This is a genomic window from Sphingomonas sp. NFR04, assembly GCF_900114095.1.
In the GTDB taxonomy this organism is placed as follows: Bacteria; Pseudomonadota; Alphaproteobacteria; order Sphingomonadales; family Sphingomonadaceae; genus Sphingomonas.
The window spans coordinates 1-56603 of the sequence record NZ_FORV01000001.1 but is presented as its reverse complement, the minus strand read 5'-3'; the positions used below and the strand labels follow the sequence as shown (position 1 = coordinate 56603).

At 65.4% G+C, this 56603-nt stretch carries 53 protein-coding genes and 3 pseudogenes (1 of these 56 running past the window's edge); 43 read left to right on the top strand and 13 right to left on the bottom strand.

Features of this window, described 5'->3' with window-relative positions:
- On the top strand, positions 1-525 hold the 3' portion of the coding sequence (gene hfq, locus BM009_RS00280; protein WP_093292614.1) for an RNA chaperone Hfq. Its footprint begins 159 nt before the window's first position; 525 of the gene's 684 nt are visible here — the last part of the coding sequence; its start codon lies off the left edge, out of view; the stop codon is at positions 523-525.
- Between the two features lie 7 nt (positions 526-532).
- Entirely contained in the window at positions 533-1825 is a 1293-nt protein-coding gene (hflX, locus tag BM009_RS00275; protein ID WP_093292612.1) for a GTPase HflX, read from the top strand.
- Positions 1826-1972: 147 nt separating this feature from the next.
- On the opposite strand, the gene mazG is transcribed toward hflX, so the two are convergent.
- Together mazG and BM009_RS00265 are read right to left on the bottom strand one after the other, a co-directional pair.
- The gene (gene mazG, locus BM009_RS00270; protein ID WP_093292610.1) at positions 1973-2740 is read right to left on the bottom strand and encodes a nucleoside triphosphate pyrophosphohydrolase; all 768 of its coding nucleotides are present in this window, start codon (positions 2738-2740) and stop codon (positions 1973-1975) included.
- Between the two features lie 77 nt (positions 2741-2817).
- On the bottom strand, positions 2818-4149 hold the full coding sequence (locus BM009_RS00265; protein ID WP_093292608.1) for an MFS transporter: 1332 nt from the start codon (positions 4147-4149) through the stop codon (positions 2818-2820).
- Positions 4150-4278: 129 nt separating this feature from the next.
- On the opposite strand from BM009_RS00265, the gene cyoA reads away from it, so the two are divergent.
- From cyoA to BM009_RS00230, 7 genes are read left to right on the top strand one after another with little or no spacing between them, the layout of a single operon-like run.
- A complete protein-coding gene (cyoA, locus tag BM009_RS00260; protein WP_093292606.1) occupies positions 4279-5412 on the top strand; it encodes a ubiquinol oxidase subunit II in 1134 nt (377 codons plus the stop codon).
- An 8-nt stretch (positions 5413-5420) separates the two neighbouring features.
- A complete protein-coding gene (gene cyoB, locus BM009_RS00255; protein WP_093292604.1) occupies positions 5421-7418 on the top strand; it encodes a cytochrome o ubiquinol oxidase subunit I in 1998 nt (665 codons plus the stop codon).
- A gap of 4 nt (positions 7419-7422) precedes the next feature.
- The gene (cyoC, locus tag BM009_RS00250) at positions 7423-8049 is read left to right on the top strand and encodes a cytochrome o ubiquinol oxidase subunit III (RefSeq protein WP_093294520.1); all 627 of its coding nucleotides are present in this window, start codon (positions 7423-7425) and stop codon (positions 8047-8049) included.
- A complete protein-coding gene (gene cyoD / locus BM009_RS00245) occupies positions 8046-8435 on the top strand; it encodes a cytochrome o ubiquinol oxidase subunit IV (protein ID WP_093292602.1) in 390 nt (129 codons plus the stop codon). The genes cyoC and cyoD overlap by 4 nt, the downstream gene beginning before the upstream one ends.
- A gap of 23 nt (positions 8436-8458) precedes the next feature.
- A complete protein-coding gene (locus BM009_RS00240; RefSeq protein WP_093292600.1) occupies positions 8459-9124 on the top strand; it encodes an SURF1 family protein in 666 nt (221 codons plus the stop codon).
- On the top strand, positions 9121-10392 hold the full coding sequence (locus tag BM009_RS00235) for an ATP-binding protein (RefSeq protein WP_093292598.1): 1272 nt from the start codon (positions 9121-9123) through the stop codon (positions 10390-10392). The genes BM009_RS00240 and BM009_RS00235 overlap by 4 nt, the downstream gene beginning before the upstream one ends.
- Entirely contained in the window at positions 10389-10916 is a 528-nt protein-coding gene (locus BM009_RS00230) for a response regulator transcription factor (RefSeq protein ID WP_093292596.1), read from the top strand. Before BM009_RS00235 ends, BM009_RS00230 begins: the two co-directional genes overlap by 4 nt.
- A gap of 7 nt (positions 10917-10923) precedes the next feature.
- Here BM009_RS00230 and BM009_RS00225 read toward each other — a convergent pair whose 3' ends face one another.
- On the bottom strand, positions 10924-12159 hold the full coding sequence (locus BM009_RS00225; RefSeq protein WP_093292594.1) for a TetR/AcrR family transcriptional regulator: 1236 nt from the start codon (positions 12157-12159) through the stop codon (positions 10924-10926).
- A 139-nt stretch (positions 12160-12298) separates the two neighbouring features.
- Between BM009_RS00225 and BM009_RS00220 the strand changes: the two genes are divergently transcribed.
- The 5 genes from BM009_RS00220 (at position 12299) to manD (ending at position 17833) form a co-directional block, all read left to right on the top strand.
- Positions 12299-13582, top strand: coding sequence for an acyl-CoA dehydrogenase family protein (locus BM009_RS00220; protein ID WP_093292592.1), 1284 nt, complete (start codon positions 12299-12301; stop codon positions 13580-13582).
- 9 nt (positions 13583-13591) lie between these two features.
- A complete protein-coding gene (locus BM009_RS00215; RefSeq protein ID WP_093292590.1) occupies positions 13592-14677 on the top strand; it encodes a Zn-dependent alcohol dehydrogenase in 1086 nt (361 codons plus the stop codon).
- Entirely contained in the window at positions 14674-15690 is a 1017-nt protein-coding gene (locus BM009_RS00210; RefSeq protein WP_093292588.1) for a phosphotransferase family protein, read from the top strand. Before BM009_RS00215 ends, BM009_RS00210 begins: the two co-directional genes overlap by 4 nt.
- On the top strand, positions 15687-16484 hold the full coding sequence (locus BM009_RS00205; RefSeq protein ID WP_093292586.1) for an SDR family NAD(P)-dependent oxidoreductase: 798 nt from the start codon (positions 15687-15689) through the stop codon (positions 16482-16484). Before BM009_RS00210 ends, BM009_RS00205 begins: the two co-directional genes overlap by 4 nt.
- Positions 16485-16624: 140 nt before the next feature.
- Complete coding sequence (manD, locus tag BM009_RS00200) at positions 16625-17833, top strand: D-mannonate dehydratase ManD (RefSeq protein WP_093292584.1); 1209 nt, start codon at positions 16625-16627, stop codon at positions 17831-17833.
- A 100-nt stretch (positions 17834-17933) separates the two neighbouring features.
- Here the strand turns inward: manD and BM009_RS00195 are convergent, their stop codons facing one another.
- A complete protein-coding gene (locus BM009_RS00195) occupies positions 17934-18557 on the bottom strand; it encodes a class I SAM-dependent methyltransferase (protein ID WP_093292582.1) in 624 nt (207 codons plus the stop codon).
- Between the two features lie 208 nt (positions 18558-18765).
- Between BM009_RS00195 and BM009_RS00190 the strand changes: the two genes are divergently transcribed.
- From BM009_RS00190 to rpmE, 15 genes are all read left to right on the top strand, one after another.
- The gene (locus BM009_RS00190; protein ID WP_093292580.1) at positions 18766-19494 is read left to right on the top strand and encodes a phosphatidylserine decarboxylase; all 729 of its coding nucleotides are present in this window, start codon (positions 18766-18768) and stop codon (positions 19492-19494) included.
- The gene (gene pssA / locus BM009_RS00185) at positions 19491-20315 is read left to right on the top strand and encodes a CDP-diacylglycerol--serine O-phosphatidyltransferase (protein WP_093292578.1); all 825 of its coding nucleotides are present in this window, start codon (positions 19491-19493) and stop codon (positions 20313-20315) included. Before BM009_RS00190 ends, pssA begins: the two co-directional genes overlap by 4 nt.
- Before the next feature lie 435 nt (positions 20316-20750).
- Positions 20751-21506, top strand: a complete 756-nt coding sequence (gene rpsB / locus BM009_RS00180; protein ID WP_019369395.1) for a 30S ribosomal protein S2 — start codon at positions 20751-20753, stop codon at positions 21504-21506.
- An 82-nt stretch (positions 21507-21588) separates the two neighbouring features.
- Complete coding sequence (gene tsf / locus BM009_RS00175; RefSeq protein ID WP_093292576.1) at positions 21589-22518, top strand: translation elongation factor Ts; 930 nt, start codon at positions 21589-21591, stop codon at positions 22516-22518.
- A gap of 123 nt (positions 22519-22641) precedes the next feature.
- On the top strand, positions 22642-23370 hold the full coding sequence (gene pyrH / locus BM009_RS00170) for a UMP kinase (RefSeq protein ID WP_093292574.1): 729 nt from the start codon (positions 22642-22644) through the stop codon (positions 23368-23370).
- A gap of 32 nt (positions 23371-23402) precedes the next feature.
- Positions 23403-23960, top strand: coding sequence for a ribosome recycling factor (frr, locus tag BM009_RS00165; RefSeq protein ID WP_093292572.1), 558 nt, complete (start codon positions 23403-23405; stop codon positions 23958-23960).
- 108 nt (positions 23961-24068) lie between these two features.
- The gene (gene uppS / locus BM009_RS00160; protein ID WP_254772156.1) at positions 24069-24737 is read left to right on the top strand and encodes a polyprenyl diphosphate synthase; all 669 of its coding nucleotides are present in this window, start codon (positions 24069-24071) and stop codon (positions 24735-24737) included.
- A complete protein-coding gene (locus tag BM009_RS00155; RefSeq protein WP_093292570.1) occupies positions 24734-25534 on the top strand; it encodes a phosphatidate cytidylyltransferase in 801 nt (266 codons plus the stop codon). The genes uppS and BM009_RS00155 overlap by 4 nt, the downstream gene beginning before the upstream one ends.
- Complete coding sequence (locus tag BM009_RS00150; protein ID WP_093294517.1) at positions 25531-26688, top strand: 1-deoxy-D-xylulose-5-phosphate reductoisomerase; 1158 nt, start codon at positions 25531-25533, stop codon at positions 26686-26688. The genes BM009_RS00155 and BM009_RS00150 overlap by 4 nt, the downstream gene beginning before the upstream one ends.
- On the top strand, positions 26685-27818 hold the full coding sequence (locus BM009_RS00145) for a M50 family metallopeptidase (RefSeq protein WP_093292568.1): 1134 nt from the start codon (positions 26685-26687) through the stop codon (positions 27816-27818). The genes BM009_RS00150 and BM009_RS00145 overlap by 4 nt, the downstream gene beginning before the upstream one ends.
- Positions 27819-27886: 68 nt before the next feature.
- Complete coding sequence (bamA, locus tag BM009_RS00140) at positions 27887-30631, top strand: outer membrane protein assembly factor BamA (protein ID WP_175487841.1); 2745 nt, start codon at positions 27887-27889, stop codon at positions 30629-30631.
- Positions 30631-31401: an OmpH family outer membrane protein gene (locus BM009_RS00135; protein WP_093292566.1), complete on the top strand. Its 771-nt coding sequence runs from the start codon at positions 30631-30633 to the stop codon at positions 31399-31401. The genes bamA and BM009_RS00135 overlap by 1 nt, the downstream gene beginning before the upstream one ends.
- The gene (gene fabZ / locus BM009_RS00130) at positions 31398-31877 is read left to right on the top strand and encodes a 3-hydroxyacyl-ACP dehydratase FabZ (protein WP_093292564.1); all 480 of its coding nucleotides are present in this window, start codon (positions 31398-31400) and stop codon (positions 31875-31877) included. Before BM009_RS00135 ends, fabZ begins: the two co-directional genes overlap by 4 nt.
- A gap of 31 nt (positions 31878-31908) precedes the next feature.
- Positions 31909-32124 (top strand): hypothetical protein, encoded by a 216-nt coding sequence (locus tag BM009_RS00125; protein ID WP_093292562.1) that lies wholly within the window; start codon positions 31909-31911, stop codon positions 32122-32124.
- A gap of 82 nt (positions 32125-32206) precedes the next feature.
- Positions 32207-32437, top strand: coding sequence for a 50S ribosomal protein L31 (rpmE, locus tag BM009_RS00120; protein WP_064313046.1), 231 nt, complete (start codon positions 32207-32209; stop codon positions 32435-32437).
- Between the two features lie 441 nt (positions 32438-32878).
- Here the strand turns inward: rpmE and BM009_RS00115 are convergent, their stop codons facing one another.
- The gene (locus tag BM009_RS00115) at positions 32879-33340 is read right to left on the bottom strand and encodes a hypothetical protein (protein ID WP_175487840.1); all 462 of its coding nucleotides are present in this window, start codon (positions 33338-33340) and stop codon (positions 32879-32881) included.
- Positions 33341-33592: 252 nt separating this feature from the next.
- On the opposite strand from BM009_RS00115, the gene BM009_RS00110 reads away from it, so the two are divergent.
- Both BM009_RS00110 and BM009_RS00105 read left to right on the top strand, forming a co-directional pair.
- Entirely contained in the window at positions 33593-35179 is a 1587-nt protein-coding gene (locus tag BM009_RS00110) for a tyrosinase family protein (protein ID WP_093292560.1), read from the top strand.
- Entirely contained in the window at positions 35179-35817 is a 639-nt protein-coding gene (locus BM009_RS00105) for a DJ-1/PfpI family protein (RefSeq protein WP_093292558.1), read from the top strand. The genes BM009_RS00110 and BM009_RS00105 overlap by 1 nt, the downstream gene beginning before the upstream one ends.
- A 197-nt stretch (positions 35818-36014) precedes the next feature.
- On the opposite strand, the gene BM009_RS00100 is transcribed toward BM009_RS00105, so the two are convergent.
- Positions 36015-36932, bottom strand: coding sequence for a LysR substrate-binding domain-containing protein (locus BM009_RS00100; protein ID WP_254772088.1), 918 nt, complete (start codon positions 36930-36932; stop codon positions 36015-36017).
- A gap of 113 nt (positions 36933-37045) precedes the next feature.
- On the opposite strand from BM009_RS00100, the gene BM009_RS00095 reads away from it, so the two are divergent.
- The gene (locus BM009_RS00095; protein WP_093292556.1) at positions 37046-37798 is read left to right on the top strand and encodes an SDR family NAD(P)-dependent oxidoreductase; all 753 of its coding nucleotides are present in this window, start codon (positions 37046-37048) and stop codon (positions 37796-37798) included.
- A gap of 1171 nt (positions 37799-38969) precedes the next feature.
- On the opposite strand, the gene BM009_RS00090 is transcribed toward BM009_RS00095, so the two are convergent.
- A complete protein-coding gene (locus tag BM009_RS00090; protein ID WP_175487839.1) occupies positions 38970-39692 on the bottom strand; it encodes a DUF1349 domain-containing protein in 723 nt (240 codons plus the stop codon).
- A gap of 1179 nt (positions 39693-40871) precedes the next feature.
- Between BM009_RS00090 and BM009_RS00085 the strand changes: the two genes are divergently transcribed.
- Entirely contained in the window at positions 40872-41705 is an 834-nt protein-coding gene (locus tag BM009_RS00085; RefSeq protein ID WP_093292552.1) for a metallophosphoesterase family protein, read from the top strand.
- Between the two features lie 570 nt (positions 41706-42275).
- Positions 42276-42578: a putative quinol monooxygenase gene (locus BM009_RS00080; protein WP_254772087.1), complete on the top strand. Its 303-nt coding sequence runs from the start codon at positions 42276-42278 to the stop codon at positions 42576-42578.
- A gap of 250 nt (positions 42579-42828) precedes the next feature.
- Here the strand turns inward: BM009_RS00080 and BM009_RS00075 are convergent, their stop codons facing one another.
- Complete coding sequence (locus tag BM009_RS00075; protein ID WP_093292548.1) at positions 42829-43533, bottom strand: alpha/beta fold hydrolase; 705 nt, start codon at positions 43531-43533, stop codon at positions 42829-42831.
- Positions 43534-43851: an alpha/beta fold hydrolase gene (locus BM009_RS22065; protein ID WP_139216496.1), complete on the bottom strand. Its 318-nt coding sequence runs from the start codon at positions 43849-43851 to the stop codon at positions 43534-43536.
- Positions 43852-44350: 499 nt separating this feature from the next.
- Between BM009_RS22065 and BM009_RS00065 the strand changes: the two genes are divergently transcribed.
- Entirely contained in the window at positions 44351-45106 is a 756-nt protein-coding gene (locus tag BM009_RS00065) for a histidine phosphatase family protein (RefSeq protein ID WP_093292544.1), read from the top strand.
- A complete protein-coding gene (locus tag BM009_RS00060) occupies positions 45103-45978 on the top strand; it encodes an NAD(P)H-hydrate dehydratase (RefSeq protein WP_093292542.1) in 876 nt (291 codons plus the stop codon). The genes BM009_RS00065 and BM009_RS00060 overlap by 4 nt, the downstream gene beginning before the upstream one ends.
- A gap of 219 nt (positions 45979-46197) precedes the next feature.
- On the opposite strand, the gene BM009_RS22445 is transcribed toward BM009_RS00060, so the two are convergent.
- Positions 46198-46350: a hypothetical protein gene (locus BM009_RS22445; protein ID WP_175487838.1), complete on the bottom strand. Its 153-nt coding sequence runs from the start codon at positions 46348-46350 to the stop codon at positions 46198-46200.
- 122 nt (positions 46351-46472) lie between these two features.
- Here BM009_RS22445 and xth point away from each other — a divergent pair, with 122 nt between their 5' ends.
- A complete protein-coding gene (gene xth, locus BM009_RS00055) occupies positions 46473-47249 on the top strand; it encodes an exodeoxyribonuclease III (RefSeq protein WP_093292540.1) in 777 nt (258 codons plus the stop codon).
- Positions 47250-47255: 6 nt separating this feature from the next.
- Here the strand turns inward: xth and BM009_RS00050 are convergent, their stop codons facing one another.
- On the bottom strand, positions 47256-49172 hold the full coding sequence (locus tag BM009_RS00050) for a hybrid sensor histidine kinase/response regulator (RefSeq protein WP_254772086.1): 1917 nt from the start codon (positions 49170-49172) through the stop codon (positions 47256-47258).
- A gap of 113 nt (positions 49173-49285) precedes the next feature.
- Entirely contained in the window at positions 49286-49876 is a 591-nt protein-coding gene (locus BM009_RS00045; protein WP_093292538.1) for a PAS domain-containing protein, read from the bottom strand.
- A gap of 605 nt (positions 49877-50481) precedes the next feature.
- On the opposite strand from BM009_RS00045, the pseudogene BM009_RS00035 reads away from it, so the two are divergent.
- Positions 50482-51147 (top strand): annotated as a pseudogene (locus tag BM009_RS00035) (HAD family hydrolase).
- A 57-nt stretch (positions 51148-51204) separates the two neighbouring features.
- Positions 51205-52029 carry a SirB1 family protein gene (locus tag BM009_RS00030; RefSeq protein ID WP_254772085.1) on the top strand — a complete coding sequence of 275 codons (825 nt, stop codon included), beginning with the start codon at positions 51205-51207 and terminating at the stop codon, positions 52027-52029.
- Positions 52030-52193: 164 nt separating this feature from the next.
- On the opposite strand, the pseudogene BM009_RS00025 reads toward BM009_RS00030, so the two are convergent.
- Positions 52194-52413, bottom strand: a pseudogene (locus tag BM009_RS00025) (transposase); the annotation flags it as partial.
- Between the two features lie 482 nt (positions 52414-52895).
- Between BM009_RS00025 and BM009_RS00020 the strand changes: the two are divergent.
- From BM009_RS00020 to BM009_RS00005, 4 genes and pseudogenes are all read left to right on the top strand, one after another.
- Positions 52896-53729: a chromate resistance protein ChrB domain-containing protein gene (locus BM009_RS00020; RefSeq protein ID WP_093292530.1), complete on the top strand. Its 834-nt coding sequence runs from the start codon at positions 52896-52898 to the stop codon at positions 53727-53729.
- Complete coding sequence (gene chrA, locus BM009_RS00015) at positions 53726-55129, top strand: chromate efflux transporter (RefSeq protein ID WP_093292528.1); 1404 nt, start codon at positions 53726-53728, stop codon at positions 55127-55129. The genes BM009_RS00020 and chrA overlap by 4 nt, the downstream gene beginning before the upstream one ends.
- 166 nt (positions 55130-55295) lie before the next feature.
- On the top strand, positions 55296-55862 hold the full coding sequence (locus tag BM009_RS00010) for a superoxide dismutase (protein ID WP_093292526.1): 567 nt from the start codon (positions 55296-55298) through the stop codon (positions 55860-55862).
- 465 nt (positions 55863-56327) lie between these two features.
- Positions 56328-56576: pseudogene (locus tag BM009_RS00005) on the top strand (transposase); the annotation flags it as partial.
- Positions 56577-56603: the final 27 nt, after the last annotated feature.

The window sequence follows — 56603 nt, the reverse complement described above, 5'->3', positions numbered from 1 at the left end:
ACAAATCCCGCCAAGAATAAATGGAGCCACCATATGGCAGAGAAGCAGACTTCGCTTCAGGACCTGTTCCTCAACTCACTACGCCGGTCGAAGACGCCGGTGACGATGTTCCTCGTCAAGGGCGTCAAGCTCCAGGGGATCGTCACCTGGTTCGATAATTTTTCGGTGCTGCTCCGCCGCGACGGCCAGTCGCAGCTGATCTACAAGCATGCCATTTCCACCATCATGCCGTCGGGCCCGATGGACCTTGCCGCGCTGCTCACGGCTGCGGGCGAATATCAGCACAAGAACCCGGTGCTGCAGGAGATCTTCCTGAACGCGGTCCGCAAGCAGCAGGAAAACGTCACCATGTTCCTGGTGAACGGCGTGATGCTGCAGGGCCAGATCGCCGCGTTCGACCTGTTCTGCATGCTGCTCCAGCGCGAGGGCATGGCCCAGCTGGTCTACAAGCATGCGGTTTCCACCGTACAGCCCGCGCACCCGCTGAACCTCGCCGAGGAAACCAACGGCGGCGACGAGGATTGATCCTCGCATGAGCACTGGTTTCGAGCGCGACCCCGACGAATTCGCGCGGGGCGCACGCGCGCTCGTCGTCTATCCGGACATGGGCGGAAGCTCGCGCGACGCCGAGGCGCGGCTGGAGGAAACGGCCGGCCTCGCCGCGGCGATCGGCGTGGACGTGGTCGAGCGGGTTGCCGTTCGACTGCGCCAGCCCAAGCCGGGCACGCTGATCGGCTCGGGCCAGGTGGAAGCCCTGGCCGAGACGGTGCGCGACGGCGAGCTTCAGCTTGCGGTGTTCGACGCGGGCCTCACGCCCGTGCAGCAGCGCAATCTGGAGACGGCGCTCGGCTGCAAGGTGATCGACCGGACGGGCCTGATCCTCGAAATCTTCGGCGAGCGCGCGCGTACCGCCGAAGGGCGATTGCAGGTCGAACTCGCCCATCTCGACTATCAGGCGGGCCGACTGGTGCGCAGCTGGACCCACCTCGAGCGCCAGCGCGGCGGCTTCGGCTTCCTCGGTGGCCCGGGCGAAACCCAGATCGAGGCCGATCGCCGGCTGATCCGCGACCGCATGGCGCGGCTGCGGCGCGAGCTCGACCAGGTCAGCCGCACCCGCACCCTCCACCGCGACCGACGACAGCGTGCGCCCTGGCCGGTGGTGGCGCTGGTCGGCTATACCAATGCCGGCAAGTCGACGCTGTTCAACCGGCTGACCGGTGCCGGGGTGATGGCGGAAAATTTGCTGTTCGCCACGCTCGACCCGACGCTGCGCCAGATTTCGCTGCCGGGAATCGACAAGGCGATCCTGTCGGATACGGTGGGCTTCGTCTCCGAACTGCCGACCCAGCTGGTCGCGGCCTTCAAGGCGACGCTGGAAGAGGTGGTCTCGGCCGACCTGCTGATTCATGTCCGCGACATCGCGCATCCTGACACCGAGGCGCAGCGCGTCGATGTCGAGAAGGTGCTCCAGGAAATCGGCGTGTCCGAGCAGACGCCGCGCTTCGAGGCGTGGAACAAGCTCGACCTGCTCGACGAGGAGCAGCGCGAGGAGGCGCTGGCGATGGCTGCGCGCCGGACCGATGAGGTGCGGGTGATCTCGGCGCTGACGGGCGAGGGCGTCGACTCGCTGGTGGAAGCCGTCGCCGGGCGGCTCACCGAAGGGCATCGCCGCTACACGTTGCGGCTCGATCCCGCCGATGGCGCGGCTGCGGCATGGCTGCACCAGCATGGCGACGTGATCGAGCAGCATATCGAGGACGAGCAGGCGGTCTACGAAGTCCGCATGGCGCCGCGCGATTACGAGCGGTTCGTCACGCGGGGGTAACCTCCGCTCGGTTTCTCACCCTCACCCTTCCGCGGCTTCGCCGCTCCCTCCCTCTCCCAAAGGGAGAGGGAATATGGCCCTATCCCTTTGGGAGAGGGAGGGGACCCGCCGCCGAAGGCGGTGGGGGGGTGAGGGTGACTTACGCCATCACCCCCGCTTCACCTCTTGCCAGAGCGCTTCCTTGCCCTCCAGGTCGAGTCCCACGAACGCCTCGCCGGCGCGCTCCTCCATTGCCTTGAACCGCCCCTCGAACTTTGCGTTCGCCGCCCGCAATGCCGCCTCGGGCTCCACCCCCAGCTTGCGGGCATAGTTCACCACCGCGAAGAGCAGGTCGCCCACCTCCTCGGCACGGTGCGCGTCATTCTCGGCGGTCTCGACTTCCTCCAGTTCCTCCAGGATCTTCGCCCGCGCGCCCGTCGCATCGGGCCAGTCGAACCCGGTCCGCGCCGCGCGCTTCTGGAGCTTCTCGGCGCGGAGCAGGGCGGGGAGGCCGATCGCCACGCCATCGAGCGCGCTCGACGCCCCCTTGGCGCCGCGCTCCTCTGCCTTGATGACTTCCCAGAGATGGTGGCCGCCCTCGGCGACGTCGCCGAAGATGTGCGGATGGCGGCGCTCCATCTTGTCGCTGATCGAGGTGACCACGTCGGCGAGCGCGAACTGGCCGGCTTCCTCGGCGATGCGGGCGTGGAACACCACCTGCAGCAGCAGGTCGCCCAGTTCGTCCTTCAGCTCGGCGATGTCGCCGCGCTCGATCGCGTCGGCCACCTCATAGGCTTCCTCGATCGTGTAGGGCGCGATCGTCTCGAAGGTCTGCGCCACGTCCCATTCGCAGCCGCGCTCAGGGTCGCGCAGCCGCTCCATGATGGCGACCAGGCGTTCAATACCAGTGGGGGCGATGCCGGTGGGGGACGTCATGCAAAAGGCCTCCTGAACGCGGGTGCGGACAGGAGGCCTTTGAAGGTCGCGCGTGGCTTAGGCAAGCCGCGCCGAGGTCAGTCGAGACGGCGACCGAGTTCCTTGTTGAAGAACAGCGCGATCAGCGTGCCGGCAGCGCCCGAGAGCAGGTACAGGCCCGAGGCGATCACCCCCCAGTTGGCGGCCAGCAGCAGCGCGCCCAGCGGGGCGAAGCCGGCACCGAACAGCCAGGCGAGGTCAGAGGTCAGCGCCGCGCCGGTGTAGCGAGCGCGCTTCGGGAAGTTGCTTGCGACCGCACCCGAGGACTGGCCGAAGGCCAAGCCGAGCAGGATGAAGCCGAGCACCATGAACACCGTCTCGCCCGCATTGCCCTTTTCGAGCAACTGCGGCGCAAAGCCCGAATAGGCGGCGATCGCGGCGGCGGTATAGCCGAGCAGCGAACGGCGACCAATGCGATCGGCAAGGATACCCGAGATCACGATCGCGACGACGCCGCAGGCAGCCGCACCGACTTCGATCAGCAGGAAGCGGGTGAGGTCCTCGTTGGTGTAGAGCGCGATCCAGGAGAGCGGGAACACCGTGACCATGTGGAACAGCGCGAAGCTCGCCAGCGGTGCGAAGGCGCCGATGATGATGTTGCGCCACTGCGCCTTGATCGTCGCGGTGACGCGCGAGGGGGTCAGTTCGCGGCTCTCGAACAGCTTCACATATTCGGGTGCCACGACCATGCGCAGGCGGGCGAACAGCGCGACCACGTTGAGCGCGAAGGCCACGAAGAACGGATAGCGCCAGCCCCAGCTCATGAAGTCGGCCGAGTCGAGTGCGCTGATGAAATAGGCGAACAGGCCGCTCGCTACCATCAGTCCGAGGGGGGCACCGAGCTGCGGCACCATGGCGTACCAGCCACGACGCGAGGGCGGGGCATTCAGCGCCAGCAGCGAGGCGAGGCCGTCCCAGGCGCCGCCGAGGGCGAGGCCCTGCAGCACGCGGAGCGCCGCCAGCAGGATCGCCGACCAGATACCGACCTGCTCGTAGCCGGGCAGGAACGCCATGGTCACCGTCGCGGTGCCGAGCAGGAACAGCGCCAGGGTGAGCTTCGCCCCGCGTCCATGACGGCGGTCAACGCGCATGAAGATCTGCGTGCCGATAGGACGAGCGATGAACGCAAGCGGGAAGAGGGCGAACGACCAGAGCGTGCCGCTAACCCGGTCCATGTAGGGGAACACCAGCGCCGGGAAGACCAGCACCGAGGCGATCGCGTAGACGAAGAAGTCGAAAAACTCGGATGTTCGCCCGATGATCACGCCGATGGCGATATCGCCGGGGCGGAGGTGATCGTCACCGTGCGAGGTGTTGATCAGGCGGGCGTCATGTTCGATCTGCGTCGAACCAAGCTGAGCATTGGCCATAGGGATATGTCTACCGCAAAGCTTTGGGGAAAGCACCTAGGGAAACTCTCGGGTTGCAGCCATGGGACAAATTGTCCTATTTCGCACCCGCACAACCCCTCCTAACTCGCGGCCGCTATGTTTCGATCCATGACCCCGTTCCGTCGTGCCCTCAGGCCGACGGCCCTGATCGCTACCCTCGCTGCCCCGCTGATCCTCGGCGGGTGCGACCTTGTCGTGATGAATCCATCCGGCGATGTTGCACGGCAGCAGGCCGACCTGATCCTCTGGTCGGTGTTTTTGATGCTGCTCATCATCGTGCCGGTGATGGTCCTGACGGTGGTTTTCGCGATCAAGTATCGCGCGAGCAACACCGAGTCGGAGTACGCTCCGGACTGGGATCACTCCACCCGGATCGAGCTGGTGATCTGGTCGGCACCGCTGCTGATCATCATCGCGCTCGGCGCGCTGACCTGGCTCACGACGCACCAGCTGGACCCGTATCGTCCGCTGGACCGCATCGCGCCGGGCAAGCCGATCCCGGCGGACCAGAAGCCGCTGGAGATCCAGGTCGTCTCGCTCGACTGGAAGTGGCTGTTCATCTATCCCGAGCAGGGCGTCGCCACGGTCAACGAGCTGGTGCTTCCGGCCGATCGCCAGGTGCGTTTCCGCCTGACCTCGTCGAGCGTGATGAACACCTTCTACGTGCCGGCGCTGGCGGGCATGATCTACACGATGCCGGGCATGGAAACGAAGCTCCACGCGGTGATGAACCGCGTCGGCACCTTCGAGGGCCAGAGCGCCAACTATAGCGGCGCGGGCTTCTCCTACATGCACTTCCCGACCCAGTCGGTGGACGCCGCGGGCTTCGACCAGTGGGTCGCCAAGACCAAGGCTTCCGCGAGGGCGCTCGATACCGCCCAGTATCTCACGCTCGAAAAGCCGAGCGAGAAGGTGCCCGCTATGCACTTCGGCACGGTCGAGGGCGGCCTGTTCGATCGCGTCGTGCAAATGTGCGTGAAGCCCGGCACCGCCTGCGGCCACGGCATGATGCACCATAGTGCGGGTGCCCAGGAAGTCGCGCCTGCGGTAAACGATCGCCCGGGCGAAGGCGCCGATGGCGCGCTGATGAAGTCGCCGGACGAGATGAAGACCAGTCCGCACCTGACCCATCCGCACGGCGCTCCCGCCGGGCACAGCGAGCCCGGCGCGGATTCGAACCGTAACATGACCCGCACGGACGCGCCGGCCTATCCCGGCCGCGCGGCGGCGGGCGAGGCTTGAGCACTGCCATGTCTGACACTTTGAAGATGATCTTCGGCCGGCTCTCGATCGAGAGCCTGCCGATCCACGAGCCGATCGTCGTCGCCACCTTCTGTGGCGTGGCGCTCGGCGGCATCGCGCTTCTCGGCGCGCTGACCTATTTCCGCCTGTGGGGCTATCTCTGGAAGGAGTGGTTCACCACCGTCGACCACAAGCGCATCGGTATCATGTACATGGTGCTGGGCCTGGTGATGCTGCTGCGCGGCTTCGCCGACGCGATCATGATGCGCGGCCAGCAGGCGATGGCGTTCGGCGCCAACGAGGGCTATCTCAACGCGCATCACTATGATCAAGTGTTCACCGCCCACGGCGTGATCATGATCTTCTTCGTGGCGATGCCCTTCGTCACCGGCCTGATGAACTTCGTCGTGCCGCTGCAGATCGGCGCGCGCGACGTCAGCTTCCCGTTCCTGAACAATTTCAGCTTCTGGATGACGGCGGCGGGTGCGGCGCTGGTGATGGCGAGCCTCTTCATCGGCGAGTTCGCGCGGACCGGCTGGCTGGCGATGGCGCCGCTGTCGGGCCTCGACTATTCGCCGGACGTGGGCGTCGACTATTATGTCTGGGCCCTGCAGATCGCGGGTGTCGGCACGCTGCTCTCGGGCGTCAACCTGGTCGCCACCATCGTCAAGATGCGCGCGCCGGGCATGGGCCTGATGAAAATGCCGATCTTCACCTGGACCGCGCTTGCTACCAACATCCTGATCGTCGCTGCCTTCCCGGTGCTGACCGCGGTGCTGGCGATGCTCAGCCTCGACCGCTATGTCGGCACGCACTTCTTCACGAACACCGCCGGCGGCAACCCGATGATGTACGTGAACATGATCTGGATCTGGGGCCACCCGGAGGTCTACATCCTGATCCTGCCCGCATTCGGCGTCTTCTCTGAAGTTACCTCCACCTTCTCGAGCAAGCGCCTGTTCGGCTACACCTCGATGGTCTACGCCGTGCTGGTCATCACCATTTTGTCCTACCTCGTCTGGCTCCATCACTTCTTCACGATGGGCTCGGGCGCGAGCGTGAACAGCTTCTTCGGCATCACCACGATGATCATCTCGATCCCGACAGGTGCCAAGATCTTCAACTGGCTGTTCACCATGTACAAGGGCCGCATCCGCTTCGAACTGCCGATGATGTGGACCATCGCGTTCATGCTGACCTTCGTGATCGGCGGCATGACCGGCGTGATGCTGGCGGTGCCCCCGGCCGACTTCGTCCTGCACAACTCGCTGTTCCTAGTCGCGCACTTCCACAACGTGATCATCGGCGGCGTGCTGTTCGGCATGTTCGCGGGCATCAACTACTGGTGGCCCAAGGCCTTCGGCTTCAAGCTCGACAAGAAATGGGGCCTGGTCTCCTTCTGGTGCTGGGTCGTCGGCTTCTGGGTCGCCTTCACGCCGCTCTATGTCCTGGGCCTGATGGGCGTGACGCGTCGCCTGCGCCACTTCGACGATCCGAGCCTGCAGATCTGGTTCGTGGTCGCCGCGATCGGCGCCGCGATCATCGCGGTCGGCATCGCCGCCTTCCTGCTCCAGATATTCGTCAGCATCCGCAACCGCGAGGCGCTGCGCGACGAGACCGGCGACCCCTGGAACGCACGTACGCTGGAATGGGCGACCTCGTCGCCGCCGCCGGCCTACAACTTTGCGTTCTCGCCGGTCATCCACGACCTGGATGCCTGGTATGACATGAAGTCGCGCGGCGCGGTGCGTCCGGTCTCCGGCTATCTGCCGATCCACATGCCGAAGAACACCTGGGCTGGTATCGTCCTGGCGGGCTTCTCGCTGGCGTTCGGCTTCGCGATGATCTGGTACATCTGGTGGCTCGCGGCCGCATCGTTCCTGGGCCTGCTCGTCACGGCGATCACCCATACTTTCAACTATGATCGCGACTTCTACATCTCTGCGGAAGAAGTGACCGAAACCGAGAATGCGCGCACCACGGTGCTCGCGCGCCATGGAGCCTGACGCGATGAGCGCCACGACCGTACCGACGGGCGACACGCCCGTCTTCTACCAGCTCGAGGAGGAGCATCACGAACCCGGCGGCAGCACGCTGCTCGGCTTCTGGATGTACCTGATGAGCGACTGCCTCATCTTCGCGATGCTGTTCGCGGCATGGGGCGTCTATGGCACCAGCTATGCGGGAGGCCCCACCTCCCACGAGCTGTTCGAGCTGCCGCTGGTGGCGGTGAACACGGCGATGCTGCTGTTCTCGTCGATCACCTATGGCTTCGCGATGATCGCCATGCAGGAACAGCGCAAGGGTGCCGTCCAGGCTTGGCTGCTGCTGACCGCACTGTTCGGCGCCGCCTTCCTCGGCATCGAGCTCTACGAGTTCTCGAACCTCATCCATGAAGGTGCGGGTCCGTGGCGCTCGGCGTTTCTCTCCTCCTTCTTCACCCTGGTGGGCACCCACGGCCTGCACGTCACGTTCGGCCTGATCTGGCTGTTCACGCTGATGGTGCAGATCGGCCGCAAGGGCCTGATCCCGGCCAATGTCCGTCGCCTGCAGTGCCTGTCGCTGTTCTGGCACTTCCTTGACGTGATCTGGATCGGCGTGTTCACATTCGTATACCTGTTTGGAGCCATGCGATGAGCGCGGACACCCACACCCACGCCCATGGGCACGCCCACGGGCATGACCATGGCCACGACGCGCCGCACTCGACCCGCGGCGGCTACATCACCGGCTTCCTGCTCTCGGTCGTCCTCACCGCGATCCCCTTCGGGATCGTGATGGGCGGCTGGATTGCCGACACCCGCGTGGCGGTGGCGATCTGCGCGGCGCTGGCGATGGTGCAGATCGTCGTCCACATGATCTACTTCCTCCACATGAACAGCAAGTCGGAGCAGGGCTGGACCCTGATGGCGCTGGTGTTCACGATCATCATCATCGTCATCGCGCTCGCGGGCTCGCTTTGGGTGATGTTCAACATGAACCTCAACATGATGCCCGGGATGGCTTCCGGCGCCGGCATGTGAGCCGGCCGGCTTCCCGCAACTGGATGGCGATCGCGCTGCTGCCGATGATCGCCATCCTCCTCGGCCTCGGCATCTGGCAGGTCGAGCGGCGCGCCTGGAAGCTGGCACTGATCGACCGGGTAGAGCGGGGGCTGGCCATGGCGCCGGTTCCCGCCCCCGGGCCCGCCGAATGGCCGGGTGTGAATGCCGAAGCGACGTATCGCCGGGTCAGCGTCTCCGGCACCTTTCTTCCCTGCCGCACCAAGCTGGCCCAGGCCGTTACCGAATTGGGGCCGGGCAAGTGGGTGATGACCCCGCTGGTCACCGCACGCGGCTTCACCGTCTTCGTCAATCGCGGCTTCCTGCCCGAGGGCCAGCAGCTGCCCGATTGCATCACCACCAGCGTGAAGCCGGTCAGCATCACCGGCCTGCTCCGCCTGAGTGAGCCCAAGGGCGGCTTCCTCCGTTCCAACGATCCCGCCGCCAATCGCTGGTATTCGCGTGACGTGGCTGCGATGGGGCAGGGGCTGCCGCAGCTCGCGCCCTATTTCATCGATGCCGATCGCAGTGGCGACGGGTGGCCGCGCGGCGGCATGACCGTCGTCCGCTTCACCAACAACCATCTCGTCTACGCACTGACCTGGTTCGGCCTCGCCTTGCTGACCGCCTGGTTTGCCTGGCGGGCATGGCGCGGGCGCGGAGACGCATGACCACGGCGACGCCGGAGGACGCCGCCCGCCGCAACCTGTTGCTGCTGGTCCAGCTGCGCTGGCTGGCGGTTGCCGGTCAGCTGACCACGATCCTCGGCGTCCACCTGTTTTTCGACGTGCGCCTGCCGCTGGTGCCGATGCTCGTCACGGTGGGCGTGCTGGTCTCGCTCAACCTGGCGATGTACCCGGCGCGCGCGCTCCGCCCCGCGACCAACGCGCAGGTGATGGCCGGGCTGCTGGTCGACGTGATGTGCCTTACCGTTCTGCTCTACCTCAGCGGCGGTGCGACCAATCCCTTCGTTTCGCTCTATCTGCTGCAGGTGGTGCTGGGCGCGGTGCTGCTGGAGACTGCCTCCAGCTGGGCGCTGGTATTTCTCACAAGCGCCGCCTTCGCCTTTTTGGCCGTGGTGCATCGGCCGCTGTCGCTGCCGCCGATGCTGTCGACGTCGCTGTCGGGCGCGTTCCTGTTCGCGCTGTGGTTCAACTATACGCTCACCGCGACGCTGATCGTTCAGTTCGTCACGCGGATCGCCCGCAACCTCCGTGATCGCGACGCACGCCTTGCCGAGCTGCGCCAGCGCGCCGCGGAGGAGGAGCATATCGTCCGCATGGGTCTGCTCGCCAGCGGGGCCGCGCATGAACTGGGCACGCCGCTCGCCTCGATCTCGGTCGCGCTGGGCGATTGGCGCGCGGACCGGAAGATCGCCAAGGACCCGCAGCTCAGCGCCGAAGTGGCCGACATGCAGGCCGAGGTGGCGCGCTGCAAGGCGATCGTCGCCGGCATCCTGTTCGCAGCCGGCGAGATCAGCGGCGAGGCGCCCGAGCGTACGACGCTGCGCCGCTTCGTCACCGGCTTGGTGGAGGCTTGGCCGCGCAACGATAGCGTGATCTTGGACTATCGCCTCGGCAGCGATCTGCCGATCGTCGCGGATCGCGCGCTCGGCCAGTCGATCGTGAACCTGCTCGACAATGCCGTGGAGGCCGGGGCGACTCGGATCCGGCTGTCGGTCGGGCAGCAGGACGAGGCGCTGGTCCTGTCCGTCCGCGACGATGGCCGCGGCTTTCCCGACGAGATCCTGCCGCGCATCGGCGACCCTTATAACAGCAGCAAGGGCAAGCAGGGCGCCGGTCTGGGGCTGTTCCTGACCCACAATGTGCTACGGACGCTGGGCGGCACGCTGACCGCGCGCAACTGCGAAGCGGGCGGCGCCGAGGTGCTGCTCCGCGTGCCGCAGGCGGCGCTCGCACTTGAGGATGAAGGCGAATGACCGCGCACAAGCTCTTGATCATCGAAGACGATGCGGTGTTTGCCCGCACCCTCGGGCGTTCGTTCGAGCGGCGCGGTTATACGGTCGAGGTGCGCAACGGCCCTGAGGATCTAGAGCCGCTCGCGCGGGAGTTCGCCCCCGATCGCGCCGTGGTGGACCTGCGGCTCGGCGGCAGTTCGGGGCTGATCTGCGTCAAGCAGCTCCACGAGATCGATCCCGAAATGCGGATTGTGGTGCTGACCGGCTTCGCCAGCATCAGCACGGCGGTGGAGGCGGTGAAGCTGGGTGCCACCAACTATCTGATGAAGCCGGCGAACACCGACGATATCGAAGCGGCATTCGACCGCGTCGACGGCGATGTCGATACCGAGCTCAAGGCGCGGCCGACCTCGATCAAGACGCTGGAATGGGAGCATATCCACCAGACGCTGGCGGACACCAACTACAACCTCTCCGAAGCGGCGCGGCGGCTGGGGCTGCACCGGCGCACCCTGGCCCGCAAGCTGGACAAGAAGCACCTCTGACGGGCGGTCAGCCCTCCAGCCCGCGATCGTCGAACAGGCCATAGGCGAGGGTGGAGGCATAGAAGGCCACCGCCCGCTCGCGCGGCATCGTGCCCGCCCATTTGCGCATGTCGAACGCCGCATTCTGCAGCGCCATCAGCGCCTGGCTGGCGACCAGCGGATCGATCGGCCGGATCGTCCCCTCGGCGATACCGTCCGACAGCATGCCGGCGAAGCGTCGCGCGATCCGGTTCGAGCGGTCGAGCATCGTGTTGCGGACATGCGGGGGCAGGCCGGACAGCGCGGTCGTGCGCAGCAGCGGGCCGCGCTCGGAAAACTGATAGTCGAGCAGCGTCGCCAGCGTGCTCTCGATCCGCTGCCACTGGCTGCCGGCATGGCCCTCGGCCAGCCGCTGCGCATCGGCGAGGATGTCGAAGCTGCGCTTGTAGCAGGCGATCACCAGATCGTCCTTGGCGTCGAGATGGTGGTAGAAGCTACCCTTGGTGACGTTGAGCTCCGAGGCTATCCGCTGCACCGAGGCGCCGCGATAGCCGAGCTCGTTGATCAGCCGGGTGGCGGCGAGCAGGAAGGCCTCGCGGCCGGGCTCGGGCTCGTCATGGACCAGTTCGAACAATTCGGGCGCCCAGCTTTGGCCGGGTGCGGCGATGCCGTGGCGGAACACGTCCATCAGCCGCGCCTCGACGCGCGGATATTCGTCGATCTCGTAGCGGGTGATCCAGGCGTTCAGCCAGAAGCTGTTCTCGAGCAGCACATGTGCGCGGGCGCCGCGCAGATCGGTCTCGGCGCGATTGCCGTCGCTGCCCCAGAGGCTGCGCGTCTTGCGGAACACGTTGCGCCAGCCGGTGAGCAGCTTGCCCTTGAGCGGCTCCTCCATCGCGCGCAGGTCGGACAGCATCGCCACGGCCTGTTCCTCGCCCCGGCCGATCCGCGCCAGCCGCTCCATGTTGATGCTGAGGAACCGTGCGACGCGCGCCTCGGGCGTGGGTTCGGCGAGCGCCTGGTCGAGAATGTCGTGCAGCCAGGCGAGCGTCTGCTCGAACGCGGCGGCGGCGAGGTCTTCCTTGCGCTTGAAATAATAGGTGACCGAGGTGGTGTTGAGCCCCACCCGCCGCGCGACATCGGCGAAGGTCATGCCCTTCGCGCTCTGCTCGTTGATCGCGGCGGCGGCGGCGGCCAGGATGGCGTCGCGCTTGGCCTGGAACCGCTTGGTGTTGGTGGTCTCGGTCTTGGGCGGCGATTGCATCCCCTCAGCTTAGCCGTTTCCGTGGCGCGCCCAAATGGTTTTTTGATGTCGGTATGCGGGAATTTCATCGGTAGCCACCCTTTACCGAATATCGGGTACGGGTTAGGCTCGCTCCAAAGAACGACAGGAGAGCGATGCCATGGACTTCACGCTGAACGCGCGCGAAACCCATTTCCGCGACCGGGTGAAGGCCTTCATGGACGCCGAGATCCGCCCGCGCGAGGCCGAATATCGCGCCGCGGCTGCTGCGGGCGAGCGCTGGTCGGTCAATCCGGTGCTGGAGGCGGTGAAGGGCCGCGCCAAGGCGGCGGGGCTGTGGAATTTTTTCATGCCACCCCAGTCCGGCCGCGCGCATGTCGACGACAGCTTCGTCTTCGAGGGCGAGCAGCTCACCAATCTGGAATATGCGCTGTGCGCCGAGGAGATGGGTCGGGTTGGCTGGGCGTCGGAGGTGTTCAACTGCTCGGCGCCCGATACCGGCAACATGGAAGTGCTCCACCGCTACGGCACGCGGGCGCAGAAAGATGCCTGGCTGGCCCCGCTGATGCGCGGCGAGATCCGCTCGGCCTTCCTGATGACCGAGCCGGCGGTCGCCTCGTCCGACGCCACCAATATCGAGACGCGGATCGAGCGCGACGGCGATCACTATGTGATCAACGGGCGCAAATGGTGGTCCTCGGGGGCGGGCGATCCGCGCTGCAAGATCGCCATCCTGATGGGCAAGACCGATTTTGGCGCGGCGAAACATGCCCAGCAGAGCATGATTCTGGTGCCGCTCGACACCCCCGGCGTTACCATCGAGCGGATGCTTTCGGTTTTCGGGTATGATCACGCGCCCCACGGCCATGCCGCGATCGTGCTCCGCGACGTGCGGGTGCCAGCGGACAATCTGCTGCTCGGCGAAGGCCGCGGGTTCGAGATCGCGCAGGGCCGGCTCGGGCCCGGCCGTATCCACCATTGCATGCGCACGATCGGGGTGGCGGAGGAGGCGATCGGCGCGATGGCCAAGCGCCTCGTCAGCCGCGTCGCCTTCGGCAAGCGTATCTCCGACCATTCGATCTGGGAGCAGCGCATCGCCCGCGCGCGGATCGACATCGAAATGACGCGGCTGCTCTGCCTCAAGGCGGCGGACATGATGGACAAGGCCGGCAACAAGGCCGCCCAACTCGAGATCGCGATGATCAAGGTGCAAGCGCCCGCCATGGCGCTGCAGATCCTCGACGACGCCATCCAGGCGCATGGCGGGGCAGGGGTGAGCGACGATTTCGACCTCGCGCATAATTGGGGCAGCGTCCGCACGCTGCGGCTCGCCGACGGCCCGGACGAGGTCCATGCCCGCGCGATCGCCCGCGCCGAGTTCGGGAAATATGCCGAGTTCAAGGCGGATCGTGCCTCGTCCCGCGATCTCGGCGTGAGCCGGTAGGAGGGGGCGATGAAAGCAGCCGTCCTGTTCGAGGCCAAGACCCCGCTCGCGATTGAGGAGGTGCAAGTCTCGAAGCCCGGCCCACGCGAGGTACTGATCCGCACCGCTGCGGTGGGCGTGTGCCGTTCCGATCTCCACTTCGTCGACGGCGCCTTCCCGCACCCGGTGCCGACCGTGCCGGGGCATGAGGCGGCGGGGGTGGTGGAGGCGGTCGGCTCGGATGTCGCCCATCTGCGGCCCGGCGACCATGTCATCACCTTCCTCACCGCCTTTTGCGGGTCGTGCGAATATTGCGTGACCGGCCGGCCCTCGCTCTGCGTCGATCCCTCGACACGGCGGCCCGCCGACGCCGAGCCGCGGCTGAAGCTGGCCGATGGCAGGCCGCTCGCGCCGTTCCTCAACCTCTCCGCCTTCGCCGAAATGATGCTGGTGCACGAAAATGCCTGTGTCGCGATAGCCAAGGACATGCCGCTGGACCGGGCCGCACTGCTCGGCTGCGCGGTGATCACCGGCGCGGGCTCGATCTTCAACGACAGCCGGCTGCGGCCGGGCGAGAGCGTCGCGGTGATCGGCGCGGGCGGGATCGGGCTCGCCGCGATCAACGCCGCCAGGATCGCCGGCGCCGGGCAGATCCTCGCGCTCGACCCGGTGCCCGAGAAGCGGGCGCTTGCCGAGAAGATGGGCGCGACGCACACGCTTGATCCCACCGAGGAGGGCATCGCCAAGCAGGTGCTCGCGCTGACCGGCGGTGGGGTGCACTATGCGATCGAAGCGGTCGGCCGGCCCGCGACGGCGGAACTCGCCTGGCAGATTTTGCGGCGTGGCGGCACCGCGACGATCCTCGGCATGATCGCACCGGGGCAGAGCGTTAGTCTGCCGGGCCACACCTTCCTGACCGGCAAGAAGATCCAGGGCTCGCTGCTCGGCAGCACGCGCTTCCCGATCGACATGCCGCGGCTGGTGCAGCTCTATCTCGACGGCAAGCTCGACCTCGACACGCTGGTCGCCGAGCGCATCCAGCTGCCGCAGGTCAACGAAGCGCTGGAAAAGCTGCGACAGGGCACGAGCGTCCGCTCCGTGATCACCTTCGCATGAGCGACCTCGACGAAACCCGCCTCGCTACCTGGGCGACCGCGCAGATCCCCGGATTTGCCGGACCAGTCACCATCACGAAGTTCCCGGGCGGACAGAGCAACCCGACCTATCGTGTTGAAAGCGCTAGCGGAGCCTATGTGCTCAGACGCAAGCCATTCGGCACGATCCTGCCTTCTGCCCATGCCGTCGAGCGCGAATATCGGCTGATCGCCGCGCTGCATCCTACAGGCTTTCCGGTCGCGCGGCCTTATGCGCTGTGCGAGGACCGGCAGGTGATCGGTGCACCCTTCTACCTGATGGAGATGGTCGAGGGTCGCACCTTCTGGGACGGCTCGCTGCCGGACATGGCGCCGGCCGAGCGCACCGCCATCTACGAGGCGATTGTCGATACGCTCGCGGCACTCCACCGGATCGACCCGCAGACCGTCGGCCTCGGCGACTATGGCAAGCCGGGCAATTATTTCGCCCGCCAGGTCGAGCGCTGGACGCGGCAGTATCGCGCCAGCCAGACCGACGACCTGCCCGAGGTGGAGGCGCTGATCGAGTTCCTGCCGCGCACCGTTCCGCCGCAGACCCGGACGAGCATCGTCCATGGCGATTATCGCATCGACAACATGATCTTCGCCGCCGATCGCCCGCAGGTGCTGGCGGTGCTCGACTGGGAATTGTCTACGCTCGGCGATCCGCTCGCCGATTTCTCCTATTTCCTGATGAACTGGGTGACCGAGCCGGAAGGCCGATCGGGCGTGAAGGGGCTGGCGGGGCCGGAAACGGGCATCCCGACGATCGAGGACATGGTCGCGCGCTACTGCGCCGCGACCGGGCAGGACGGCGTGCCCGATCTCGACTGGTATTTCGCCTACAACCTGTTCCGCCTGACGGGCATCGTCCAGGGCATCAAGAAGCGGATGCTCGACGGCAATGCGTCGAGCGCGCAGGCGGCGAAGACGGTCGAGCGCTTGCCCGGATTGGCGTCGGCGGCCTGGCATTTCGCGCAAAGGGCAGGGGCATGAGCAGCGGGTTCGATTTCACCGGCAAGGTGGCGGTGGTGACGGGTGCTGCGTCAGGCATCGGTCGGGCGACGGTGCGGGCGTTTGCCGCACAGGGGGCGAAGGTGGTGGCGGCGGATCGCGACGCTGGCGTTCACGAGACTATTGCAGGTCTCGGCGGCGCGTTGGCGATCGAGATGGATGCAGGCGAAGAATGCGATGTGCAGCGCCTTGTTGAGACTGCATGTGAGCAGTTCAGCGGGATCGACATCTTCTACGCCAATGCCGGTATCTCCGGCGGCACTGCGGGTATTTTTGACGCCGACGTAGCACTTTGGGCGGAAGTGCTACGGGTCAATCTCATCGGCCCTGCGCTTGCCATCAAGCACGCGGCGCCGCGCATTGTGGAGAGAGGCGGCGGGGCGATCCTGTGCACGGCAAGCGTTGCCGGGCTTCGCTCAGGCGCAGGCGGCACGCCCTATTCGGCGTCCAAGGCCGGGGTGATCAACCTGGTGCAGACCGCGGCGCAGCAGCTCGCCACCTCCGGCGTGCGGGTCAATGCGATCTGCCCGGGGCTGATCGAGACCGGCATGACCCAGCGGGCGTTCGACTATGCCCGCGAGCAGGGCAAGGAGGAGAGGCTCGGACAGCTCAATCCGCTGCGCCGCGCCGGGCGGCCCGAAGAGATTGCCCAGGTGGCGCTGTTCCTCGCCTCCGATGCGGCCAGCTATGTCAACGGCCAGGCGATTGCGGTGGATGGCGGCCTCAGCAGCAGCCACCCGGTGACGCGGCAGGTGTTTGGCAAGCCGGCATTTTGAGCCGGGACATACCTCTTGGCGTTGACGAAAATTTCAATCTGGGCGGCCTAGGGTATGCACCGGAGGTCTGGCCAATCTCTTGACATAGGCGCGCGGATTGGTCAGGCCAGCGGCAACAAACAGCCTATAGAGGTAGCTCGATGAAGATCGTTTCGGCCAAGGTTATCGTGACCTGCCCCGGCCGCAATTTCGTGACGCTGAAGATCCACACCGATCAGGGCGTCTACGGCATCGGCGACGGCACGCTCAACGGCCGCGAACTGGCCGTGGTCTCCTATCTGGAAGACCATGTCATCCCGTGCCTGATCGGGATGGACCCGCGCCGGATCGAGGATATCTGGCAGTATCTCTATCGCGGTGCCTATTGGCGCCGTGGCCCGGTGACGATGCGCGCGATCGCCGCGGTCGACATGGCGCTGTGGGACATCAAGGGCAAGATGGCCGGGATGCCGGTCTACCAGCTGCTCGGCGGCCGCAGCCGCGACGGCGTGATGGTCTATGGCCACGCCAACGGCGCCGATATCGAGCAGACCGTCGACGCCGTCGGCAAATATATCGACCTGGGCTACAAGGCGATCCGCGCCCAGACTGGCGTGCCGGGCATCAAGGATGCGTACGGCGTCGGCCGCGGCACCATGTATTACGAGCCCGCCGATGCGGCGCTTCCCTCGGTCACCGGCTGGGATACGCGCAAGGCGCTCAACTATGTGCCCAAGCTGTTCGAGAAGCTGCGCGCGACCTATGGCTTCGACCATCACCTGCTGCATGACGGCCACCACCGCTACACCCCGCAGGAAGCCGCCAATCTCGGCAAGATGCTCGAGCCCTACCAGCTGTTCTGGCTCGAGGACGTGACTCCGGCCGAGAACCAGGAAGCGTTCAAGCTGATCCGCCAGCACACCGTCACCCCGCTGGCGGTGGGCGAGATCTTCAACACGATCTGGGACGCCAAGGACCTGATCCAGAACCAGCTGATCGACTATCTGCGCGCCACCGTGGTCGGCGCCGGCGGTCTGACGCATCTGCGCCGCCTGGCCGACCTAGCCAGCCTCTACCAGGTCCGCACCGGCTGCCACGGCGCGACCGACCTGTCGCCGGTGACGATGGGCTGCGCGCTCCACTTCGACACCTGGGTCCCGAACTTCGGCATCCAGGAATATATGCGCCACTCCGAAGAGACCGACGCAGTGTTCCCGCACGATTACAGCTTCGACAAGGGCTATCTGTTCTGCGGCGAGGCCCCCGGCCACGGCGTCGACATCGACGAGGAATTGGCGGCCAAGTATCCGTACAAGCCGGCCTATCTGCCGGTCGCCCGCCTCGAAGACGGGACGATGTGGAACTGGTGAGCCGAGCCGGGGCGGCCGTGCCGCCGCCCCGCTGCTTCGATCAAGAAAAAGGCGGCCGTGGAACCCTATGGCCGCCTTTTTTCATGTTTGGTGCGAAGGTTCAGTCCTTCCAGGCCCACCAGAGCTGGGCCGGCGGGATGTTCCACCACTCCATCTCGTGCTCGATATGGTTCCAGTGCGGCGTCAGGAAGTTCCGGACATTGGGGTTGTACTGGTAGACCAGGAACGCGCCGCCCGGTCGCAGGATGTCGCGGGTCGCCTTGGCGATCGCGTCGCCGACACCCTCGGGCAGCGTCGAGAAGGGCAGGCCCGAAGCGATATAGTCGGCCTGCTCGAAGCCGTTGTCGCGCACGATCTTCTGCACATCCGATGCCGAACCGAGCACCGCGACGAAGCGCGGATCGTCGATCGACTGGCGAAGATAGCGGATGAAATCGGGGTTGGTATCGATCACGATCAGCTTGCCGTCGGGCGCGAGGCGCTCGAGAATCGGTCGGCTGAAAGTGCCGACGCCCGGGCCATATTCGACGAACAGCTTGGTGTTCGCCCAATCGACCTTGCTCAGCATGCGGCGAATCAGTCGCCCCGAAGATTGCGCGACCGCGCCAACCATTACCGGGCGCTTGAGGAACTGCTGCAGGAAGAACATCGTCGGCGAGGGCACACCGGCCGGGCGGGTGCGACGGGCGCTCCGGCGTTTTGCGGTGGCGGTCGAAGGGGGCATGGGCTTCCTTACGAAAATATGACGCTTCGGGGACATCGGTTGCGCAAATTCCGGCGGATATGCAAGCGACCGTCGTCGAAAAGGATCCCGATCCTGGCCAGGGCAACAACGCCGCAGACGCGCTTTGTTGCCCCGGATTTTGCTGGCGCAGGGCCTGGCGTGCAGGAGTGTCTAGGAAAACCGTGGCCGCACGGGTACACCTGCGGCCATGACATCGCTCGACAAGCCTCCGGTCGGTACCTCGACGGTGAAGTGGCGTTTTCCCGATATCCACCCCGAAGGCCGCAAATATGTGCTGATCGCCGCTGCGGTCGCGCTGCTGAGCCTCTGGGTGTGGGACGTCCTCACCTGGCCGCTGCTGTTCCTAACGCTCGGCATCGCCGCCTTCTTCCGCGACCCCGTCCGCGTGACGCCGGTGGAGGAGGGGGTACTCGTTTCCCCCGCCGACGGCCTGGTCACGATGATCCAGCGCATGCCCTTGCCGCCGGAACTCGCCGGCCCCCACGCGCTCGGCACCGCGCCGATGGTACGCGTGTCGATCTTCATGAGCGTGTTCGACGTGCATGTGAACCGGACGCCGATCACCGGCACGATCCGCCACGTCATCTACATCTCGGGCAAGTTCATGAACGCGGACCTCGACAAGGCGAGCGACGAGAATGAGCGCCAGCACCTGGTGGTCGAGGATCGTGACGGGCTGCGCATCGGCTTCACCCAGATCGCCGGGCTGGTCGCGCGGCGCATCGTCGCTTTCGTCAAGCCGGGCGACATGGTGGTGGCCGGACAACGCATCGGGCTGATCCGCTTCGGCAGCCGCGTCGATATCTTCCTGCCCGAGGAATATGGCGCCCAGGTCATCCTCGGCCAGCGCACCATCGCCGGCGAGACGATCATCGCGCGCCGCGGAATTCCGAACGCCGCCGGGGTGGCACAATGACCGACCGTCGCCCGCGCATCGGGCGCGGGTTGGGGCGCAGGCCGGCGCTTCCGCGCGGCATCCCGCTTCGCGCGGTGCTTCCCAACGCCGTCACCGCCCTTGCCCTTTGCTCCGGCCTTACCGGCATCCGTTTCGCCATCCTCGGCAATTGGGAAACGGCGGTGCTGATGGTGCTCGCCGCCGCGGTGCTCGACGGCATCGACGGGCGCATCGCCCGGCTGGTTCGCGCCGAAAGCCGCTTCGGTGCCGAGCTCGACAGTCTGTCCGATGCGATCTCGTTCGGCGTCGCCCCGGCGCTGATCCTGTACCTCTGGTCGCTCCAGGCGCTCGGCCGCTTCGGGTGGCTCGTCGCGCTGCTCCACGCGCTGTTCTGCGCGTTGCGGCTGGCCCGCTTCAACGCGCAGATCGATCTCGCGGAGCAGCCGCACAAGTCGGCGGGCTTCCTCACCGGTGTGCCGGCACCGGCCGGTGCGGCGCTGGCGCTCACTCCCGTCTACCTCTGGCTGTGGACCGGCGAGGCCGTCACGCGTGCGCCGATCATCATCGCCGTGTGGACGGTGCTGATCGCGATCCTGATGGTCTCCAGCGTCGCGACCTTCGGACCGAAGATCCGGCTGCGCCAGAACGTTCGCTTCGAAGCAATCGCAGTGCTCGTAGCCCTTGCCGCGGCACTGGTTTCGGCACCCTGGACGACGCTGGCGATCGTCGCCATCGCCTATCTCGCGAGCATCCCGTTCAGCATCCGCTCCTACCGCCGCATCAGGCGGCTGCGCGCTGCGGCTGGGGACGCGGCATCCGTGCCGGGACCGATCGCACCCTGACGCGCGACAGGCGCGGCGACGGGGCGGGAAGCGCTACCGGCCGCACCATGCCGAACAATTCGACGAAGCGGTGCAGTTGCGGACGAATGCTTGTGTAGAGCGTCCAGACGGCGGCCGTGAAAGCCGACCCGAACAGAAAAAAGACAGCGAATCCAGTCATTACCCGGCTCCTGATCTTCAACGCCGATCCCAGCGGAACCCAAGAACCTCGAACCGCCGAGACTCCTGCCTGTTCCATCAATCGCGTTCTGATCGCTATATGTTCCATTCCTGTTCCGCCGTCAAGCGATGTTCCGATAATGTTCCAGCTTGTGCCCGGCCGCGCAATCGACTAAGCGGCCCGCCTCAACCCCGCATGGGAAGCATCATAACCCGGTGTTCGGACGCGTTCCGAATTCCCGCTTCCCAGAGGATCAACCGGAAGGAGTTATCCCTATGGCGGCACCCGTCGTCACCATGCAGCAGCTGCTCGAGTCGGGCGCACACTTCGGTCACCAGACCCATCGCTGGAACCCGAAGATGAAGCCCTACATCTTCGGTGATCGCAACGGCGTTCACATCATCGACCTGTCGCAGACCGTTCCGCTGTTCGCGCGCGCGCTCGAGTTCGTCAGCTCCACCGTCGCCGCAGGCGGCAAGGTGCTGTTCGTCGGCACCAAGCGCCAAGCGCAGGAGCCGATCGCCGAGGCAGCGCGCCGCGCCGGCCAGCACTTCGTCAACCACCGTTGGCTGGGCGGCATGCTGACCAACTGGAAGACCATCAGCAACTCGATCAAGCGCCTCAAGACGCTCGAAGAGCAGCTGTCGGGCGACACGCACGGCCTCACCAAGAAGGAAGTGCTGCAGCTCACCCGTGAGCGCGACAAGCTCGAGCTCTCGCTCGGCGGCATCCGCGACATGGGCGGCATTCCCGACATCATGTTCGTGATCGACGCGAACAAGGAAGAGCTGGCGATCAAGGAAGCCAACACGCTTGGCATTCCCGTCGTCGCCGTGCTCGACTCGAACGTTTCGCCGGACGGCATCGCGTTCCCGGTTCCGGGCAATGACGACGCCAGCCGCGCCATCCGCCTCTACTGCGAAGCCATCGCCATCGCCGCGACCCGTGGCGGCCGCGAAGCGCTGATGCAGCAGGGCTACGACTTCGGTGCTGCCGAGCAGCCGCCGGTCGAGGAAGCCGTCGAAGGCTGATCGCCCGCGTCATCGAACCGTAATCGGGGCGGGGCAGGGCGCACGCACTGCTCCGCCCGACTTTTAACTGAGGAATAGAGACATGGCCGAGATCACTGCAGCCGCCGTCAAGGAACTCCGCGAAAAGAGCGGCGCCGGCATGATGGATTGCAAGAAGGCGCTCTCCGAGACCAATGGCGACATGGAAGCCGCTGCCGACTGGCTGCGCGCCAAGGGCCTCGCCGCCGCCGCCAAGAAGTCGAGCCGCACCGCTGCCGAAGGCCTGGTTGGCCTGGCCGTTGCCGGCACCAAGGGTGTCGCGGTCGAGGTGAACTCGCAGACCGACTTCGTCGCCAAGAACGAGATCTTCCAGAACTTCGTCCGCGAGACCACCGCGCTGGCGCTGGAAGCCGGTGACGACGTTGCGGCGCTGAAGGGCACCAAGATGGCGTCGGGCCAGACCGTCGACGAGGCGCTGACCGCCAACATCGCTACGATCGGCGAGAACCAGGTGCTGCGCCGCGCCAAGAAGGTGGAAGTCGCCAAGGGCGCGGTGATCCCGTACGTCCACAATGCGGCCGCCCCGGGCCTCGGCAAGATTGGCGTGCTCGTCGCGCTTGAGTCGGAAGCTGGTGTCGACGTGCTCGAGCCGCTCGGCAAGCAGCTGGCGATGCACATCGCCGCCGCCTTCCCGCTGGCGCTCGATGAGAGCGGCCTGGACCAGGACGTGCTCGCCCGTGAGCGTGCGATTGCGGCCGAAAAGGCGTCCGAGAGCGGCAAGCCGGCCGAGATCATCGAGAAGATGGTGGACGGCGCGGTGAAGAAGTTCGCCAAGGAGAACGCCCTGCTCAGCCAGCTGTTCGTGATGGACGGCAAGACTCCGGTTTCGGACGTCATCGCCAAGGCGGCGAAGGATTCGGGCTCGGCGATCGTGCTGAAGGACTATGTCCGCTTCCAGCTCGGCGAAGGCATCGAGAAGGAAGAGAGCGACTTCGCTGCCGAAGTGGCGGCGACCGCCGGTCTCACCAAGTAATCAGGCGCGCCGGGAGGGGCCGTTTCGACGGCTTTTCCCCGGCATCCACGCTTGTTCGCGCGGCGCGGCTCCTCTAGGGTCCGCGCCGCTTCGCTGTCCGCTTCTCAAGATATCAGGAACCTCATGACCGCTCCGACCATCCGCCGCATCCTTCTCAAGCTGTCGGGGGAGGTCCTGATGGGCCAGGGTCAGTTCGGCATCGATCCCGAGACCTGCGAGCGCGTCGCGCTCGAGGTGAAGGAGGCCAAGGAAAGCGGCCTCGAAATCTGCATGACCGTGGGCGGCGGCAACATCTTCCGCGGCATCGCCGGCGCCGCGCAGGGCTTCGACCGCGCCAGCGCCGATTACATGGGCATGCTCGCCACGGTGATGAACGCGCTCGCCATGCAGAACGCGCTCGAGAAGGTGGGCGTCGAGACCCGCGTCCAGTCCGCCATCCCGATGGCCAGCGTGTGCGAGCCCTATATCCGCCGTCGCGCCGAGCGGCACATGGAGAAGGGCCGGGTCGTGCTGTTCGCCGCGGGCACCGGCCTGCCGTTCTTCACCACCGACACCACCGCCGCGCTGCGCGCCGCCGAGATGAAGTGCGACGCGCTGTTCAAGGGCACCTCGGTCGATGGCGTGTACGACGCCGATCCCAAGAAGGTGCCGACCGCCAAGCGCTACGAGACGCTCAGCTATGATCGCGTCCTCGCCGACAATCTGAAGGTGATGGACGCGTCCGCCGTGGCGCTGTGCCGCGACAACCATATCCCGATCGTGGTGTTCAACATCCGCGGCGAGGGCAATCTCGCTTCGGTGCTCCGGGGCGAGGGGACTTCCACCATCGTCCAGGACGCGGACGCCGCGTAACCCACCGCAACCAAGCTTCAAGGAGAGCCGAAATGGCCGCTTACGACAAGGCAGACCTCGAGCGCCGCATGGCCGGCGCCGTGGAATCGCTCAAGCATGATCTGACCGGTCTCCGCACCGGCCGCGCCTCGACCACGCTGCTCGATCCGGTGACCGTCGAGGTCTATGGCTCGCACATGCCGATCACCCAGGTGGCGACCGTCTCGGCCCCTGAGCCGCGGATGCTCTCGGTGCAGGTGTGGGACAAGTCGAACGTCGGCCCCGTCGACAAGGCGATCCGCTCGGCCGGCCTCGGCCTCAATCCGATCGTCGACGGCCAGACGCTGCGCCTGCCGATCCCCGATCTGACCGAGGAGCGCCGCAAGGAGCTCGCCAAGCTCGCCAACCAATATGCCGAGAAGGCCCGCATCGCCGCGCGCAACGTGCGCCGCGACGGCATGGACAATCTCAAGACCGACGAGAAGAAGGGCGTGTTCGGCGAGGACGAGCGCAAGCGCCACGAGACCGAAGTCCAGAAGCTGACCGACGCGACGATCGCCGATATCGACGCGGCGGCGTCGGCCAAGGAAAAGGAAATCCTGGGCAAGTGATCCGCCCGGGAGCTTCTGGTGCGGCCCGAAGGGCAGGGCGCGGTGGCCGTTAAGCTGGCCTCCGCTTCGGGCGGCGAGACCCCGCCGCCCCGCCATGTCGCGATCATCATGGACGGTAATGGGCGCTGGGCGAAGAAGCGCCTGCTGCCGCGCGTCGCCGGGCATCGCCAGGGCGTGGAGGCGGTGCGCCGCGTCGCGCGCGCGGCCCGCACGCTCGGGATCGAGGTGCTGACGCTCTACGCCTTCTCGTCCGAGAACTGGCGCCGCCCGGAAGAGGAAGTCGGGGCGCTGATGGGACTGCTGCGGCAGTTCCTCGAGCGCGAGCTCGACCAGATCGTCGCCGACGGCGTAAAGCTGCGGGTGATCGGCGATTGGCGCCAGCTCTCGCCCGATCTGGTGACGATGATCGACGCCGCGATCGCGCGCACCGCGGTCAATACCGGGCCCACGCTGGTGCTGGCGCTCAACTATGGCGCGCAGGCGGAACTGCTCGCGGCCGCGCGGCGGCTGGCCGAACAGGCGCGCGACGGCACGCTGGATCCCGCCGCGATCGACGAGGCGCGCTTCGAAAGCGAGCTGGAAACGGCAGGCCTGCCGCCGCTCGACCTGATGATCCGCACCTCGGGCGAGCAGCGCCTCTCCAATTTCCTGCTGTGGCAGGCGGCCTATGCCGAGCTGCTGTTCGTCGACACGCTGTGGCCCGATTTCGACGAGCGTGCGCTGGCCGATGCGCTGGCCCAGTTCGGGCGGCGTCAGCGGCGCTTTGGGGGCCTGTGAGCAAGAATTCCGATCTTCCGAAACGTGCCGTCGTCGGGCTTGCGCTGGTCGGGCTCGCGCTCGCCGCCTTGTGGGCGGGCGGCTGGGGCTTCTGGCTGGTCATCACGGTGATGGCCGTGCTGATGATTGGCGAATGGGCGCTGCTGGCCCAGGACGAGAGCAAGCGCCGCCTCACCCAATATGTGATGACGGTGCCGCTGGCCATCCTGAGCCCGGCGGCGGCAGGGCCGGGTTTCCTGGCGCTGGGCCTGATCTTCGGCGCCTTCTTCTTCGTCGCGATCGTCACCCGCAACGCCAAGCTGGCGGCGGGGCAGGTCTATGTCGGGTTGCCCGTCCTGGCCCTGCTGCTGCTTCGCGACCATCCGCAGGGCTTCGCCGCGACGCTGTGGACGATGGCCATCGTTTGGGTGTGCGACAGCGGCGCCTATTTCGCGGGACGGGCGATCGGCGGACCCAAGCTGGCGCCGTCGATCAGCCCGAACAAGACCTGGGCCGGGCTGGTCGGCGGCCTGGTTGCCGCGATCCTGTTCTCGGCGGGGTTCGTCGCGGTCGCGCCGGGTACGGCGATCGGCTGGTGGTTGGTGGCGCTGTCGCCACTCGTCGCCTTCGCCTCGCAGATCGGCGACCTCTATGAGAGCCATCTCAAGCGCGTTGCGGGCGTGAAGGATTCGAGCAATTTGCTGCCCGGCCATGGCGGCATTCTCGATCGGCTGGACGGCCTCGTCTTCGCGGCCCCGGTTGCAGCTTTGTTTTTTGCGATCCATCATCAGGTGGTTGTGGGAGGATACTGGTGGTGAAGCGCGTCACGGTGTTGGGGGCGACCGGCTCGGTCGGTACCTCGACGCTGGATCTGATCGAACGAAATCCGCACGCCTTCGAAGTCGTGGCGCTGACTGCCAATTGCGATGTCGAGAAGCTGGCCGCGGCCGCGATCCGCACGCGGGCGCGCTGCGCCGTGGTCGCCGACGAGACATGCCTGCCGGCATTGCAGGAGCGACTGGCCGGCAGCGGCGTCGAAGCGATGGGCGGCGCACATTCGGTGTGCGACGTCGCACGCATGGGCGCGGACTGGACGATGGCGGCGATCGTCGGCAGCGCCGGGCTCAAGCCGGTGATGGCGGCGCTGGAGGCGGGCGGCACGGTGGCGCTGGCCAACAAGGAATCGCTGGTTTCGGCGGGCGAGGTGATGATGGCCGCCGCCCGTGCCCATGGCGCGACGCTGCTGCCGGTCGATTCGGAGCATAACGCCGTGTTCCAGTGCCTCGATCGCACCGCGCCCAAGGGCGTCCGCCGCATCATCCTCACGGCAAGCGGCGGCCCGTTCCGGTCGACGCCCAAGGAGGCGATGCGCGCGATCACCCCGGCCCAGGCGGTGGCGCATCCCAACTGGTCGATGGGTGCCAAGATCTCGGTCGATTCGGCGACGATGATGAACAAGGGGCTCGAACTGATCGAGGCCTTCCACCTGTTCCCGGTCGCCGCCGAGCAGCTGGCGGTGCTGGTTCATGCCCAGTCCGTCGTCCACTCGATGGTGGAGTATGTCGACGGATCGGTGCTGGCCCAGCTCGGCACCCCCGACATGCGGACGCCGATCGCCTTTGCGCTGGCCTGGCCCGAGCGGATGGAGACGCCGTGCCCGGCGCTCGATCTCGCAGCGGTCGGCAAGCTGGAGTTCGAAAATCCCGATCTCGATCGCTTCCCGGCGCTTGCGCTGGCGATCGACGTGCTCAAGGCAGGCGGCGCGCGGCCGGCGATCCTCAATGCCGCCAACGAGGTCGCCGTCGCGGCCTTTCTCGCCGGGCGGATCGGATTTCTTGAAATTGCCGCAATCTCTGCCGATACGCTGTCTCGCTATGACCCGGCCGCTCCGGAAACGCTCGACGCCGTGCTGGCGATCGATGAGGAGGCGCGGCTTTATGCGGCTGAGCGAGTGAAGGACTGCGTCGCTTGATCCAATCCCCCGGCATCCTGCTCACCATTCTGGCGTTCGCGCTGGTGATCGGGCCGCTCGTGTTCCTGCACGAGCTGGGACATTATCTGGCGGGCCGCCTCTTCGGGGTGAAGGCCGAGGAATTCTCGATCGGCTTCGGCCGCGAGATCGCCGGCATCACCGATCGCCGCGGCACGCGCTGGAAGTTCAGCCTGTTGCCGCTGGGCGGCTATGTCCGCTTCGCGGGCGACATGAACCCGGCGAGCCAGCCTTCGCCCGAATGGCTGCAGCTGCCGGCGAGCGAGCGCGCCAAGACCTTCCAGGCAAAACCGCTGTGGCAGCGCGCGATCATCGTCGCGGCGGGTCCGATCATGAACTTCCTGATCGCGATCGTGATCCTGTCGACCTTCGCCTTCATGTTCGGCGAGAACCGCACGCCGTCGGTGATCGGCACGGTCCTCCAGGGCAGCGCCGCCGCAAAGGCCGGCCTGGAGCCCGGCGACCGGATCACCGGCCTGGGCGGCCGCTCGGTCGAGACCTATGCCGACATGGTGCAGTTCACCCAGTTGCGGCCGAATGAGCCGGTACGGATCGAATTCGTTCGTGGTGGTGCATCGCGCAGCGTCGACGCGGTGATCGGTACGCGGCTGGAGCGCGATCGCTTCGGCAACGAATTCAAGATCGGCCAGCTCGGCATCGGTGCGGCGGGATCGACCCAGGTGCCGGTGGGGCTGCTCGAAGCGCCGCTGGTCGGCCTGCGCACGACCGCCGACATCGTCCGCATGACGGTGGACGGGCTCGGCCAGATCATTACCGGGCGTCGCTCGGTGTCTGAGCTGGGCGGACCGCTCAAGATCGCCCAGGTTTCGGGCGAACGACTCTCCATGGGGCCGATCGAGTTCGCGTTCCTGATCGCGCTCGTCTCCATTAATCTGGGATTCATCAACCTGTTGCCAGTTCCGGTACTGGATGGTGGTCATCTCCTGTTCTACGCCGTCGAGGCGGTCCGCCGGCGCCCGGTGGAGCCGCAGGTGATGGAATGGGCGTTCCGGGGCGGCATGCTCGCGATCCTCGCGCTGATGCTGTTCGTGACGCTCAACGATCTGGGCGCTTTCGGTGTGTGGAGACATCTGGCCGGCTTGATCGGTTGAGGGGGTTCGTGCAGGGCGGCAATATGCCGCGCGCGTTCCGGCAATATTTGGATTCCGACTGGGGTGGGATGGTGACTGCGATCAAGGCAAGCAATTTGGGCGCGCGGGCGACGGCTACGCTGTTGGCAGGGACGATCCTGTCGGGCGTGGTAGCGCCGGCAGAGGCGCAGACCGCGGCAAAGCCCGCGGCGCCGGCGACCCAGCCTCAGGCTGCGCCCGCACCGGTTACGCCGGCGGTGGTGCGCACGATCAAGTCGCTGCGGGTGGAAGGCTCGCAGCGCATCGAGCCGGAAACGGTGCTCAGCTACACGCGCCTGCGCGTGGGCGACAGCTATACCAACGAGACGATCGACCAGGCGATCAAGGACCTGCTCGCCTCCGAACTGCTCGCCGATGTGGCGATCGAAGGCGTCGAGGACGGCAATCTGGTGCTCCGCATCCGCGAGAACCCGGTGATCAACCGCGTCGTCTTCGAAGGCAACAAGCGGCTGAAGCAGGACAAGATCGACAAGGAGATCAAGCTCAAGCCGCGTCAGATCTTCACCCGCACCGCGGTGCGTGCGGACATCGCGCGGATCATCGAGCTGTATCGCCGCCAGGGCCGCTTCGCCGCGCGCGTCGAGCCGAAGATGGTCAGCCTCGACCAGAACCGCGTCGACGTGATCTTCGAGATCCACGAGGGCGCGAAGTCGAAGGTCCGCCAGATCAACATCATCGGCAACGAGGTGTTTGGCGACAAGAAGCTGCGCGCGCAGATGGCGACCAAGGTCGCCAGCTTCTCGCACTTCCTCAGCTCGAACACGTCGTACGACCAGGATCGCCTGGCCTATGACCAGCAGAAGCTGCGCCAGTTCTACCTGACCGAAGGCTATGCCGACTTCCGCGTGATCTCGGCGGTGGCCGAGCTGACGCCGGACAAGAAGGACTTCATCATCACCTATGTGGTGGAGGAAGGTCCGCGCTACAAGTTCGGCCCGGTGACGGTGGACAGTGCGATCCGCGACTTCGACGACAAGAAGCTCGCCGCCGCGCTGCCGATCAAGGAAGGCCAATGGTATAACGCCAAGGCCGTCGAGGACACGGTCGAGCAGCTGAGCGAGACCGCCGGCCTGTTCGGCTATGCCTTTGCCGACGTTCGCCCCGACTTCCAGCGCAACAAGGATGCGCTGACGATGTCGATGAACTTCCACATCGGCGAGGCGAACCGCACCTATATCGAGCGGGTCGACATCACCGGCAACCGCCAGACCCAGGACAAGGTGATCCGCCGCGAAATGCGCGTGGCCGAGGGCGACGCCTTCAACACCTTCCTGGTCAAGCGCTCGCAGGACCGCATCAACAGCCTGGGCTATTTCCAGGACAAGTTCGAGATCGAGCGCAAGGAAGGCTCGGCGCCCGATCGCATCGTGCTGGGCGCGAATGTGGAAGAGAAGCCGAACGGCGAACTGACGCTGTCGGCCGGTTTCTCGAGCCTCGAGCGCTTCATCCTCCAGGCCTCGATCCGCCAGCGCAACTTCCGCGGCATGGGCCAGACGGCGAGCATCTCGGCCGATTATTCGAGCTATTCGAAGTCGGTGGAACTCGGCTTCACCGAGCCGTACCTGTTCGACAGCAACATCGCGCTGGGTGCGACGATCTTCCGCCGCGACTATAACTCGTTCAACTATCTAGGCACCAACCGCAACACCACCTATCGCCAGGTGTCGACCGGTTTCCAGCTGGTCGCGGGCCTGCCGCTCACCGAATACTGGACGCTGTCGGGCCGTTACTATCTCGCCAAGGACGACGTCACGCTCGATCAGTCGACCTTCTACACCAACGGCCAGTGCGATCCGTTCAAGGCCGGCCGCTATTATTGCGAAGCGGTGGGCAACCGCCTGACCTCGCTGGTCGGCCTGTCGCTGATCTATGACAGCCTCAACAGCCGCCTGCGCCCGACGCGCGGCCAGCGCATCTCGTTCGGCGCCGACGTGGCCGGGCTGGGCGGCGACGTCCATTATGTCCGCGGCCGGGTCGACGGCGCGAAATATTGGGGCCTGGGAAGCGGCTTCGTCTTCTCGGTCACCGGCGAAGGCGGCGTGATCAAGAGCCTCGACGGCACCGAGGTCCGCATCACCGATCGCTTTTACCTGGGCGAGCCGCAGTTCCGCGGCTTCGACATCCGCGGCGTCGGCCCGCGGGTGCAGCGCTACCAGTATAGCGGCGACCCCACGGCGGGCACCCAGGCGCTGATCACCGATCGCGACCAGGTCATCGACGACGCGCTGGGCGGCAAGGCCTATTACCTGACCAAGGCGGAGCTCGAGCTGCCGCTGGGCTCGGGCGCGGCGGAGCTCGGCCTGCGTCCGTCCATCTATGTCCAGATGGGCTCGCTGTTCTCGATCCGCCAGCCGACGACGAACAACTATTTCACCCAGGCGACCGATGCCTCGGGCAAGAAGCTGTTCAACGCCGACGGCTCGCCGACGCTGCTGGTCAAGCAGGATGCGGTGTTCGACAGCGCGGGGAACCCGCTGTACACGGTTAGCTCGGGCACCAACTCGGGCCTGCTGACGCGGTGCACCGTCGGCTATGCCGCGGGGACGACCGATTCCTGCGTCGGCACTTCGGTCAACACGCAATATTTCACCTCGACCTCGCCCTTCTACGAGGCCTATCGCGGCAGCACTGCGTCGCCGCGCATCTCGGTGGGCGTCGGCGTCAACTGGAATTCGCCGTTCGGCCCGCTGCGGATCGACCTTGCCAAGGCGATCGTCAGCCAGCCCGGCGACGACAAGAAGCTCATCACTTTCAACGTAGGGACTCAGTTCTAATGACGAAGAACCGTGTATTCGCGGCGGCGCTTGCCGCCTCCGCGGCGATGGCCGTCGCTGCGCCGGCCTCGGCGCAGGTCAACGGCATCGCCACCATCAACACGATGGAGGTGATCACCCGCTCGAAGGCATTCACCGCCGCCGAGGCGCAGCTGGACACCACCTTCAAGCCGGTGCGCGACCAGATCCAGGCGCGCCAGACCAAGTTCCAGACCGACGCCCGGACGCTGATCACCACGATCGACACCAACAAGGACGGCCAGGTTTCGGAAGCCGAGGAGCAGGCCGCGGCCGCGCGCAAGGATCCGAACTACACCCAGCTCATGACCCTGCAGAACCAGGCGAACGAGGAAATCCAGAAGCTGCAGATGCCGTCGATCCTGGCGGAGCTGTTCGCGTTCGAGAAGATCCTGGCGCTGTATGACGCGGCGCAGATCTCGGTCGTCAACGCGCGCAAGGTCAACGTGATCCTGCAGCCGGAAGCGATCGTCTACGCCCCTGACGCGGTGGACATCAGCGACACCGTCGTCGCCGAACTGAACAAGACGCCGACCGTTTCGATCACGCCGCCGGCCAACTGGCAGCCGCAGCAGCGCACCGTGCAGTTCCAGCAGCAGGTGAACGAGCTGAAGCGCCGTGCCTATCAGCTCGCCGCCGCCCGCGCGCAGCAGCAACAGCAGCAGGGCGCGGCTGCGGCTCCGGGTGCGGCCGCTCCGGCAGCCCGTCCGGCCGCCGGCGCGACCAAGCCGGCCAAGCCCGAACCGCGGTGAGCGGGGAAGAGCAGGGGGGCAGCAACATCGGTCCGCTCGATATCGGGCGGGTGATGGCGGCGCTGCCCCACCGCTTTCCGATGCTGCTGGTCGACCGCGTGGAGGAGCTGATCCTCCACAAGTCGATCGTGGCGGTGAAGGCGGTGACGATCAACGAGCCCTTCTTCCAGGGCCATTTCCCGGGTCGTCCGATCATGCCGGGCGTGCTCATCGTCGAGGCGCTCGCCCAGGCCTCGGGCGTGCTGGCGGTCGAGTCGATGGAGCTCGCCGGCTCGGGCAAGCTCGTCTACTTCATGGCGATCGACAACGTGAAGTTCCGCAAGCCGGTGGAGCCGGGCGTGCTGCTCAAGCTCCATGTCGAATTCTTGCAGAAGCGGTCGCGCGTCAGCAAGTTCGCGGGCAAGGCGATGATCGACGGCGAAGTGGCGGCGGAATGCGAGTTCACCGCGATGATCGCCGATCCGCCCAGCGCCTGAGGCGGCTGGTCGACGACGAAAGGGCCGGACCATGGACGCACTGACCTGGTTCGGCCTGTTCGCGGTGACGGCGATGCTGGTCACCTATGCGCTGGAGGCGCGCTCGACCTGGTGGGTGCTCGGCTTTGCCGGTGCCTGTCTGCTCGGCTCGGCCTATGGCTTCCTCCAGGGGGCCTGGCCGTTCGGTGTGGTCGAGGCGATCTGGTCGCTCGTCGCGCTCCGCCGCTGGTGGGGCATGCGGCAATGAGGTTGCGTTGGCGCCTGGCCTCTGCTAGGCGCGCGCGTCCGCTGCCGGTCGGAAACCGGCGGCTTTTTCCAAGGAATTCGATGTGAAGCAGAACACCCACCCCGACTACCACATGATCAAGGTGCAGATGACCGACGGCACCGTGTACGAGACGCGCTCCACCTGGGGCAAGGAAGGCGATCTCATGCAGCTCGAGATCGATCCGCTCGCGCACCCGGCCTGGACCGGCGGTCGCGGTCAGCTGCTCGACCAGGGTGGCCAGGTCGCGCGCTTCAACAAGCGCTTCGGCGGCCTCACGCTCGGCAAGAAGTAAGCCGTTCACGCCGGGTCTTTCGGGGCCCGGCGTCTACCGATCCTGCGGGGTCGGTCTATCGCTCGCGCCGCAGCGGCGCGACCGGGTGCGCCATGTCCACAGGCGCCAAGCTGCTCGCGGTCGCGGGCAGCCAGATCCTTTCCTTCCTCTCCGGCCCAACGATCCGACGTCGATTGCGGACGCGACCGATGCGCTCGCCCCTGCGACATCGCGCTGCCCGTCCGGCAGGCGCCATGCGCGGGCGCCTGCCCGCCAAACCTTCACAATTGCTGCCTAGCCAGCAACGGGAGGTCCGCAGCGAAGCGGGTGTCCTCGCCCGCGCTGGTCGCTCTCGATCCCGGCACATGCGCGCTCCGGCGAGCGCAAGGACGACCGAATTGCCCGTCACCCGCAAGGGTTAAGGGCGATTGATCCAATCCGGCCCGGATGTGCTGCCTTCGCTCACAGGCCGATGGTCAGCGCCGACCTGCGGCGCAGGCGCGGCTGCGGCGGGTTGCGATGCTGCACCGCGATGAAGGATGCGGTGACGCCGGCGGGTGCATGATCACCATGCGCCACGACGCGAACCACCGTCCCGACAAGACTGGGGATCTGATCGACTCCGCTCGGCCAGCCGAAGCCCAGCTGTCCGTGATAGTGATAGCGCCAGCCGGCTGTCGGTGTCCCTGCGATGCCGATGCCAATCATCGAAAATTGGACGGGATCGCCGCCTAGAAGCTTCCCTTCGAGCGACAGCGCATGGTTCTGGCCCAGGCCGAGCCCGCCACCGAACATGTCCGTACTGCGCATCTCTAGATCGAGTACGCCTTCGTCCATGATTTGCGCAAGCGCTGTCGCCGCGTCTTTCCCGACAAAATCGGAATCGTTCCGGTAGCTTCTATACGTCCATTTCCCTTCCAGCATAAATAGATCCATTCGGGACGAAGTCTGCTGCACGCACCTCTATAGCATCATAGTTGTGCTGTGATCATATGGTGAAAATCTACCTCTGTGTAGAATGACCATATTCCCAAATGAAGATCGTTCCGATACATTTGTATGCATGCATTGAGTCGCACGGTCTGGATCCTTGTCAGATCGTACCGCGCTAATTTTACATGAACTATGCATGTCGATGTGCGATCGTTTGCAGGATCATGGGGGGAGGAGCTTGTCATGAAGGTGGGGGTTCGCCGTTCGCTTGCAGATATTCAGGCTGATTACGACCGTGGGAATAAGACCGAACTCGAAACACTGATGCGTGCCTGGAAGGGCATCAAGGAACTCGATCCGGAAGATCCCCGGTCGTTCTTTATTCTGGGTGGCTATCACGGGGAGCCGTTTCGCGGTCCCGGCGAGACCGATCCCACCTGGTGGGGCGGCTATTGTCAGCATGGGACCGTGCTTTTCCCAACCTGGCACCGCGCGTATCTCCATTCGCTGGAGAAGGCGCTGCAGAGCATCCCGGGCTGCGAGAGCGTGATGCTGCCATTCTGGGACGAGTGCAGCGAAGATTCCCGGAGCAACGGTATCCCGCATGCCCTTACCGACGAGTTCTTCGAACTGGACGGGGTGAAGATCGACAATCCCCTGCGCTCTTTCAAGCTGCCGGTGTCGATCGTAGACAATGTCAAAGGCGACAATGCGCTCTACAGCAAGCCCGCAGGCTATGAGACCGTGCGCTATCCATTATCGGGATTGGTCGGCACACCGGCGGATCAGGCCGCGACGGCAGCCCATAACGCCAAGTTCCCGGACTATGCCGAGAATGTGAAAATCCTGAATGGCAACATCGTGAACTGGTTGACCTCCACGATCACGATCGACGGGCATGTGATGGGAGAAGTCTACAGCAAGTTCGTCGCCTGTCTGAATGCGCCCAATTACACGCTGTTTTCCAACACGACGTCGCAAGGCGCGTGGAACGACGCGCACCCTAAAAAACCGGTGCGATCGCTGGAGAGTCCGCATAACAGCATGCATCTGGCCGTAGGCGGCTTCGACGTGCCGGGGCAGGGGGACATGTCTCCCATCCCGGGCGCCAATGGTGACATGGGAGAGAATGATACGGCGGGGCTCGACCCGATCTTCTTCTTCCACCACTGCTTCATCGATTACACCTTCTGGATTTGGCAACGCCGCCACGGAGCGACGACCAGCTTCACCATCGATTCGAACGATCCCGGGGCGGTGTACGGCGCCAACAATCCGCCACCGGCTGGCGGCGACCCCGATGCGCCCATCACGATGGAAACGCCGCTGAACCCATTCAAGATGCGGGAAGGCGGCGTCTACACCTCCAACGACTGTATCGATATCGAATCGCAGCTCGGCTACACCTACGGCCCCGGGTCGCTGGATAGCTATGCCCATGCGGCAGCTACCCCAAGCGACGCTCTGCTGCTGACCACGCTGGCCGAGGAAGAGCGGACGCTGCACGTCGCCGGCGTCGATCGTTCCAAGATCCGTGGATCGTTCCTGATTACCGCCTATGCGGAGGTGGACGGCGAGCGCCGCTTGCTGGGGCGGGAGGCAGTGCTGAGCCGCTGGCATGTGGAGGGCTGCGCCAATTGCCAGACCCATCTGAAAAGCTCCGCGGACTTCCGGCTTCCGGCCGAAGCCGCGGAGCAGGGCAATGTCGAAGTAGAGATACGCACGCGCCAAGGCGAACTGGGCGGCGGCCCGCGCATGCTCCGTAAATCCGGAATTGCCGCGGCCGCGCTGGCGGAGGCGCCGGAGCCGTTCACGATGGAGATACGTTGATGGTGGCCGTATCCGCCCAGCCGAAGATATTGATCCCCGTCTACGAAGGCGTCGATCTGCTCGACGTCTGCGGGCCATCGGAAATGTTCTTTTGGGCGGGGCTGCAGGTGGACCTGGTAGCGCTGCAGCCCGGCCCGGTCCGCAGCGGCTGCGGGATCGTGCTGGACGTACCGAATGGCTTGCCCGTCCCCGCGCCGTACGACGCGCTCTGGGTGCCCGGCGCGAGTTCGGCGACGTTGACGCCGATGGTTCGGGGGCCGGATCGCACCTATCTGGATTTCCTGGTCGGGCAGGCCGCACAGAGCCGCTGGATCTGCTCGGTATGTACGGGCGCGCTTCTGCTTGCCGCGGCCGGGCTGCTCGACGGGTACACCGCCACGACCCACTGGTCGACCATCCCCGATCTGCTGGCGAGCTTCCCCCTGGTGAAAGTCGCCGATGGCCATCCCCGTTTCACGAAGGACCGCGACCGGCTCACCGGCGGCGGCATCTCCTCCGGGCTGGACGAGGCGCTGCGCCTGATCGAGCTGCTACGTGGTACGGCAGCAGCGCAGGAAGCGCAGCAGACCGCGCAATATTATCCTGATCCACCCGTGACGAGCGCTATCCCCAATGTGATCCGGCCGACGCTGGGATGAGCGGCGGGGCGGCGGAGGGCTGAGACAAGCCACCTGGCGCCCACCAAGGCATACGTCCATCGATCGCTTGTATCATTCCGGGGATCGTTGGCGGACGTGGCGGTGGAGTCCGAAGCGGTGGTGTATGCGGCGGCTGCATCTTAAGCACGGACGCAGCTGCTTCTCAGCGCGGCATTCGACAAGCGCCCCGGAGTCCTTCAAGTCGGATGTCCGGCGCCCACACCGATCGCAGGCGGGAACGACTGCGCCAGATGGTCGATCAATGCCCGCACCGCTGGGGGCAGGCCCCGTCGGGTCGTGAAGACGAGGTGGACGATGCCGACCTGCCCGTGCCAGGCCGGGAGTACGCGGACAAGCTGGCCGGCATTCAGCGCGGGCCGACAGACACGATCCGGCAGCAGCGCTACGCCGTGTCCGGCCAAGGCGACCTTGAGGAGCTGATCCATGTCGGTGCAGCCCATGCGCGGCTCGACCTGCACCGTCTGCTTCGCACCCTCGTCGGTCGTCAGATTCCATTCGACCACGTCATGTTCGTCGTTGGTCGATAGCGTCGGCACCGTCGCGAGCTGCTCGACCGAGGCAATCTGGCTGGCGAGGTGCGGGGCGGCGACAAGGATGCGGACCGAACGCCCGAGCGACCGAACCGTCAGCTCCGCGTCGCTGGTCAGCTCCGTTCTCACCCGCAGCGCCACATCGATACGCTCCTCGATGAGATCGACGCCCCGGTCGCTAGCGATCAGTTGCAGGCGCACTTTCGGGTATCGCGCGAGAAAGGTCGTCATCACCTCGGACACCGGCGCCACCATGCCGGTGGGGCAGCTGAACCGGATGCGGCCGTGCGGCTCCGCCTGCGCCTGCAGCACCAGCGCCTCGGCCTGATCGGCTTCGGCGAGCATCGCGCGACAGCGTTCGTAAAATGCCTGACCAACATCCGTCACTCGGAACCGCCGGCTGGAGCGCTCGATCAACCGCAGTCCCAGACGCTCTTCCAGCCCTGCGACGCGCCGGCTGAGCTTGGACTTGGGCTCGCGGAGCGCGCGTCCCGCGGCGGCGAAGCCGCCATGGCGCACCACCTCCGCGAAATAAGCCAGATTGTTGAGGTCCGTTCGCATCATCGTTCCTTTCCTGGAACGCTACGTGCCGGAACTGCTGACTACAAGACCCAGCGTTCAGGGTGCATCTCAGCGGGACAGCGGCGCTTCCGCCGCCGATATGCAGGAGATTCACCATGACGGAGCGGTTCAACCAGAAGGTCGTCGTCGTTACCGGCGGGACCAGCGGCATCGGCCTCGCGACTGCCAAGGCATTTATTGCGGAAGGTGCCACGGTATTCATCACCGGCCGGCGGCAGGACGTGCTCGATGCCGCGGTGAAGGAGATCGGCGGCGGAGTCACCGGGGTGCGCGCGGACATGTCCAACCTGGGCGACATCGACAAGGTCTATGACGCCGTCCAGCAGCGGCACGTCCAGATCGACGTCCTGTTCGCCAATGCCGGCGGCGGCGACATGCTTCCGCTCGGCGCCATCACCGAGGAACAGTATCAGCGGACGTTCGACACGAACGTGAAAGGGACGATCTTCACCGTGCAGAAGGCGCTGCCGCTGCTGAAGGACGGTGCTTCGATCGTGCTGACCAGTTCCAACGCCGGCTCTTCGGGAACGCCCGCGTTCAGCGTCTATGGTGCGAGCAAGGCCGCGGTGCGCGCTCTGGCGCGGAGCTGGATCCTCGACCTCAAGGAGCGTCGCATCCGTGTGAACGTGGTCAGCCCCGGGCCGACCGAGACGATCGGCCTGAACGACGTGTTCGGTGGCGGCGATCAGGCGCAGGGGATCAAGGACTATCTCGCCACCCAGATCCCCGTCGGCCGGGTCGGTCGGCCCGAGGAGATCGCCAAGGCCGCATTGTTCCTGGCGTCGGACGATGCGAGCTTCATCAACGGCGCGGAGCTGTTCGTCGACGGGGGCCTGACGCAGATCTGAACCGCCGGCGCCGACCGACCGGGGGCGCCTGGACGGTCGGCATATCGACGCTGGAAGATCTTCACCTGCGCCGCCGCGGGGCCACGGTGCAGCACGATCACCGGCAGCTTCGCCGTGAGCGCGCCATAGATGCGGACATAGACATCGCCGTTCGGGCCGGGCACCATCGGTTCGGTGAGCGGAGTGACGGGCGTATCTCAGTAGGCGGGATCGGGATCGGCCGGCATTGCCGCTCGGACCGGCGTCGCACCCGCGCAGGGCATGTTCTGGAATGCCTTGGGAAGGCAATTTGGTGACCCCTACGGGTGCCGCGAAAGTGATTTAAGCCATTGATAATAGGTGATAATTGTGCAGTGGTGATTGCCTTGGTGCCATCAAAAATACCATCAACTCTCGGCGCCATTTTGTCTCGATGAACGGGGAAGGGGGCAACGTTTCAGAGAGGAGACGGGAGCCAAGCGCACGAATCGTGGGACAGGGAGTTTTCAGGCATCTCCGTCGGACTGAATATGCCGCGCTGATCTTTGTTTGGCGGCTGCTCCCGACCAAGGTCGGTCGTTCGCCGGTCTCGTTTGAAGGGCAGCTTCTGACAGAACCCGCCATCCACTCGGCGCGAAGCCGTATGGCAGCAAGGCGCCCACTTCCTGCCGTTCAAAGGTGCCCGCCGGCTTCCCAGAAGCGGACATGTCGGGACTTTGGATCGCAATTTGTTAGGTCCGCCGAAGGGGAAAGGGCCGGCGGTTGCGCGTCCGGCTCATTGCGATCCGCGGGGCTTCAGGACCTTCCTAAATGCGCACTGCTCGATGCGGTGGGAAGTCGGCTCCGCCGGTTCTATCTATCGACCGCCGGGTTTTGATAATCCGGTGAGCCTACTAGCCGGGTAAGTGGATGCGAAGCTTTGGAATGCAGGATGCTTGACAGCATCGCGCCCACTTCCTGCCGCTCAGAGGCTCCGTAGCGCTCCCTTAAAGCGGTCATGGATAGCCCTCCGTCGGACGACGTGAAACCCCTATGCCATATCGCCGTTGAGCGAGTCCCACTTGCAATCAGAATAAAGCGGAGAAAAAATCGATAGCTGCCGAGATTGCGCCAAACCGAGACCAGTCTGCAATCAGCGGGCAGCCGCCAACTCTGCCCAAGGGCATTAAGCGAAACTAGCCTTTGGCCAAAACTACATCCCTTGCCAGTAATCCTTCAGCGCTGTGGATTGATAGTGCACATCGCTGAACCGAGCTGCGTAGTGATGGCCGCTAGGCGCCTGACTCACGAAGCCGACTTCCACTGCTGCGGAAGCGGCAAGCGGGAAGTCCCGGAGTATCTCCCAACGTTGGCCATCTTCTGAGGCATATAGCATCACTGAGCCGCCCACTCGCACGATCTTGAGCCAAACAGCGGGTGCCCCTGCCGGAATTCGCATGTGATAAGAATTGTCGCTGACCGGAGATGCCACGCTTGAACTGACCGCATGCGTCGTCTCGGTCAACCGCTCGAATAGCACCTTGGCCCATTGGTGGGGTGAGGCTGAAATGATCAAGGCGCCACCTTCATACTTTCCGCTCTCCGGTCGGGCGACCCGAGCCGAGAAGATGAAGTCGCCGCGAGGCGTAAAGGTCACACGGGGAGCTGTGTCCTTCGCCGGCCCATCAGCTGGTGCATAAAGGTCACTGCCGGCCGGAGCTACGACGGTAAGGCTGTCTCCAGCGACAGTGACGTTCTCCGCCTGACCGGCTAATTTCAATGCAAACGGAAGAGAGCTCAGGCGGTTGAGCAGCATGCGATTAGATACCGGAGTGCTTCTGGGCCGGGCTGTGCCGAGAGCCGTCGCGCCGCCAGTCTGCTGAACAGGTTCGCGGAACGCCAGTGCTGCGGACGCGGCACTAACCAGCAGCGCCATGGCGGTCGATAGCGACGCTGCCTTCGACACAAACCTTCCAGAAGCCATTTGCATTGGACCTTCTCACCCTAAGCGTGGAAGGCGAACATGTCTGCTTAGCCAGACGCCGGCAAGCGCTGGCAGCATCTGCGCCGCATCGGCCGCGGCGCTAACCACGTTACGGCTATGCGCCCACTCCTGCCGCTAGAACGCTAATCCGTGCTTCCTGAAAGCAGCCTCTAGCGCGCTGCGTTCGCGCGCCATTCGTCGACTGCCTAGGCGGAGGGGTCTAAGAGGGCGTCAACGAGCCTGATCAGCTGCGAGTTGCCGCGAGCAAAGGCCTTGAGGCTTCCACGCCTGCGTTAGAGTTGTAGGAGGCTGGCTGGCATCATGAAGGATGAGCGCAAACCCCTTCCGAGGGACTTTCCCTATCGCCATCAAGAGCATCGGCGGGCCTGCCTCGATCATCATGTTGTTGCCCGCACCCCGCCCGGTACGCACCCCTGCGGGAGTCTCCAGACAGGTATCGCCTTCAACCGCGAAGAAGGCCTCAGGACCAGAGTGGACGTGTAACGGCGCAGTCGTGCCAGGGTTGAAGACGGATCGAATATATTCCGCAGTATAGGCGGATGCTGGCCCGGTCGGGAGCGGCCCAACGGTGGAGACGTGCTTGCCGCCACGAGCATGCCAACCTCGTGTTGCGATGGTGAAAAGCCAGATTGAGCCAAACGCCTCCGCAACAACGCTCGCCGGCGCAGCAGCTCGCTCGGCAGCGGCTCTCGACGGAAATCGGTCGAGATACCAGTATATCTTGCCAGGAGGCAAAGTTGGCAGGGCGGTTCGAGCAAGCAAGCAGGCCGGGCCTGCAACCTCGACTGGTCCACACGGGCGAGTAGTCGCTTGAGCAAGCACTGCAGAGGGCCACCCCCCTGCTACAGCAAAAAAGAGGCCCCAGAGCACCTTTCGCATGAAGCTTTCCCATCTGGATAGCGGGACTTCAGCATGTCCGTTTTTGGAATCCAGGACAAGTGGCGCCTGCACGGCAACTTATAGGATCCAGACCCATCAAGCAAAATCCTGGGCGGCTGCGCGCCCACTTCCTGCCGCTCAGAGGCTCCGTAGCGCTCCCTAAAAGCGGTCATAAGGAGCCCTCCGTCGGACGACGTGAAACCCCCTTTGCCATATCGCCGTTGAGCGGCGATGGCAGCTATTGCACATCTTTCGGATATCCACTTCGGAGCCAACGACCCCAAGATTGTAGCCGCGACCGAGGCTTGGCTGCAGGCGCGCCAGCCTGATCTGGTGATCATAAGCGGAGACTTCACGCAGCGTGCGCGCGTCAGCCAGTTTCGTCAGGCCGCCGCTTATGTGAATCGCCTTCGCGCAGCCGGCCACAACCTGTTGGTGGTACCCGGAAACCATGATGTACCGCTCTATGACGTCGTTCGGCGGTTTGCGGCACCGCTTCAGCGGTACAAGCGCTACATCTCAAACGATCTTTGCCCGTGGTTTGAGAATGACGAGATCAGCGTCCTCGGGATCAACACCGCCCGTTCGCTTACGATCAAAGACGGTCGCATCAATCGCGAGCAGATCGCCTTGATGAAAGGGCGCTTCGCGGCGGTCAGCTCAAGCAAAACGAAGATTCTGGTCACCCACCACCCGCTCTTCTCGATGCCGATCGGCGCCGGCGGCGAACTAAGCGAAGCGGTCGGTCGACATGATGAGGCAGTCAAGGGCGCGTGCGAAGCCGGGGTGCACATAGCCCTCGCGGGGCACTTCCACAGGACCTATGCCGAGTCCGCGCGGAAGATGGCTGAGAAGGCGGGCTCCGCGATCATCATCCAGGCAGGGACCGCTACCTCGACCAGGCTACGAAATGCGGAGCCGCAGAGCTTCAATTGGCTTGAAGTAGCCAGCCATGACCGCTTCAGCCTCCAAGTGATCGCGTGGGGCGGCACGTCTTTCCTCGAAGGCAGCAAGGTTGCCTTCACGTACGACGGTGGGGAGTGGCAATCCCGTAAGGACCTCTGATCACCCGCGGGCTCTCGCCGCAGGGGGTGCGGCTCTACGCCTGCGTTTGCGTGTGAGAAGGCCGTGATGCCGGTCGGATAACGAAGATGCGCGCGGACGTTACCCGTCGGCGGGCCTGGGTCGCTGGACAGTTTGCCACCTCCGCCAGGAGTGGGGGATCTCGGAGGTGGCGAGAACCTGTTTAGGGGCTCGATCTTAACGAACTTCCCCGCGGCGTATTCGGGTTGTTCCGCGCGCGCAGGGTGGCGGCGGGCCCTCGATGTCATCAGTAGTGTGAACAGGCCAAGCCGGCGAGCGGAGGGTGCTAGGCAGCTGCGCACCCACTTTCGGCCGTTGATCGGCATAGGCGTCCCCTCCCAGAACGCGACATAAGCTAGCGGCGCTCGATCGTCGGCGCCCCAGGCAAGAGGTGGAGGTAACTGCCGCTGGCGTGCGCCCAGAATTTCGCCTTTCCAACGTTCAACACATGGGTACGGTGAACAAATGGATCTTGAGCGACGCGCATTTTTGGCCGGGACAGCGGCCGTTACGATCGCTGGGCAGGCAATAGCAATGGAAAAGGGGCAAACCATGTACGGCCTAATCGGCAAGATGACGGCGCAGCCAGGCAAACGTGAAGCTCTCACCGCGATTCTCGTGAAAGGGGTAAGCGGGATGCCCGGTTGCTTGAGCTATGTTGTTGCCAACGACCCCCAACTCCCGGAGGTAATTTGGATAACCGAGGTGTGGGAGTCCAAAGAGGCCCACATGGCGTCGCTATCACTCCCCTCTGTCCGCGGTGCAATCGCGAAAGGTCGTCCTCTGATTGCCGGGATGGAGCGGATCGCTGAAACCGCGCCAGTTGGTGGTTCCGGGCTCTCCTCCGGACACTAACCGTGCGCCAATGAGGCTGGTATCGAGATCCCGCAAGGGCTGAGCCCGTTAAGCCTGGAGCACGAATGGCTTAAGGAGAGCTTGGTTGACGAGGAAGGCTGCTGCGCGCCCAGTTTCGGACATTCAGAGGGCCGATCGGCCTTCCTGAAAGCGGACGCAACACGCATTGCAACCGCACCGATTGCGAGACCCATCGTGATCATCGACATCCCCGCTCGAAGAAGCCGCGATGGTCGTGTTCTGTGTTAGCTTATGCAGCCCGCCAGGCGTCGGCTATCGCAGTCACGACCTGCTCAGGAACCTCGTAATGAAATAGGTGTCCTTGCTCGGGCACGATCCGCAACTCAGCGCCTTTGACCTCGCCGACAAGCCTCTCGCCGTGCTTACCGACGTGCGCGATGAGATCGCCCTGTCCGGCCATGATGATCACCGGAAGGTCGAACTCGCCGTACCGCTTGCTCAGCGCGATCGCACCCGGGATCATCATCGCGGTGTCGGCAGCCGTCGCGCGCACCTGTGACGGACGTAACGCCATGGCTTTCGGGAAGGACGCGAACTTTTCCGAGATCTGGGCGGGTGCGAAGCTCGCCTTGACCGCTGCCGGTCCGATCAGGAGGCCGGTCAGCGGTGCTGTTGTGTTGGCGATTAGATCTCCCAGCAGCGGAATGGCTGGGATAGAAGACGGAAGGACGTCCGGGCGCGCGGAACCGTAATAGTAGCCCGACAGCAGCACCAAACCGGCGGTCGCCTCACGATGATCAAGCCCCATCGCCAGTGCGACCAGCGTCCCCCAGCTGTGACCCACGACGATTGCCGGCCCCACACCGATCTGCTTAAGTGCTTTCGCGATCAGATCGGCCTGCGCTGCCGCGGTCCAAACTTTTGAGCGCGGACGATCGCTGTAGCCGAAGCCAGCCCGATCGAAGGCGATGACGCGGTGATGCTCCGCGGCCAGTTAGAGCACACCGCTTACCTCGAAGTCCTGCAGCATCACGCCGTTGCCGTGGAGAAGCACCACGGCCGGGCCCTCACCACGATCCACATAGTGGAGCGTCACGCCATCGACCTCGACGAAATGGCCCGTCGGCGGGCAATCCGCTTCAGCACGTTTCGTGCTCGCGCGATTGAACAGGGCGAGTGCCGCTAGCGCTGCTGCGCCAGAGCCGCCAGCAAGCCACCCCTTATTGTGCTTGATGGTGGCGGGCCAGGACGCCTTGGAAGACGCGGGCTGCTCAGCATGTTGGTGAGACTTCTCGTTCGGCTTCTGTGTCATCTTGGGTCAACCATTGTGCATTGCACAAAGTTGCGCCGAGCTTCCGCGATGAAGCGAGGATCTCGCGTCGCAAGCGCAGCACCACCTCAGTGATTGAGGTTTGACGTCCGGGTTGTTCCAACCGCCATACAATCCGGGCTGTCGGCGATGCAGAGAGCGGCAGCTATTGCCTTACCAGTGGCGGGTAGCCGCCTGTCGGCTTTGTCGCACGAACGGCCGGCGGCGGATTTGGATCACGGCTGATCGAGCGTGCCTTGTCGGCGGAGTTGCGCGGCTCCGTTCGGATCGAATTTCGTCCCACGGGTCTCGTCTGCGAGATCGATGCGCCGGTGCCGCAATCCTAGCGAAGCCGCCTAGTCACCGGCACCGATTTTGGCGCACCCCGTGCTAGACGAAGGCACCAGGGCTGACTGGTGCCCGCCATTGGGTCGGCAAGGATTGGCTGGATCTTCGGTGAGTATCGAAGGGAACCGCTCTTGTCGTGCTGCATTGATCTTCAATGATCTCAGGGGCTTCCCGCTGGCCGCGCCGTTTGTGGCTGATCCGCCATGGCCAAAGCGCCGGCAACGTCGCCAGAGACGCAGCCCACGCCGCAGGCGCGGAGCGGATCGCGCTTGATCAGCGGGACGTGGATGTGCCGCTATCGCCGCTGGGCGAGCGGCAGGCGGTAGCGCTCGGGCGGTGGTTTGCCGCGGGGGAGGGGAATGGCAGGCCGGCCGTGATCCTTTGCAGCCCCTATGCGCGCGCCCATGCGACAGCGCGACTGCTCCGCGATGCGGGGGGTGCCCTGCCGGACGCCATGCTGTGCAGCGACGAGCGGCTGCGGGAGAAGGAATTCGGGATTCTGGATGGGCTCACCACCGCAGGAATCGCGGCGCAGATGCCCCAGCAGGCCGAATTTCGGCGCCTGCTGGGCAAGTTCTATCATCGTCCGCCCGGCGGGGAGAGCTGGTGCGACGTGATCCTGCGGCTCCGCTCGCTGCTCGACACCGTGTCGCTGCACTATGCGGGCAAGCCCGTCATGATCGTGGCGCACCAGGTCGTGGTGCTGTGCATGCGCTACATTCTCGAAGGCATGAGCGAGGCGGAGATACTGGCGATCGATCGGGAGGGAGACGTCGCCAACTGCTCGGTCACCGAATATGCCTGCGGCCCGCGTGGACTCGAGCTGGTGCGCTACAATGTCGTCACGCCGATGGAAGCGGATGCTGCGGTTACCGCAGCGCCCGACGCCATGGTGGGAGCACGCGGATGATCGCGCTGGACCGGGCCTGGCTCGCCGCCAACCCGCTGCCGCCCTGCGACGTTGCAACCGACAAGAATGCGCGCGGCAGGGTGCTGGTCGCTGGCGGATCGGAACGCGTGCCGGGTGCCTTGCGGCTGACGGGCGAAGCGGCGCTGCGAACCGGCGCCGGCAAGGTCCAGCTCGCCACCGTGGAGCGGGCGGCGCTGGCCCTCGGCGTGGCCATGCCGGAAGCGGCGCTGTTCGGACTGCCCGCGAACGGCGCGGGCGAACTGGGTAGCGAGGCAGGGCATGCGCTAGCTGCCTTGCTGGAACGGTGCGACGCGCTCGTGTTGGGGCCGGGGATGGGCATCGACGCCGATGCTGCGCCGCTGCTCGATGCTATACTGGCCGGGGGGGGGGACGGGATCGCGCTGTTGCTCGACGCCGCGATACTGGCGGTGGTCAGCAGCCGGCCCGAGGCGATCATCGCCCGGAGCGGCGCCACCGTGCTGACACCGCATCCCGGCGAGATGGCTAAGATGATGGACGAGGATCCCGAGCGGATCGTTCGGGAGGCTGCAGCGGTCGCGTGCGAAGCTGCCGCGCGGTTCGGCGCGGTGGTGGCGCTAAAGGGTCCGGAGACGTATGTCGCGACGCCCGAGGGTATCGTGCTGCACTATACCGGCGGCGGGCCGGGCCTGGCCACAGGCGGATCGGGTGACGTGCTGGCCGGCGCGATCGGCGGCCTGTTGGCGCGGGGCGCGGCGCCGCTGGTCGCGATCGGCTGGGGCGTGTGGCTGCACGGCGAAGCGGGCCGGCGGCTCGCCGAGCGGATGGGGACGATCGGCTTCCTGGGACGGGAACTGGCACCCGAGATCCCGGCGCTGATGGAGTCGGTCTAGCGCGCGCCGCTCTATCGCCGCAGCGTGTACAGATAGGCGGCGATGTCTCGCGCGCATCCAGCGCTCCACATTGGCCGAGCGTTCGGCAAGATGCCGGCGATGAAGATGCCGGGGACGGGGTGGCAGGCGCCGCAATGGTATCGCTCGTCGTGGCCTTGCCGGCGCGTACGCTGCCGCCGACGGCCGCAATAATGGCGACGATTCCCGGGAAGTACCGGCTCAGCGGCTTCCCCGATTTCGACTGGATCTCGACCAGATCGCCGCGGTCGAACACGAGCTCGCGGAGCCGTGCCATTTGGGCTGGAACTGCCAGCCGGGCTCCTCGGGCAGCGTCGCGACCAGCTTGGCCTCCATCGGCGACAGGTCGGGCATGGCCAGAATGCTCCCTTGCGCAGCCGCGCGAAGACCGAAGGCGCGGTGTCCCACCCGATTAGGGAGCGGATTACGGCCGCGCTCGTTCCGCAAGTCGGTGAGGCAGTGGGAGCGAAGCGCGGGTGAAGATCGCTACCTACAATGTGAACGGCGTGAACGGCCGCTTGCCGGTGCTGCTGCGCTGGCTGGAGGAAGAGGCGCCCGACATCGTCTGCCTGCAGGAGTTAAAGGCACCGCAGGAGAAATTCCCCGAGGCCCCGATCAGAGACCTCGGCTATGACGCGCTCTGGCATGGCCAGAAAAGCTGGAACGGCGTCGCGCTGCTCAGCCGGGTGGGCGAGATCCACGAAACGCGGCGCGGGCTGCCGGACGATCCCGATCCGGCGCAGAGCCGCTATATCGAGGCGGCGGTCAATGGGATCCTCATCGGTGCCCTCTACCTGCCCAATGGCAATCCCCGGCCGGGCCCCAAGTTCGATTACAAGCTCGCCTGGTTCGAGCGCCTGATCGATCATGCCGCCACGCTGATGGAAAGCGGGCTTCCCGTGGTGCTCGCCGGCGACTTCAACGTGATGCCGACCGAGCGTGACGTCTACAAGCCGGAGCGCTGGCTGGATGACGCGCTGTTCGCGCCCGAGGTGCGGGCGCTCTTTGCCCGGTTGCTCGCGCAGGGGTGGACCGACGCCCTGCGCAGCCTGTATCCCGAAGCAACTCTCTACACCTTCTGGGACTATTTCCGGAACGCCTTCGCGCGAAACGCGGGACTGCGCATCGACCATCTGCTGCTGAGCACCGTGCTCGCCGGCCGGCTCGCAGACGCGGGCGTGGATCGGCAGGTGCGGGGCTGGGAAAAGTCCAGCGATCACGCCCCGACCTGGATCCGGCTCCGCGACGGCTGACCTTCGTCAGCCGTCGCTTTCGGCCCTGTGCACCAGTTCGGTGATGCTCGCCGCCAGCGTTTCCAGCCTGTAGGGCTTGCGGAGGATCGGAAATTCGCGCTCGTCGCGCGGGATGAACTGCTTGCTGCTATAGCCGCTGGCCAGCAGTACCGGCATGTCCCCGTAGCCTTCTCGCACCGCGCTGGCGAGCTCCAGCCCGCTCATCCCCGGCATCACGATGTCCGAAAACACCAGGTCGACCGGTTCCTCGCGCAACAGCGCGAGCGCTTCCTCGCCGTCGGCCGCTTCGAACACCGTGCAGCCCAGATCGTCGAGCAACTGGTTCGCGAAGTACCGGACATGCTCGCTGTCCTCCACCAGCAGGACCCGAAGCCCTTCGGGTAGCGCGATCTGCGCGTCGGGCGCCGCCTCGCGCTGCAGCGGCTTGAAACTGCGCGGGATCCACAGCTCTACCCGGGTGCCCTTGCCCAACTCGGATTCGATCCGCGCGGTGCCGCCCGATTGCACCGCATAGCCATGGATCTGCGACAGCCCCAGGCCGGTGCCCTTGCCGGTCGGTTTGGTGGTGAAAAAGGGTTCGAACACGCGCTTCAGAGTCTCGGGCGGGATGCCTTCGCCGGTGTCCTCCACCGACAGCAGCACGCCGTCGCCCTCGGGGCGCGGCATGTTGCGCGTCGCGATGGTGATCCGCCCGCCCATCGGCATGGCGTCGCGCGCATTGAGTACAGCGTTGAGCAGCGCCGCCTCGAGCCCGGTGGGATCGATCTCCACCGGCCACAGGGCCGGCGTCAGGTCGAGGCGCAGTTCGTACGGGCTGCCGAGCGTCCGCTGGAGCATCTCGCTCAGCGCATCCAGCCGGACGCTGAGATCGATAACCTCGGGCTCCAGTGGCTGGCGTCGCGCGAAGGCGAGCAGTTGCGAGGTGAGGCTGGTCGCGCGCTCGGCGGTCTCCAACATGACGCTGAGATAGCGCGTGCGCTTTTCCAGCGGCATCTCGGGCTGCTTCAGCATGAAGTCCGCCGACCCGCGCATCACGGTCATCAGGTTGTTGAAGTCATGCGCGATTCCTCCCGCCAGCTCGCCCAACGCCTGCAATTTCTGCGACTGCAGCAACGCTTCCTGGGTGCGGCGGAGTTCCTCTTCGGCCTGCTTCCGCTCGCTGACGTCGCGGGTGATCTTGGCGAAGCCGACATGCGCGCCGGCCTCGTCGTAGATCGGGTCGATCAGCACATGCGCCCAGAACAGGGAGCCGTCTTTGCGGACGCGCTGCGCCTCGGCCTCGAACTTGCCTTCCGCCAGCGCGGTTCGAAGGGCGATTTCCGGTATACCGCGCGCGCGGTCCGCGGGGGTATAGAATAGCGAGAAATGCTGCCCGAGCACCTCGCTTTCGGCATAGCCCTTGATCGCCTGCGCCCCGGAATTCCAGCTGGTGATCCGCCCGTACGTGTCGAGCATGTAGATCGCATAGTCGCGCACGCCCTGGACCAGCAGCTTCAGCTGCAGCGCGCTTTCATAGGTCGCCTGTTCTAGCCGTCGCTTTTCAGTGATGTCACGGGTGATCTTGGCGAAGCCGAGCAGCGTGCCGTCCTCGCTGCGGATCGCGTCGAGGATCGCGTGGGCCCAGAAGCGGCTGCCGTCCTTTCGAATACGCCAGCCTTCGGCTTCGAAGCGGCCCTCGCGCGCTGCGGTGGCGAGGGCGCGGGCCGGCAATGCCGACGCCTGATCCTCGGCCGAGAAGAAGCGGGCGAAATGCTCGCCCACGATCTCTGGCGCCGTATAGCCTTTGAAGCGTGCCGCCCCGCTGTTCCAGGTGACGATCCTGCCCTCGGGATCGAGCATGTACAGGGCGTAATCGGTGACCGCATCCACAAGCAGCTGGAAGATGTCTGCTGAGGGGTGCGACTTGGCATCGGCTGCGTGCAAAACCTGATCCTGTGCAAAGTCCCCCCGGACTCACTACGGACCAAAGTCTGTATCGCCATCGGTGCTGCATGCAACAGGTTCATTTTTCAGGATAGATGCAGAAGGGTGGGCGATTAGAGCCCTGCCTCGATCGCCAGGCGCATCGCTTCGCCGGACGTTGATACTCCTAGTCGACGCACCAGGGCGCTCCGGTGCATCTTGATCGTCTTTTCCGCCAGGCCGAGCTCCGCACCGATCTGCCGGCTGCGCAGGCCGCGCGCCATAAGGTGCAGGACTGCCCGCTGCTGGTGGGTGAGGCAGGCGATGCGCCGGGCCGCGTGTGCCTGAACAAGCCCATGGGCGGATGCGCCGACTTCCATCTGCGTACCGAGGAAGAAGAGGACGTCGCCGTCGTCGCCGAGCACGGGTGCGACCATCACCGCGTTGCGGAAGCAGCTGCCATCCTTGCGATAGTTGGTCAGTTCCACGACCTGGGGCGTCGCCGTGGCTATCGCATGGGCAAGCGCGTTCGAATGCATCGGCTCGGTTCCGGGACCGGCGAGAATGCGGCAATTGCGGCCGAGCAACTCCGCTTCGCCATAGCCGGTCAGGCGCTCGAAAGCGGTGTTGGCCGCGACGATCGGATTGTCGGGGCGGCGCGGGTCGGTCACGATCGAGGCAATCGGCGAAAGCCGGATGGAAGCTAATAGGGCGTGTTTGTCCATGCGCGGGTCCAGTCGGCTCCTCCGGCTGAGGGGGGCGATACGGTGATCACCCCCATAACGACTTTCTCCCGGTCCGGCTCCGACGCGACTGAAGGGCGGTGGCGCAGCGGATGTATCCGGCTTGCCGACTTGCGACGCCCCTGCAGCGGGCCGTTGACGGCGCTGCAGCCATGTCGGACCGGCGTCAGGTCGGCTCCCTACAACCGATTGGGATATCTTGAAATTCGTGGCGGGGCGCCGATATTGCCGGTCTTGTTCAACAACAGAAAGGAGGTGGTCGAATGTCTCATTGTCATATGCCGCTGAACACGGATCCTATGAGCATGGCGAACCTCGTCGAGGCTTGCCGCTTCTGACCTCCCGCCTTCAGTGGCAGGCAATGGAAGGGCCGCTCCAGCGATGGGCGGCCCTTCGTGCTTCCGGGTCCCGGCAGCGGGGCGAGGACAGAGCAGTTCGTAGCCGGGCGGCAGGATGGCCGATGCCAGGCAGACGAAAACGGCGCGACGCTGGCTTATGGGAACCTTGGCCGAGCCGATGCGCTCGGTTTGTCTGGCCGCCGCCACCCCGGCGACGCCGGCCCCGTTCCCTTGGCGCGAAGGTGACCCATGCCGATCCAAGCCGTTCTGTTCGATATTGACGGCACCCTTGTCGACAGCAACGACTTCCATGTCGCCGCGTGGCAGGAGGCGTTTGCGACGATCGGTGCGCGCTTCGACGCGCAGGTGATCCACGATCAGATCGGCAAGGGCACCGACATGCTGGTTCCCGCGCTGGTGCCCGACGTCGACTAGGACGGCCAGGAAAAGCTGGGCGAGACCCATGGCGAGATATTCAAGGCCAAGTTCCTGGACAGGGTCGAGCCATTTCCCGGCGCCCGCGAGATGCTTGCGCGGGTGCATGCCGATGGCCGGCGCGTCGTACTGGCGTCATCCGCCTCGAAGGCCGAGCTAGAGCACTATCTTGCGTTGCTCGATGCCCAAGCTCTCGTTTCGAAGACGACCAGCGCCGACGATGTCGAGCGAACCAAGCCCGCCCCGGATATCTTCTCGACCGCACTCGAAAAGGTCGCGCCGCTTGCGGCCGATGCGGTGATGGTCGTCGGGGACACGCCCTATGATGTCGAGGCCGCCGGCAAATGCGGCATTGCCGCGATCGGCCTGCGGTCGGTCGGATTTGCCGACGATGCCTTGCTCGGCGCCGGTGCCGTGGCGCTGTACGACGATGTAGCGCATCTGCTGCGTGAATATGCTCAATCGCCGATCGCCCGCTGATCTGCGAGGTTCGGGCCGCGTGGTGCGGGGAGCGCCTTTGGAAGGAGGGAGATGATCTTGGCCACTTCTGCATCCACCGATGCGATCGTCCAGATCGACCTGATGGAAGACGAGGCGATCGATATCGATGCGGCGGCGCTCCAGCTGGCGGCGCTAGACCATCCCGATACGGACCTGAGCCCCTATGTGGCCCAGCTGAACGCCTTTACCGAAAGCCTGGCAGCGGCCGGCGTGGATGCCGAAACCGTTGAGGAACGTGCGCAGGCGCTTGCCCGCGTCATGGCGGGGACCTTCGGCTTCAGCGGCGACCGGAACCAGTATGACGATCCGGCCAATGCCGATCTCCTCCGCGTGATCGATCGGAGGCGCGGGCTGCCTGTAAGCCTGACCATTCTCTACGCCGCCGCGCCCCGGCGGCTCGGCTGGCGGGTGGATCCGCTGAATACGCCCGGCCATGTGCTCGCCCGCGTCGGCTCGGAGACCGACGCCGTGTTGATCGACCCGTTCAACGATGGCCGCATCGTCGCAGCGGACGAATTGGCCGCCCTGCTTCGCGGCGTGCTGGGGCCGGCTACGGTGCCTACGATCGAGCATGTCACCCCGATGTCGAACCGGTCGGTGCTGGTGCGGCTGCTGATGAACCAGGCGAGCAGGGCGGAAGCTTCGGGCGACGCCGCCCGGGCGTCGACGCTGTACGAGCGCATGACCGTGATCGCACCGGCGCATGGCCAGGGCTGGTGGGAACGCGCCCGTCTGCTGCTGCACGCAGGCGATGTGAGCGGCGCCCGATGCAGCCTGAGCGCCATGCTGGAAATCACCCGCGATCCAGCGCTTCGCACGCATATCTGCTCGGCCTTGGATTCGTTGAGCGGGCGCGATTGAAGCGGCCTACGACAGGGGCCAGTAGCCACGGCCGGGGCTGCGTCCAACTTCGATGCCCGACCGACACCTTGCGACCGAGGCTGTGTAGAAACGCGCCGAAGGGGGAATGCGCGCGGTGGGCTCAGAAGGCCGCGGTTATGGATTACCCGGCCTTCGCGCCGGCCTTCTGGTGCCAATCGACCCGTCAGCCACATCAGTTCGATATTGCGCTGGGCTTCGCGCTCCAGCCGCCGGCTCGACTGGATCCGGTTCAGATAGCCGTGAAGGTAGATCTTGAGCATCGTCGAAGAATGATATGCCGCGCCCGGTATGCGCTGGTGTCGCTCCGGCAAAGCCAACTGCCACCAGATCTAGCTCGTCGACGGATGCCTCCACGACCCGAACCGCTCTCGAACGGCCGTAATTGGGGCGGTAACGGTCGCGCGGAGGAGGGCAGGGGCGCCAGGCAGCAGCGCGCCCAGTTCCGGACGTTCAGGAGGTCAATCGAGCTCCCCAAGAGCAGACGCGAACGTGCGGGCCTTGGTCAGCCCTAACAGCGGCTGAGAGTGGGTGGGCAGCGGACATGATCGCTTTCGCGGAGGAGATAGGCATAGCTGCCGCTGGTGAGCCCCGGCACGGGGGCAGCTCTCGACCATGCTAGGTCATTTACACCCGTGGCTGTAATGTCGGCCAAAGGCAGAAGCCGCCGATCTGCGCGCGTTTGGCGCGATCGCACAATGGCTCGGCAAGACCTAGCTGGCGGCGCGATGTCGCTCTTGGCCTTGACACTCCGCTGGCCAATCTGCTCAATCGCGACATGGGGAATGCGATCTCCCCACGAGGCGTCAGGCTGAAGCATCGTGTCCCCGACTATTAGAGGACGCGTCATGCCTTTTACGAACGCCATCACGGCGGACAAGCTCGTCCGTCTGATCGCCACGCCCCGCAGCCCCGCCATCATCGATATTCGCGGGCCTTCCGACTTCGATGCATTGCCGCAGCTGATCCCCGGCGCGACCCGGCGCAGCCTTGCGCAGCTTGAACACTGGGCTGCTGGAACTCCCGTCCTGCTCGTCTGCAGCGATGGACGGGCCGTGAGCCAGGGGGCAGCGGCGTGGCTGCGGCAGGCGGGCATCGCTGCAGAGGTACTCGAAGGCGGCATGGCCGCTTGGGTCGCCGCAGGCCGGCCTACCATTGATATCGCCGCGCTGCCGAAGCGCGACGCCGTCGGGCGCACGCTCTGGGTTACACGCGCGCGGCCTAAAGTGGATCGGATAGCGTGCCCGTGGCTAATCCGACGCTTCGTCGATCCGCAGGCGCAGTTCCTGTTCGTGCCCGCACCGGATGTACTCGACGTCGCCGAGCGCATGGCCGCGACGCCGTTCGACATCCAGGCGGAAGGCCTACGATGGACGCATCAAGGCGAACGCTGCACTTTCGACGCGATGATCGAGGGCTTCGGCCTGGCCGGGTTCACGCCGCTCGAACGGCTGGCGACGATTGTCCGCGGTGCCGATACCAACCGTCTTGATTTCGCGCCGGAGGCGGCAGGATTGCTGGCGATCTCGCTGGGTCTATCCCGCGCCTATGCGGACGATCTCGAACAGCTTGAAGCCGGGCTGCTCGTCTATGACGCGCTCTACCGTTGGAGCCGCGACGCAACCAGCGAGACGCATGACTGGGCATCGCACACTCCTTCGACCAAGCGGGTGCCGGCATGAGCTCGGCCGGGGCTTCCGAGGTGGCGGCACGCGGGAGGCCGGAGCCAGTGACGCTCGGACAGGCATTCTGGGTCTGGCTGCGCATTGCGGCGCTTTCGTTCGGCGGTCCCGCTGGCCAGATCGCCGTGATGCACCGCATCCTGGTCGAGGAGAAGCGGTGGATCGGCGAGCATCGCTTCCTCCACGCTCTCAACTACTGCATGTTGCTGCCCGGCCCGGAGGCGCAGCAGCTTGCGACCTATATCGGCTGGCTGCTTCACCGCACGCGCGGGGGCATCGTTGCGGGTGTGCTGTTCATCCTGCCCGGTGTGGTCGCCATCATGGTGCTCTCTTCGATCTACGCGCTCTACGGCCGTGTCGGTATCGTGTCGGCGTTGTTCTTCGGTCTCAAGGCCGCGGTGCTGGCGATCGTGCTGCAGGCCGTGACGCGGATCAGCGCGAGGGCGCTCAAGACTCGGGTGATGCAGGCGCTGGCCGCGATCGCCTTCGTGCTGATCTTCTTTATGGGCGTGCCTTTCCCGCTGATCGTACTGGCGGCAGGACTGATCGGCTTTCTGGGGGGCCGCGCCGGCATGGCCGTGTTCCGCGTTGGCGGGGGGCACGGCACTGGCAAGGGCGCCATCGTCGAAGATGCTGACACTCTGCTTGGCGAAGAGCTGCCGGCGCATGCTTGCATATCGTGGCGCGAAGCTTTGCGGACCGGGGCGATATGGCTCGCGCTCTGGCTGGTGCCGGTGGCGGCATTGCTGGTCGGCCTTGGGCCGGACCATGTCTTCAGCCAGATCGCAACATTCTTCTCCAAGCTGGCGATGGTCACGTTTGGCGGCGCCTATGCCGTACTGGCCTATGTCGCGCAGGCTGCGGTGCAATCCTACCCCTGGCTGCAGCCCGGCGAGATGCTGGACGGACTCGGCATGGCGGAAACGACACCGGGACCGTTGATCATGGTGCTGCAGTTCGTCGGCTTCATGGGGGCCTATCGTGCACCGGGCATGCTCCATCCCCTGCTCGCCGCGAGTCTTGGTGGGTTGATCGCGACCTGGGTGACCTTTGTCCCCTGCTTCCTGTGGATCTTCCTGGGCGCTCCCTTCATCGAGCGGCTGCGCGGCAATGCCGCGGTGGCAGGCGCGCTCTCGGCAATCACGGCGGCCGTGGTTGGCGTGGTACTGAACCTCGCCTTGTGGTTCGCCATCCACACGCTGTTCCTCGAGGCCCGGCCTTTCGCGGCGGGACCTGTCCACCTCGACGTGCCGGTGCTGGCGAGCGTCGATCCTTGGGCGTTGCTCCTGTCTGCTGCAGCCATTCTCGCGATGCTGCGCTTCAAGGTCAGTGCGATCCCGACGCTGGTCGTTGCCGCTGCTGCAGGCGTCCTTCTGCATCTCGCCGGTCTCACCGGCTAGCCTCTTAGTCCAAGGAGTTGATCATGAAGGAAGCCAGCCTCCATCGTCGCCGCCTCCTTGCCGTCGGCGCCTCACTTGGTGTCGGCGCCGTGGCGGGCATTGTCCGCGATGCGGCTGCAGCGCCAACCGCACCCGCTGCGCCGGGCGCAGCTTCTCGCCGCGGCCATTGCCGTTCAATCCGGCGACGATCCCCGGTCTGTCCGAGAAGCTTCTCGTTAGCCACCATGACAACAACTATGTCGGTGCGGTGAAGCGGCTCGGTGCGATCACCGCGCAGTTCGCGAGCCTCGACCCGTCGACGGCACCCGGCTTCGACCTCAACGGGCTGAAGCGTGAGGAGCTGATCGCCTGGAACTCGATGATCCTGCACGAGCTGTATTTCGCGGGCTTCGGCACGGCCACTGCGCCCGCCGCACCGCTTGCGCGGGCGATCGAGCGCGACTTTGGCAGCTTCGATCGCTGGTCGGCGGAGTTTGCCGGAATGGGCAAGGCGCTGGCGGGCGGCTCGGGCTGGGTGCTACTCACCTGGAGCCACCGCGACAACTGCCTGGTCAATCAATGGGCCGCCGATCACACGATGACGCTGGCCGGCGCGACGCCGATCCTCGCGCTCGACATGTACGAGCATGCCTATGCGATCGACTATGGCGCCAAGGCCGGTGCCTATGTCGACGCCTATATGAAGGTGATTGATTGGCGGAATGCGGCTCGTCGATTCAAGAGCTTCGCCTGAGCATAGGGCCGGGTGGCACGGTGCCGCCTGTAATCGCGCCGTCGGAGATGAACAAACGGCAGGTTTTGATTTGACGAATGCGACGCGGAACGACCGGGATTGGGTGGGAGCGGTCGAAACGGCCGGGCCATAGGAGCCAGGCAGCTGCGCGCCTAATAGCGGTCATCGCCGGCCTACAGCCGAGATCCCAAAAGCTGCCACTGGTTTACGACCGCTAAGGGTGGAGGCTGTGTGAAAACTCGGACTATGGCAGCTGATGGGCTATTATGATTCACGCCGGAGGCGGCTTTGATTCTGTTCGTACGCCAGCGACGGCACTGTGATTCAGATGTTGCCAAGCCTGAGTGCGACGAAGCGTTTTCTTACAGCCTCGGTGGTTTGCTGCCGGTCGTTCGGGTTGCGAGTGACGTGCTCCCCTGAAACTCCTCCAGTTTGAGGTAGAGTCCTCGATCAAGGAGGACGAAGATGAAGCGCAGCAGGTTTTCAGAAGAGCAGATCATCGGGATCCTGCGCGAGCAGGAGGCCGGTTCGTCGACGGCAGACGTGTGCCGGAAGCACGGTGTAAGCAGCGCGACGTTCTACAAGTGGAAGGCGACGTACGGGGGCATGGATGTGTCGCAGGCGCGCAAGTTGAAGGTACTCGAGGACGAGAACGCGCGGCTGAAACGGCTGCTGGCCGATGCGATGCTCGACAATGCGGTGCTGAAGGAAGTTGCCGCAAAAAACTGGTGAAGCCTGCCG

Bases quoted from the DNA above. Each gene is read 5' to 3' on its own strand.
- BM009_RS00195 (WP_093292582.1), bottom strand. From the start codon at position 18,557: ATGCCCCCTTCGACCGCCACCGCAAAACGCCGGAGCGCCCGTCGCACC.
- BM009_RS00240 (WP_093292600.1), top strand. From the start codon at position 8,459: ATGGCGATCGCGCTGCTGCCGATGATCGCCATCCTCCTCGGCCTCGGC.
- BM009_RS00065 (WP_093292544.1), top strand. From the start codon at position 44,351: ATGATCTCAGGGGCTTCCCGCTGGCCGCGCCGTTTGTGGCTGATCCGC.
- BM009_RS00045 (WP_093292538.1), bottom strand. From the start codon at position 49,876: ATGGACAAACACGCCCTATTAGCTTCCATCCGGCTTTCGCCGATTGCC.
- BM009_RS00210 (WP_093292588.1), top strand. From the start codon at position 14,674: ATGAGCGACCTCGACGAAACCCGCCTCGCTACCTGGGCGACCGCGCAG.
- cyoA (WP_093292606.1), top strand. From the start codon at position 4,279: ATGACCCCGTTCCGTCGTGCCCTCAGGCCGACGGCCCTGATCGCTACC.
- BM009_RS00105 (WP_093292558.1), top strand. From the start codon at position 35,179: ATGGTGGCCGTATCCGCCCAGCCGAAGATATTGATCCCCGTCTACGAA.
- BM009_RS00110 (WP_093292560.1), top strand. From the start codon at position 33,593: ATGAAGGTGGGGGTTCGCCGTTCGCTTGCAGATATTCAGGCTGATTAC.
- bamA (WP_175487841.1), top strand. From the start codon at position 27,887: ATGGTGACTGCGATCAAGGCAAGCAATTTGGGCGCGCGGGCGACGGCT.
- pyrH (WP_093292574.1), top strand. From the start codon at position 22,642: ATGACCGCTCCGACCATCCGCCGCATCCTTCTCAAGCTGTCGGGGGAG.
- BM009_RS00100 (WP_254772088.1), bottom strand. From the start codon at position 36,932: ATGATGCGAACGGACCTCAACAATCTGGCTTATTTCGCGGAGGTGGTG.
- cyoB (WP_093292604.1), top strand. From the start codon at position 5,421: ATGTCTGACACTTTGAAGATGATCTTCGGCCGGCTCTCGATCGAGAGC.
- BM009_RS00190 (WP_093292580.1), top strand. From the start codon at position 18,766: ATGACATCGCTCGACAAGCCTCCGGTCGGTACCTCGACGGTGAAGTGG.
- mazG (WP_093292610.1), bottom strand. From the start codon at position 2,740: ATGACGTCCCCCACCGGCATCGCCCCCACTGGTATTGAACGCCTGGTC.
- BM009_RS00205 (WP_093292586.1), top strand. From the start codon at position 15,687: ATGAGCAGCGGGTTCGATTTCACCGGCAAGGTGGCGGTGGTGACGGGT.
- chrA (WP_093292528.1), top strand. From the start codon at position 53,726: ATGAGCTCGGCCGGGGCTTCCGAGGTGGCGGCACGCGGGAGGCCGGAG.
- BM009_RS00225 (WP_093292594.1), bottom strand. From the start codon at position 12,159: ATGCAATCGCCGCCCAAGACCGAGACCACCAACACCAAGCGGTTCCAG.
- tsf (WP_093292576.1), top strand. From the start codon at position 21,589: ATGGCCGAGATCACTGCAGCCGCCGTCAAGGAACTCCGCGAAAAGAGC.
- frr (WP_093292572.1), top strand. From the start codon at position 23,403: ATGGCCGCTTACGACAAGGCAGACCTCGAGCGCCGCATGGCCGGCGCC.
- BM009_RS00080 (WP_254772087.1), top strand. From the start codon at position 42,276: ATGTACGGCCTAATCGGCAAGATGACGGCGCAGCCAGGCAAACGTGAA.
- cyoD (WP_093292602.1), top strand. From the start codon at position 8,046: ATGAGCGCGGACACCCACACCCACGCCCATGGGCACGCCCACGGGCAT.
- BM009_RS00235 (WP_093292598.1), top strand. From the start codon at position 9,121: ATGACCACGGCGACGCCGGAGGACGCCGCCCGCCGCAACCTGTTGCTG.
- rpsB (WP_019369395.1), top strand. From the start codon at position 20,751: ATGGCGGCACCCGTCGTCACCATGCAGCAGCTGCTCGAGTCGGGCGCA.
- BM009_RS00115 (WP_175487840.1), bottom strand. From the start codon at position 33,340: ATGCTGGAAGGGAAATGGACGTATAGAAGCTACCGGAACGATTCCGAT.
- BM009_RS00215 (WP_093292590.1), top strand. From the start codon at position 13,592: ATGAAAGCAGCCGTCCTGTTCGAGGCCAAGACCCCGCTCGCGATTGAG.
- BM009_RS00220 (WP_093292592.1), top strand. From the start codon at position 12,299: ATGGACTTCACGCTGAACGCGCGCGAAACCCATTTCCGCGACCGGGTG.
- pssA (WP_093292578.1), top strand. From the start codon at position 19,491: ATGACCGACCGTCGCCCGCGCATCGGGCGCGGGTTGGGGCGCAGGCCG.
- manD (WP_093292584.1), top strand. From the start codon at position 16,625: ATGAAGATCGTTTCGGCCAAGGTTATCGTGACCTGCCCCGGCCGCAAT.
- BM009_RS22445 (WP_175487838.1), bottom strand. From the start codon at position 46,350: ATGCCCGACCTGTCGCCGATGGAGGCCAAGCTGGTCGCGACGCTGCCC.
- BM009_RS00265 (WP_093292608.1), bottom strand. From the start codon at position 4,149: ATGGCCAATGCTCAGCTTGGTTCGACGCAGATCGAACATGACGCCCGC.
- hflX (WP_093292612.1), top strand. From the start codon at position 533: ATGAGCACTGGTTTCGAGCGCGACCCCGACGAATTCGCGCGGGGCGCA.
- BM009_RS22065 (WP_139216496.1), bottom strand. From the start codon at position 43,851: ATGACACAGAAGCCGAACGAGAAGTCTCACCAACATGCTGAGCAGCCC.
- BM009_RS00230 (WP_093292596.1), top strand. From the start codon at position 10,389: ATGACCGCGCACAAGCTCTTGATCATCGAAGACGATGCGGTGTTTGCC.
- BM009_RS00095 (WP_093292556.1), top strand. From the start codon at position 37,046: ATGACGGAGCGGTTCAACCAGAAGGTCGTCGTCGTTACCGGCGGGACC.
- BM009_RS00085 (WP_093292552.1), top strand. From the start codon at position 40,872: ATGGCAGCTATTGCACATCTTTCGGATATCCACTTCGGAGCCAACGAC.
- cyoC (WP_093294520.1), top strand. From the start codon at position 7,423: ATGAGCGCCACGACCGTACCGACGGGCGACACGCCCGTCTTCTACCAG.
- BM009_RS00020 (WP_093292530.1), top strand. From the start codon at position 52,896: ATGCCTTTTACGAACGCCATCACGGCGGACAAGCTCGTCCGTCTGATC.
- BM009_RS00090 (WP_175487839.1), bottom strand. From the start codon at position 39,692: ATGGCGCTGCTGGTTAGTGCCGCGTCCGCAGCACTGGCGTTCCGCGAA.
- BM009_RS00125 (WP_093292562.1), top strand. From the start codon at position 31,909: ATGGACGCACTGACCTGGTTCGGCCTGTTCGCGGTGACGGCGATGCTG.
- BM009_RS00060 (WP_093292542.1), top strand. From the start codon at position 45,103: ATGATCGCGCTGGACCGGGCCTGGCTCGCCGCCAACCCGCTGCCGCCC.
- uppS (WP_254772156.1), top strand. From the start codon at position 24,069: ATGGACGGTAATGGGCGCTGGGCGAAGAAGCGCCTGCTGCCGCGCGTC.
- BM009_RS00135 (WP_093292566.1), top strand. From the start codon at position 30,631: ATGACGAAGAACCGTGTATTCGCGGCGGCGCTTGCCGCCTCCGCGGCG.